The sequence below is a fragment of the Chryseobacterium antibioticum genome, assembly GCF_012927325.1.
Taxonomy (GTDB): Bacteria; Bacteroidota; Bacteroidia; order Flavobacteriales; family Weeksellaceae; genus Chryseobacterium; species Chryseobacterium antibioticum.
Genome location: NZ_JABBGI010000004.1, coordinates 1 through 57,671, shown reverse-complemented (window position 1 = coordinate 57,671; position 57,671 = coordinate 1). Strand labels below are relative to the sequence as shown.

At 38.9% G+C, this 57,671-nt stretch carries 24 protein-coding genes and 1 tRNA gene (1 of these 25 running past the window's edge); 2 read left to right on the top strand and 23 right to left on the bottom strand.

Translation table 11 applies throughout. From position 1 onward, the window contains the following. From HHL23_RS04105 to HHL23_RS04095, 3 genes are all read right to left on the bottom strand, one after another. On the bottom strand, positions 1-2,226 hold the 5' portion of the coding sequence (locus HHL23_RS04105; protein ID WP_169233549.1) for a SusC/RagA family TonB-linked outer membrane protein. Its footprint begins 1,104 nt before the window's first position; the window shows 2,226 of its 3,330 coding nt (coding positions 1-2,226); it begins with the start codon at positions 2,224-2,226; its stop codon lies off the left edge, out of view. 6 nt (positions 2,227-2,232) lie between these two features. Beyond that, positions 2,233-4,815, bottom strand: coding sequence for a zinc-dependent metalloprotease (locus tag HHL23_RS04100; RefSeq protein WP_169233548.1), 2,583 nt, complete (start codon positions 4,813-4,815; stop codon positions 2,233-2,235). A gap of 112 nt (positions 4,816-4,927) precedes the next feature. Further along, positions 4,928-6,514: a histidine kinase gene (locus HHL23_RS04095; RefSeq protein WP_169233547.1), complete on the bottom strand. Its 1,587-nt coding sequence runs from the start codon at positions 6,512-6,514 to the stop codon at positions 4,928-4,930. A 988-nt stretch (positions 6,515-7,502) separates the two neighbouring features. Here HHL23_RS04095 and HHL23_RS04090 point away from each other — a divergent pair. After that, positions 7,503-7,784 (top strand): DUF3817 domain-containing protein, encoded by a 282-nt coding sequence (locus HHL23_RS04090; protein WP_169233546.1) that lies wholly within the window; start codon positions 7,503-7,505, stop codon positions 7,782-7,784. 47 nt (positions 7,785-7,831) lie between these two features. On the opposite strand, the gene HHL23_RS04085 is transcribed toward HHL23_RS04090, so the two are convergent. From HHL23_RS04085 to HHL23_RS04000, 18 genes are all read right to left on the bottom strand, one after another. Continuing rightward, positions 7,832-8,947, bottom strand: coding sequence for a nuclear transport factor 2 family protein (locus HHL23_RS04085; RefSeq protein WP_169233545.1), 1,116 nt, complete (start codon positions 8,945-8,947; stop codon positions 7,832-7,834). Between the two features lie 99 nt (positions 8,948-9,046). Next, positions 9,047-10,087 carry a helix-turn-helix domain-containing protein gene (locus HHL23_RS04080; protein ID WP_169233544.1) on the bottom strand — a complete coding sequence of 347 codons (1,041 nt, stop codon included), beginning with the start codon at positions 10,085-10,087 and terminating at the stop codon, positions 9,047-9,049. 274 nt (positions 10,088-10,361) lie between these two features. Further along, the gene (locus tag HHL23_RS04075; RefSeq protein ID WP_169233543.1) at positions 10,362-11,474 is read right to left on the bottom strand and encodes a hypothetical protein; all 1,113 of its coding nucleotides are present in this window, start codon (positions 11,472-11,474) and stop codon (positions 10,362-10,364) included. An 863-nt stretch (positions 11,475-12,337) separates the two neighbouring features. Beyond that, on the bottom strand, positions 12,338-12,523 hold the full coding sequence (locus HHL23_RS04070) for a hypothetical protein (protein WP_169233542.1): 186 nt from the start codon (positions 12,521-12,523) through the stop codon (positions 12,338-12,340). 1,081 nt (positions 12,524-13,604) lie between these two features. Beyond that, entirely contained in the window at positions 13,605-14,318 is a 714-nt protein-coding gene (locus tag HHL23_RS04065; RefSeq protein WP_169233541.1) for a 4'-phosphopantetheinyl transferase family protein, read from the bottom strand. 55 nt (positions 14,319-14,373) lie between these two features. After that, positions 14,374-15,366, bottom strand: a complete 993-nt coding sequence (locus tag HHL23_RS04060) for a fumarylacetoacetate hydrolase family protein (RefSeq protein WP_169233540.1) — start codon at positions 15,364-15,366, stop codon at positions 14,374-14,376. 51 nt (positions 15,367-15,417) lie between these two features. After that, positions 15,418-16,242, bottom strand: a complete 825-nt coding sequence (locus tag HHL23_RS04055) for an alpha/beta hydrolase (protein WP_169233539.1) — start codon at positions 16,240-16,242, stop codon at positions 15,418-15,420. Between the two features lie 4 nt (positions 16,243-16,246). Further along, entirely contained in the window at positions 16,247-17,500 is a 1,254-nt protein-coding gene (locus tag HHL23_RS04050) for a flavin-containing monooxygenase (RefSeq protein ID WP_169233538.1), read from the bottom strand. Position 17,501: 1 nt separating this feature from the next. Then, positions 17,502-18,308: an enoyl-CoA hydratase/isomerase gene (locus HHL23_RS04045; protein WP_228464609.1), complete on the bottom strand. Its 807-nt coding sequence runs from the start codon at positions 18,306-18,308 to the stop codon at positions 17,502-17,504. Then, positions 18,295-19,539, bottom strand: a complete 1,245-nt coding sequence (locus tag HHL23_RS04040) for a hydroxymethylglutaryl-CoA synthase family protein (protein ID WP_169233537.1) — start codon at positions 19,537-19,539, stop codon at positions 18,295-18,297. The genes HHL23_RS04045 and HHL23_RS04040 overlap by 14 nt, the downstream gene beginning before the upstream one ends. Next, entirely contained in the window at positions 19,523-20,794 is a 1,272-nt protein-coding gene (locus HHL23_RS04035) for a beta-ketoacyl synthase N-terminal-like domain-containing protein (protein ID WP_169233536.1), read from the bottom strand. The genes HHL23_RS04040 and HHL23_RS04035 overlap by 17 nt, the downstream gene beginning before the upstream one ends. Positions 20,795-20,798: 4 nt before the next feature. After that, a complete protein-coding gene (locus HHL23_RS04030) occupies positions 20,799-21,047 on the bottom strand; it encodes a phosphopantetheine-binding protein (protein WP_169233535.1) in 249 nt (82 codons plus the stop codon). Between the two features lie 10 nt (positions 21,048-21,057). After that, positions 21,058-23,292: an ACP S-malonyltransferase gene (fabD, locus tag HHL23_RS04025; RefSeq protein ID WP_169233534.1), complete on the bottom strand. Its 2,235-nt coding sequence runs from the start codon at positions 23,290-23,292 to the stop codon at positions 21,058-21,060. Next, positions 23,289-32,633 (bottom strand): non-ribosomal peptide synthetase, encoded by a 9,345-nt coding sequence (locus tag HHL23_RS04020; RefSeq protein ID WP_169233533.1) that lies wholly within the window; start codon positions 32,631-32,633, stop codon positions 23,289-23,291. Before HHL23_RS04020 ends, fabD begins: the two co-directional genes overlap by 4 nt. Next, a complete protein-coding gene (locus HHL23_RS04015; RefSeq protein WP_169233532.1) occupies positions 32,633-44,179 on the bottom strand; it encodes an SDR family NAD(P)-dependent oxidoreductase in 11,547 nt (3,848 codons plus the stop codon). Before HHL23_RS04015 ends, HHL23_RS04020 begins: the two co-directional genes overlap by 1 nt. Before the next feature lie 12 nt (positions 44,180-44,191). Continuing rightward, entirely contained in the window at positions 44,192-50,416 is a 6,225-nt protein-coding gene (locus HHL23_RS04010; RefSeq protein WP_169233531.1) for an SDR family NAD(P)-dependent oxidoreductase, read from the bottom strand. A 9-nt stretch (positions 50,417-50,425) separates the two neighbouring features. Then, positions 50,426-51,715, bottom strand: a complete 1,290-nt coding sequence (locus HHL23_RS04005) for a flavin-containing monooxygenase (protein ID WP_169233530.1) — start codon at positions 51,713-51,715, stop codon at positions 50,426-50,428. 3 nt (positions 51,716-51,718) lie between these two features. Next, on the bottom strand, positions 51,719-55,489 hold the full coding sequence (locus HHL23_RS04000; RefSeq protein WP_169233529.1) for a Pnap_2097 family protein: 3,771 nt from the start codon (positions 55,487-55,489) through the stop codon (positions 51,719-51,721). A gap of 804 nt (positions 55,490-56,293) precedes the next feature. On the opposite strand from HHL23_RS04000, the gene HHL23_RS22975 reads away from it, so the two are divergent. Beyond that, positions 56,294-56,485: an ISAon1 family transposase N-terminal region protein gene (locus HHL23_RS22975; protein ID WP_449386647.1), complete on the top strand. Its 192-nt coding sequence runs from the start codon at positions 56,294-56,296 to the stop codon at positions 56,483-56,485. Positions 56,486-56,736: 251 nt separating this feature from the next. On the opposite strand, the gene HHL23_RS03990 is transcribed toward HHL23_RS22975, so the two are convergent. Continuing rightward, positions 56,737-56,821, bottom strand: a tRNA-Ser gene (locus tag HHL23_RS03990). A 213-nt stretch (positions 56,822-57,034) separates the two neighbouring features. Next, complete coding sequence (locus HHL23_RS03985) at positions 57,035-57,262, bottom strand: glyceraldehyde-3-phosphate dehydrogenase (RefSeq protein ID WP_169233528.1); 228 nt, start codon at positions 57,260-57,262, stop codon at positions 57,035-57,037. Positions 57,263-57,671 lie beyond the last annotated feature (409 nt).

The window sequence follows — 57,671 nt, the reverse complement described above, 5'->3', positions numbered from 1 at the left end:
ATCATAATATTCACCGATAAAGAACGGTGAAGTATTACGGTCTATATTGCCCTGCAAACCGTAAGAAGCTCTTAATCTCAGGTTAGAAACAGCCGTAAGATTCTTCATGAAGTTTTCTTTCGTTACCAGCCACGAACCTGAAACCGCCCATATCGGCAGGTATTTGTATTTTTTATTAACCCCGAATAAATTGGTTCCGTCATATCTTACACTTCCGAAAAAAGTATATTTCTGGTCAAAAGTATAAGAAGCGGTCGCAAACATGGAAGCATAAGCATTCTCAACCGGTGGCATTTCACGGTACGTCTCATATCTTCTGTCCGAAGCATCGTTGGAATTTGGGAAAACGATGGCTGTCGCTTTTCGTGTTGTATCGTCATAACCGAAAGCTCGGGTCAATGTTGTATTATCTTCCGTTTTACGGATTTCTGTTCCGGCCATCAAATCAATTTCATGTCTTGAATTGATTTTTGTACTGTATGATCCCTGCAATTTCCAGTTGTACTGGAAAAAGTCATTATCCCAGTTTTGTTTTACCCCTCCGTCAGGCAGGAAATAGCGGAATGCCCCATCTTTGTAATAACGGGTCCCTTCTCTCATTTTTCTGGTGAAGTAGGTTTCCTGAGCCGCAAATTTCTCTGTTTTGTTGCTGTCATACTGCATCCCCAACTGAGAAGTAATCTTCAGGTCTTTCGTTATTTTATATTCTAAATCGAATATGGCTTTTAAAGAACGGTTCTTCAGGGTATAGCTTGTATTTTCCCTTTCTTCCAGGAAATTAAAAGGAATGTATCGGTCGGAAAAACCATCAATATCCTGGTCATACCTGTAGCTTCCGTCCGGGTTGAACGGGCTCAGGTAAGGATTGGCGTTTCTTGAATAATTGATAGGATTGATGGAGGCATCAGCATCTGTCACAAACGATTCCCGCTCACTTTGCGTTCCAAAAATAGAGATTCCTGCACTTAATTTATCACTTAGTTTATAATTGTTTTTTAAAGTCAGGTTATATCGTTTAAAACCAGTTCCGATGGTTGTTCCTTCTTCATCATAATATCCCAATGAGAAATAATAATCTGAACGGTCGCTTCCTCCTGAAACACTTAATCCATACTGCTTATTGATCGCGTTTCTGTAAAGAAGTTTCCCCCAATCTGTATTATTGCTTCTTAAACCATCCAGCTGCTGACGGGTAAATGTATTCAATGCTCCCAAACCTCCGTTTCTGTAAACATCCAGTTGCCCGTTCTTCATTAGAATTCTCATCACTTCCCCTTTATCAGCACGGTAAGTTAGGTCGGCACGGCTGGCAAGCATTAATTCCAAATCTACTTTTTCAGAAGCATTCAGAAGGTTAAGCTTGTTAAAATCCGGGCGGGATGTCACGAAGGTATCAGCTGAGAAATTGATTCTCATGGTTCCTTTTTTTCCTTTTTTAGTGGTAATAGAGATCACCCCATTGGCAGCTCGGGCTCCATAAATAGCGGTAGCCGCGGCATCTTTTAAAATGGTGATATCCTCAATATCGTTAGGGTTTAAACCTGCAATAGAAAAATTCTGTAGCTGGTCTATATTATCTTTATCGCTGAAATTAGGAACATCATTTCCTTCTAACGGAAGACCGTCTACTACCCATAGCGGATCCTGCGGACCTGAAAGAGAAGCTGTTCCTCTGATTCTGATCTTTGCAGGGCCTCCCGGAGATCCGGTTTGAGGCGTTACCACAACCCCTGCAACCTGTCCCGAAAGCATCTGGTCTACACTGGCTACACCTGCCTGGTTGATGTTATCCATCTTCACCGTAGCAACGGCAGAAGTCTGCTTACGCTTTTCAATTTTCTGATATCCGGTAATGATGACTTCCTGGATTTTATTTTTGTCTGAAACTTCAGGAGCCAGTCTTACCGTATAATTGGTCTGCCCTTCACTGATCTGAATGACCCTGGACTCATAGCCCGGATAACTTACCAATACAGACTTGGTGTCTGCAGGAATTTCCAGGATAAATTTCCCGTTACTGTCGGTTACTGTACCTACCGATACACTTTCAATAATTCCTACTAAGTCGGTCTTTGTAGAAACGGACTGGGTTTCTATCTTTACAGATGCTCCGGAGATCATAGCAGATGTATTTCCGTCTTCTATTTTTCCTGTAATGGTCTTCTTTTCCTGGGCAAATGCAATCTGAGCCGCCAAAAGAGGTAAAAGTACTAGAGTTTTTTTCATAGCTGATTATTTGTTTAAAGCCTCTTCTATTCGGATGATCAAGTCTGCATAATGAGCCCTGGAAGCTTCATCTCCTTTGTTTTTATTTCTATTTAATACGTTCAATATTTTCTGTAGTTCTGCTCTTTTATACGTAGTGACCTCAGAAACTCTTTTCATTGATGAATAGTTGATATTCCTGAGTCCGTGGTCTTCTTCATGAAAATTACAGATCATCGGAATGTTCAGTTTATTTTCTACTTTTAAAGCTTTTACTGCCGTTTTTTCAAATAATTTATTAACGGAAACAATCAAAGCATCTACATAGTTTTTCTGTGTCATCTTTTCAAGGATCGTCAGGCTTCCTTTTTTGTTGAAAACAGCTGTTCTCAACTGGCCAAACAGATCCTCTACGGTATAAATTTGTTCTTTTGAACCTGACACCTCATGTTTTAACTGGTTTTCAATCATTCTGAGCAGTCTGTCATCCATCAGCAGGGAATAAATATTGGCATACTGCATTCCTCTTGCTAACGTGTATGGAGTCTGTTCAAAGGGTCCCATCGGGGAATTTTTCACAGAATAGGTTTTCTCTGTAATCGGGTTAAAGAATAGCCATTCCGGTAGATTGACTGAATTTTTAACCAGATAATCCACCGCTCTTTTCTGAGTTTCGGCAGGTACCGCTTCATAGGCTTTTTTCTTGCTGCCAAAGACTGTATTGTCCAGATAAATTCCTCCTACATTCGCCATCACATGACCTGTGTACAGATCCCACTGCCCGACTGCCCCCATGTACAGTTTTCCTGTATCTGTGTAGGTCTTCCCGTCTTCATACGTCCACTTCAGAAGGTTGTCTACAACGATTCTTAAGTTTTTCATCCCGTATTCACTGGCCTTCATCGCATCATCCCCTAAATCTTCAGACTGGGAACGCGGATCGATGGTTTCCAGATAGCTCTGCTGTTCTCCATAAAAATACAATGGGTCATCTTCATGCTTTTCTATTAAATCTCTCAACGCCTTTTTCTCTGATGCTGCATCAGGATACCAGCGGTAGCCCCATTCAATAGCATGTTTGTCGTAAATACCTATCTTCGGGGTGATCGCTGTTACTCCATCTTCCGGCTGCGCTACGTAGTTGTATCGTGCATAATCCATAATGGAAGGTGCAGTTCCACCCATTTTATCTGTAAACTCTTTTGAACGGAGAGATTCTACAGGAAAGGCAAAGGAAGATCCCATGTTATGCTTCAGTCCGAAAGTATGTCCCACTTCATGGGATGATACAAAACGGATCGCCTCGCCCATCTGCTCATCGCTGAATACGTTTCCTCTGGCTTTAGGATCTATAGGTCCTGTCTGAATTCTCATCCATTCCTGAAGAGAAGTCATCACGTTGTGCCACCAGATGATATCCGATTCAATAATTTCACCGCTTCTCGGATCTACCACTGAAGGTCCCATGGCATTTGATTTGGGTGAAGCCACATAGGTAATCACCGAATATCTTACATCATCAATGTCAAAATCCTTATCGTTCTCATCCGGCATTTTTGCAATGACTGCATTTTTAAAACCTGCCTTTTCAAAAGCGGCCTGCCAGTCGAAAACTCCTGCAATGATTTTCTCACGCCACTGGATAGGCGTTGCAGGATCTATATAATAAATGATCGGCTTCTTGGGTTCTACCAACTCGCCTCTTACATACTTTTCTTTATCTTCATCTTTAGGTTCCAAACGCCATCTGGTGATGAACTGTTTTTCATCCATCTTCTGCTGACGGTCGTTGAATGCCCAATGTTTTTCACTGAAAAAACCAACTCTTGCGTCTCCAATTCTCGGCTGCATCGGTATTTTTGAAAGCAACACCAGATTGGTAGTGACTCCAAGGGTTACCGGCAGATCTACTCCTCCTTCATTGACGGATGTAGTCAGCTGGGATTTTACAACCAGGTTCTGAGGAAAGGTTTTTACGCCTTCGATGTAGGAAAGGTTTGACTTTACAGATCCTCCAAGGCCTACATTGGCCAAAACATCATTAAAGCTTTTCTGATTTCCGTCAAAAATCTTATTGACTTTAATGGCTACAGACGTAGAGTCGTTGTTCTGGGCTTCAATATCAAAAACCTCAATCACAGATTCTGAAAAGTTGTCTTTTACAGATTTTGTGATCACATCGTTTTTAGGCGATGATACCTGTGGAACCACCGTTTTCACCCATACTTTTTTGGCTACTGCATCTCGGTGAAAAGAAATGACCTTGTTTTCATAGTTCATTCCTTTATTCAAGCCGGCTTCGTTCACCTGCATTGGTACCTGAGACAGTTTATTGACCACCAAAAACTGACGCCCCATTAAACTGTCGGGAATTTCAAAATACACATCGGTTTTTACCTGGATGGTATTGAAAAGGCCTTTTTTGTAGGTTCCTTTTTTAATCAGATCATCAATTTTCTTTGCTTTTTTTGATGAAACATCTGTTTTTTCCGATTTTTCTTTATCTGTTTTTAATGTGTCTTTTTTCTGTGCCAGTACTCTAGGTGAGGCTAACGCCAGCCCTAAGTACAGTGCAAGTCTGTAGTTCTTCATTACCATAGTCCGATTCATTCCAAATTATTAGATATCTCAGTTTCAGCTCACAAAACTATACGTAAAGAAATAATATCAACAGCGTTAGGGAGTGAGAGGCAGTATTTCGGGAGTGAATGGATTTCATTTTTTATTCTAATAATGGTAAAATGCATATGAAATACTCACCATCTACAGAAATATTAACAGAATTCTTTTTAAAAAAATCATAAACCTGATTCAAATAGTCAATTCCGAATTTGGCTCCCTGAACGTCTTCATCCGTTTTGGGCTGCCAGGTATTCTTCACTGTGATCTCTTCGTCTTCCACAGTGATGAGAATGTCCAATGGATGATCTATGGTCGCGATATTGTGTTTTATAGCGTTTTCCACCAGCATCTGAAGAGACAGGTACGGAATACGCTTTTCCAGGCTTTTGGGATTATGAACGATCAGATCAAAGGTCAATTCTTCATCAAACCTGCTTTTGAGAAGCTCCATATACTGCTGGATAAACTTGATTTCCTGCGCTACAGGCACTATATTTTCCTGTGGCGGTACGATAAGGTATCTGTAGATCTTGGAGAGATTCATGGTAAACCGCTGTGCATTGTCTCTATTGATCCCGATGAGCATATAAAGGGAGTTTAGCGAGTTAAAGAGGAAGTGCGGATTGATATTGTTTTTAAGCTGCTGAAGCTGGTGCAGGGCTTCTACCCTATGCATTTTCTCATTCTCAACGAGCAGCAGGTTTTTCTCGGACTGTATCTTTTCTTTTTCTTTATACGCCATGTTGGCAGCCCTGTGAAATAGGATAAAAACCGCTACGATAAGGAATAAAGCCGCCAGAAAAATATAAACGGTATACATTTTTGTATTGCTGACACTTTCATCGATCAGGAAATTCACGTGGTTGACCACAGCATAGCCATCAAAATTATCTGTTTTCAATGGTTTTACGAAGCGGGTTACTTCCAGATTGAGATACTCAGAAACCCCGATTCCTTCGGTGTAACCGGATTTTGTGGTACTGCATAAGGTATCTTTTGGCTGGATATCCGTAAAATCGAAGATATTTTTTCCTAAATATTTCTTTTCCGGATGGGAAATGCAGATGCCTTCTTTGGTGAAAACATAGGCGTAATTGTTCAGGGTTTTATCAATATTGGAGAAATATTCGTGAAGGTCGTTCAGGCTTACCGCAGAACCGTAATAAAGCACATTTTTCCTCGGTAACACCAGCGAATCATAGCTTACCCAATAGGTTGTGTCTTTGCGAGTGGTCAGAAAATCCCTGAAATGGCCGGATCTGTTGTTTTCTATTCTGGTATACCTTGCGTCTGCTGATTTCTTTGTGAGCACGTCTGATAAAGTAGTGTTGCTTACAGATTTCCCGGAAGCAGCATCGTAGTAGGAATACCAGCTGTAGGGCAACAGGCTCCCTTTCGTGTTCATATTATTTAAGACGGAAGAATATTCCTTATAGTTTTTCAACCCGTCTTTCTGAATGAGGGCACGCAGGAGGTACTGGTATTCTTCTATATTTCTGAATTCTTTCTCCAGCGTTTCGTATTTCTGAAAAAAGGTTTTCTTAGCAAATCCTTCATTGTTTTTCCGGCTGTCACGGGTAATGAGGAAACTCAGAACTGCGAAGGCAACCACCGCAATGAAACAGGCCGACAAAGCTGCTATATAAATAGATTTCTGGGCTAATATCTGTTTAAAATTAGTATTCATTTCTTTCCTTCTTCTTTGTCATTATATTCAATGATCAAACTATTAGAATCTTATGATAAGATTCTTCTTATGCACCCAAAGGATGCATTTTTTGTGATGTGATTTTGTAAGGTGTGATTTTTATATATTCTTTTGTCTTGAAATCAAAGATTCGATATGGTCAAACAAAAGAACCAATAGTTCAAGACTAGAATCTTCCGCTAAAATTTCCTAAGCCAATAAGATCAATTAAGGATCATCTTTTGGTTATAAATCCATAAAACAGGATGCTTAATTTTTTAACGCAAAGTTTGATTCTGATCCTGCATATTGTAAAGGATGCAAAGAGGGAATCAATTGCATTGATTCGATTAAGCGGACGTTTTATCTGTATGCTTCATCAGCGGCTATGCAGAATTCTACTCCGTCTGATCTCCAAAAAGTTACATCCTGTCTCCGTGACTTTTTTGCATAAAAAAGTTCCATTAGCGCTCTAATGGAATTAGTTTTTTCAGCAGAGATGGGGAGGATTACTGTTGAGCACCTAAAGCCCCTTTTAACCTTTATTTGATACCATTAAAAATTAAGTTGCAAATATACTATAAAATATTGAAAGCTTCTTTTAGTGAACGTTGCTAAAATCAAATAAATGTCCATCAAAAACCGCTTCTTATATCACCAGACCGATTATTCTAACCTTTTCCTGCAACTTCCCCTACTTACTTCTCAGTGAAGAGAGGGATTAGAAACTCTCTTGTAAGAGCTCATAGATACTATTTCTATAATATGAATCTAAAAGTGCCATCAAACAAACATTTCTAACTAAAGATTAAGCATTAAATAAGATCTTCTAATCATGATTTCCCACAGGAACCATTTCATCAATTCCATTCTTCATCGAAGTAAAATAACCATGATCACATCTGGCAGGAGGATTCCGGTTGTCTATTCCAATGGAATAAGCTATTATTGTCTAAAAAAATAATCTTTTGATAATATAATTATTCAGATGATCAATATATACCGTAAAACAGCTTTAATTGGAGGGCTTTCCTATCTGATTCTGCTCTTCATTGCAATGCCTTTAAAATACTTTTTCAATATACCGGAAGGGGTAAAATATTTTGGCTGGATCCATGGAGTTTTGTTTCTTGTATTTCTGATAGCGCTCCTGCTAGCCGCAATAAAATACAGGTGGAATTTAAAAAGAATCTTGTTGTATTTAATAGCTTCGGTACTCCCGTTTGTCCCATTTATCCTAGATAAAAGTCTGAAAAAAGAATATTCATAAAACGAGATGGTAGTTCCCTGTTCATATCTTACTATTGATCAATTATCCTAATTATTTTTCTCAATCAATTCAATAATTTTTAGAGCAACACCATTTGATGATTGAAAATTTTGTCCTGTAACAATTCTACCATCTTGTTCAACGTGAGATACATTTCCCTTTGAAAATTTAAAAGTTCCCCCTCTTTCTTCTATTGTCTTCTGAATTAAGAATGGAAAGTGTTTAAAATATTCACCATCTTGTTTTTCAAAAGAATCAGGATAACCACTTATTGTTTTTCCTTGAACTAAGAATTTACCGTTTTTAGTTTTCAAGTTGACAATCCCCGCCGTTCCGTGACATACCGAAGAAATAATACCCTTATTATCTTCATATACCTGCATAGCAATGCGTTGAATCGCTGAATTTTCAGGAACATCATACATGGCACTTCCGCCCCCGATATAATGAACTGCTTTGTAAGTTTTATAATTAATTTCTTCGGGGTTCATCGTATGTTCTAGGGCATACATAAAGTCTCGATTATATAAATATTGTTTTTGCAAGCTGTCAGAGGTATTGATATAGGCTAAAGGAATAGCACCACCCTTTGGGCTTACAAAATCAACGGTATACCCTGAATTAACAAAAGTATCATAAGCATTTACGATTTCGGCAAAGCTATTTCCTGTTGAAATGGTGGAGCTTCCGTAATAATGGGCATTGGAAACAATGAATAATATTCTTTTTCCGGATTTATTGCTTGCTTTGCTGCTTGCAGATTTACTAATTATTTTCCATTCTCCCTGAATTTTTTTCAGCAAGAACATATCCATAAATTCCTGTTTTTTTTCAGGAATGAGAATTTCGGCTTTTGCAATAGCAATATCATTATAAAATTCTATCGAGAGGATTTTTCCTAAACGACCGTTAAATACTCCTTTACTCCCTTTTTGAAACCAGGAAACATATTCTGAAATTGGAACAATCCATAAAGGTTTTTCTTTGTGGCTTAGAAAAAGATTGGCTTCAGAATAAAAAGCCTTACTGATATTGTCAGGCTTATTATAGGATGTGCCCTCAATATAGTTTTGAATACAATTCTTAATCAGAGATTGTTCCGATTGTGAAAAACATAAATTGGATAGTAATGCAAACAGGATTGCAAGAAAGATTTTTTTCATAAACTTAGGATTTGGTCGTTTTAAAAATGTTTCTCAAAATTATATTGATTCTTTTTTAAATCATTCCAAGTTTATGAATATGGAGTCCCAATGTATATTTTAGGAGTAGAAATTATCTTTTTGATAATTTGAAGGCGTAGTTCCTGTGATTTTTTTAAATGAACTATAAAAGGTACTGGTTGAATTAAACCCAGATTCAAAACCCACAGCATCTATTTTGAACTGAGTCCTTTCTTTTAATAACCGTTTTGCTTCATCAATTCGATATTCATTGATGAACTGAGTAAAACTTTTCTTCAGATTGTCATTAATAAATTGTGACAGCAATTGAGGGCGAATATTTAATTCTTTTGCTAAAATTGATAATGTAAGATCGGGATTAGTATACATTTTTCTTGTTTCAAAAAGGATACTTATTTGTTCATGAATTTCTTTTACTAATTTTTCATCTATTTTGTTGATGTATTTTTCTTTATGAGTCACTGAAACTGATGTTTTGCTTTTTACATAATAAATCAAAAGGAAGGAAATGTAAAAGCTGAAGGAAAAAGCCAGAGATCCGGAAATATAGGATGTATATTTAGCTAAAGTATACGAAAGCCAAATGGCAGAAACACCAAAAATAACGGACAATATCCAAGTTTCGTGATAGCTAATTTGGTTGCGGTTAGCTACCAACTTCTTGAAAATCTGTCTGGCTTCATAAATAGATAATACAATAAAAATAAACCATTGAATATTGATGAAGTAATAAATTATTCCTTTCCATATTGCAGGGTTCTCCTTGTATGGAAAAAGAAAACCAAACAAGCTTATGATTATAATTGTTAGTGTGAGACTATATTTTGCAAAAGAATAATTAAGATTTTGCAATATTGATCTAACATAAAAATATAACAGAGGACCAATTAAAAAACAAGCTGACAAACCTATTTGCAAATACGTTTTTGACAACTGCGGATTAAAATTATAAAATACAGACTTTCCTATCCTTACACTTAAAGACAATAATAGAAGCCCCAGAAACAAATCAGATTTAGTTTTATTGTGCTTGAAGAATAAAAAATAAAAACTCAAAACAACACTATTAAAAACACCTAGAGCACTTAAAAAAAATAATATTTGATTGTCAATATTCATTAGTTGGAAAATACTTTCTTTTTAGGATTGTTTGCCGTTCACTTAAATATACCTGCTAAACTGGTTGAGTAAGTTTTTTACAATACTACATAAAAATATCAATAGGATAAGTAAGTTTTTTTCATAAAGAGAACATTACGATCTCATCTGTTAAGATCCTATTTTCTTTTAGTAGAAGTCTCTTTAGGTAGTCCGTCAACAGTACAGTCAATAGTTTTCAATACTACCGCAATGTCAGCAAACGGATGTTAGCCATCGTTTTTTGTTAAAAATTTTATTTCTTTAATTCCATTTGAATAGTGTCCTTGTAAAAAATCATTTTCCATTGCATTGAGTTATTTCTAAAATTGTTAATCTGAACAGGAATTGTATCAGGTTTATTTGGATTCTTTTCGTAAGATATAACCTTAAAATTCTGTTCTTTACCATCGTGATGATATTTCATAAATAGTGAAGTACTATCCACATACATATATGGATTCGGACAATAATACATTTTTCCTCTTTCTTCAATATAAATTGTTTTCCAAGCCAAAGTATCTTGTTGCCAATGATTTTCTTTAACCAATTTTCCATTACGTGTCATCGATGTGACCTTCCATTTTCCAAAATATTTTTTTGAAAGGTGAACGTCATAATTATAGTAAATAACAAACAATAAAGGAATTAGAATACATAACACACGAGCGATTGAACGTGAAAAATTATTACCAATTGATGGCAGTATATTTTTGTGTTGATTAAAGAAGTTTATTATATTAACTTTTTGCTGTAAAAATAGATTAACTAAGCCTAATGTTATTAGGATAGATGTAAATAAGGTAATGGGTCCAATACTATAAAAAACATTAATCAAAACAATGTTCAGCATTACAGGTAAAAGTATTGTAATGCCTAATAAAGTTGTACGTTTGAATAACAAAAGAATACCACCAATTATTTGAAAAAATGCCAAAATTACAGCAAGTCCGTAAGAAAATCCATAATATTTCCAAGTTAATTCCGGACCCGTTAATACGCTTGATAAAGAATCATTTATATGATATGAATAATTAAAGTTAACTTCAAATATTTTCTGAAAGCCAAAATCCAATAGTAGAAATGCAATCCAATAACATAACAATGTTGAAAGCCAGGAAATATATTTTATAGAGTTAAAAGTTCCATTATTTTCTTTTCTGTGCCAATAAAAAGAAAAACCAATTGAGAATAGTATTGCCAATCCTAATGTGAAAAATCCTACAGGAAATATAAACTTTGAAATTTTATAAGGTAAAAGAGGTAAGATTATAAAAAGAGCAGTATTTGTAGTACCAACAATTGCTAAAAACGATAATGAAAATTTCGAAAACCATTTTGTATTATTTATTACTTCGGCTGAATTCATAGATTTTTTAAATTAATATTTTTTGGTTTCTGCTATTACAAAATGATGCCTGACATTATTTTTAACGAAACAAAAGATATAATAACTTCGTGAAAAAAACACCTATATCCATATTTCGTTAAATTGGTCGCTAATATAATTATTTATTTACGAATTAGATACTTAATAAAAAAACTTTCATGGATACCAAAGATCATTAGTAGGAGCTCTAAAAAATATACGAATTGGGAGGCAATCAAAACTCGAATAAAATTACCTTTATCTAAATGGAAAATAAGTCAGTTACCCGCCTTTTTCTGGATCCATTATTTTTGAGTGTTTTTGAAAATTTTAGCTATACCAAACAAAAAACCTGCAATTTTAACTAATTGCAGGTTTTGATACCTTTTTAAGCACTTTTTGAGTTTTACTCTTGCTTTTCAGCGGAGAGAGAGGGATTCGAATTCCTTTCTTAGATCCGCATGGATATAATATTTTAAACAGATCATAAATCAGGGTATCCTAATTTATCCCTTGAAAATTGTTATAAATTGATTCATTTATACTTTTCAAATATAATAATTATAATTCAAAAACTAGTATAAATATTCTGTCTTGTTAAATGTAATAACTCCTATATTCGTAACCATATAAGTCTTTTAAAATATTGATTTATTACCGGGTACTACTCCATTACCCTTCATTCACTTTATCATGTTAAATAATATTTTCACAGGAAAATGGGTAAATTTTTACTGTTACTTTTTCATATTTCATCGGGAGTATATATAGTTCCATCAGGGCTCCATTTCATTATGCCAGAGGTTATAGTTGTATTGAAATTCTCACCATGATATCTTTTAGACAGTCGATGCCATTTCTCATTAACTGCTATATAATATAAAAGCCCCCTCAACAAATTGTCGGATATTATCTGAAATATATTCATCACTTGCAAACCTCTCTTCTTTTAATTGAATAAATCCTTTTTGCAATTGTTCTATTTCATCACATAATTTATCTTGTGCCGCCCATTCAACAAGTTCTGTGCTTAATTGTTCGTTATACATAGGATAACATTTAAATTCAAGAACATTCTTGAATTTACGAAGGTAAAATTGCAGGGGTTCTTGATCTGTCGCAATATTTGTCGGGGTGCTTTGTTCATTTAGTTAGTTCAAGTGTATTCATGGTTTTATTGTTTTTTTTAATTTCACATAAGAATAAGATTTATTTGTAAAATTCCGCATCCATTAACCACTGGTAAACAGTTCAATAGCATTTAAAAGGTGTATTAAAAAATATATGAATATATTTTCATTGACAGAATGTCTGCTTCTAAAAATGCAGTTCAATCTATAATTTGATCCTTAAAGTCTCGAATAACCTGCTTCTTATAGGCAACAGTTTTGGAGATTTTAATTTCAAGATTTTCACTTTCAGTTATCAGCGATTGACATTGATTTAAATAATCGGCAATGTATTTAGATTGGCAATTTTATTGTCCGTATAGGCGAGAGAAGGAATTGAAACCTAGAAGGTTTACCTTCCTATTTATTGGGTAGCAAATTTTCATAGATTATAATTTGATGTTTTCTCTAGTTTTAGTTTAGTACTAAAGTAAAAAATTATTTGGCCCCACCTAATTGTATTTCACGTAAATATAATATCAGCATAGCAATCGCCTACATCATTGAATTAATAGAGGATTAAAAGTTTAGAAAAGTTTTAATTTATGTATAAAATTCGGAATTTATTCGAAGAGAATACCTCAAGGCTTGCCTCGGGGTATTCTCTTCGATGTTTTTGAATTAATAAAGAGTGTATTCCGGCAATCTGAGCTTTTTCAAATATGCTTCCAATCTGCAATGACCACCTTTGGTGTCAATAATTTGTTTTATGAGCTACGTTTTTTAATCTAAAGAAATTGGCGCGAAAGTAATAGATTTTCCACTTAACTCTAATTTACTATATAAAAAAGATATAAATTACAATCACTAACTTTAAAACATTAGTCATTTCTTTATCATTTAAAAACCTAAAAATACACAAGACAGGTACTTACCTGTCTTGTGGAAAAATTTTATTTTAAAAATAACATTGTTTTTTAGTTACATAAATGATTCTAATACTCTTAACTATCTTTGAATATTACAAAAATTTGGTATTTATTGAGGAGAGTACATCTATCAAATTATCTTTAAATCTCATCATGTAATTTAACTCTATATCTGATTTGGCGGGAATAACAACCGAACACACATGGGTATCTGTTTTAAATAAAATACCTTTGTATTGGCTGAAATTTTTAAAGTGACATTCCCATAAATCATTTGTAAGGGGTCTAAATTCCTTTAAAGCCAAGAATTTAAAGTCAAGAGTTAAGCCTGTATTTAGAATTTTTGATAATGCCTCCATAGCACTCCAATACATAAAAACTCCTTCAGTTTCAGTTATATCGGGAAAGTAATCATGACCATCAAGTGTAACAAATCGCTTTATTAAGGTAGTTTTTTTATGATCTATTTCCTCAATATCAATTCCAACAGGATGTTCTTCAGGAAAAGCCAATGCTACTCCCAAGTTAGAACTATGTGAAATACTTACCTGTATGTTTTCAGATAATCCAGCTACAACAGGGAATCCAAAAACACCATGTCCAATACTTATAGAGTTAAATTGGATATTAGGTAATAAATCAGAGATAGCCAGTTTTGCCGAAATCCTTCCTAAAATATAACTTATTTTTCTCTTTTCAAATTTGAAGTCATTATATTCTTTTTCTTCCCGTTCACTTAATAAATATACTAATTTGTTTAAAGATGATAAATCTCCTATAATTAAAGAATAACCAATAGTATACATGTCATCCTTTCTAAATAAAGGAAAATTCCCACTAACAAAATAGGATTCCATAATGCTAACCTGGAAAGTATTGAACTACTTTTTGCTTTATTTTTCCAAAAACAGACCCCCCATCTTTGTCAAGCATTTCTATTTCTATGGTATCTCCAAATTTCATGTAAGGGGTTTCTGGAGCACCATTTTTTATAGTTTCCAAACATCGTACTTCTGCCAAACAACTCGAGCCGTCATAACTACCACTGTTAGCAACTGTTCCAGAACCAATGATTGTACCCGCAGTTAGAGATCTTGTTTTTGAAACATGCTCAATTAAACGTGCAAAATCGAATGTCATATCAACTCCGGCATTAGGAGATCCTATTTTTGTTTCGTTTAACGTAGAAATCAATGGTAAATGAACTTTTGCTCCATCCCATGAATCACCTAATTCATCGGGAGTAACAGCAACGGGAGAAAAACTCGTCCACGGTTTCGACTGGTAAAATCCGAATTGTTTGCCCAATTCGTTTGGAATCAAATTACGCAGTGTTACATCATTTACCAACATAACCAGTTTGATATGTTTGTGAGCCTGGGCTGTTTTTGTTCCAGCTGGAACATCATCAGTTATAACAGCAACCTCAGCTTCAAAATCTATTCCCCATTCTTCGTTTTCTACTAAAATATCATCACTTGGGCCAATAAAAGCGTCCGAAGCCCCCATATAAACCAGCGGATCTAACCAAAAAGAGGCTGGCAGCTCTGCTCCACGCGCTTTCCTTACCAATTCAACATGTGTTACATAAGCACTTCCATCTACCCAATGGTATGCTCGGGGAATTGGTGACATTATGTGAGCTGTTGAAAAGTCAAACGTATTCTCCAATACACCATTTTCGAGATCTGCTGCAACTTGACGTAGTTGAGGTTCAACAACATTCCAGTTATCAATTGCTTCTTGCATTGTTTTGGCGATTTCAATTGTTCTAACTGCAGTTTTTAGATCTCTGCTAACAACAACCAATTGGCCATCTCTACTATTTATATCTACTACTGTTGCGAGTTTCATATTTTAGTTTTTATTATTTTATTACAATCCATTATATTTATTACAAAGTTATTACAATCTATTATTTATCCAATCTATTATCATGCTTTTTTGTCTTGTACTCCTATCACCCTGCAATAGTTCATGACCACATTTTTCAATGGTTTCATACGTTTTATCCAAAGAAGTTGATTTTTCAAATAATAATTTACTTCCAGCTGGGTTTGACAATCGATCGTTTAAATCATGAAATACTATAAATGGAACTTTCATTTGATTTATTGATTGTGGAACTGTATTCATGACGCGCATTAATTCTCCCAAAAACTTCCATTTTGCACCAATGTTAGCAACAAGTGGATCATTATTATACTCTTCAATAACCACCTTGTCTGTTGAAAGTGCTGACGCATCCAATTTGACAGAAGAACGTTTGCGTGCCAGGAGTTTTGACAGCACAAGAACAATTTTTATCTTCAGTTTTGATGCCGATGCATTTTGAATCAGTGATGGTGATGTTAAAATAATTCCACGAACAGGAGGCATTTTACCGCTTATTGAATATTTGTAAGTTATTAATCCGCCCATACTATGCCCCAATAAAAAGAGCGGTATAATCGTTCCAAGGCTTTTTATAAAATAATCGAGATCGTCAATATATTCATCAAATAACTGAATAGTGGTACGTTCTCCGGTAGATTGACCATGGCCTCTCAGATCAAAAGCAAAAACAGAAATCTGATGCTGATTAAGGTAATGTGCTATTTGTTCATACCGACCGCTATGATCAGTATAACCATGTGTTATAACAACGTTTGCAACTGGCTGTTCGACCCTCCATTGTCGTGTAAATAATTCAATAGAATCGTCTATTACGAGTTTTTTCTCTTCGTACATGTGTCTAGTTTTTTTGCGATGCGATAAGACTATCTGTTTTCTCTATGAGTTTCCTAAATCGCTTGATACAAGCTTTTGGAGTTGTTCTTAACGGATTTGTCCGTTCGCCGAGACCAGCATAGAGGACACCTACCGGTTTTGGTTCTTTTTGTTGCAATTGAATTGCTTTTAAAATCAGTTTCGCGTTGGTAAATACAATAGGGCCAATACCATTATTTGGTACTCCGGAACCTATCACATAGAATTCTTTAGCCAGTGGTGTAAAAACTCCGTGAACCAGTGCAGGTCGATTTTCTTCAATTGGGATCACGCCAGGTTCAACGATCTGATAAGAAGGTCGGTATCCTGTAGCAAAGATGATCAAATCGTATTCTTTAGACGTACCATCAACAAACAGAACATTCTTTCCTTCAAAACCTTTTATTTCCGGTTTTATAGCAAACTTACCGTGTTTCATGCTGTGAATAAAGCTCTCGTTGACCGTCGGAGGTTTGGTGAATAACTCATGTTTGGGTTTGGGGAGTCCATAATCGCGAATATCTCCGAATATTACATTGTGAGTATGTTTGATAATGCGCTTTTTAAGCCATAAAGGAACATTCATTCCAAGGTAATCTGTAATCGGTTTCTTCTTGAACATTTTCGGAATAATCCAGGGAGTATCCTTCAGACTCACATCTGTTGTTTGAGCATTCAACCCGGATTCAACGACGATATCCACCCCTGAATTTCCAGCACCTACCACCAACACATTTTTCCCTTTCAGGATTTCCGGTGTTTTGTATGCTGAAGAGTGTAGGATTTCACCTGTAAAGGTCCCTTCATAATTCGGTATTACCGGAATCCTAAACAAACCGATTGCCAGAATAATTCCCGCAAATTCTTTTTTACTCCCGTCTTTAAATTGAATGAGCCATTGATCTTCAGGCAAATTTTGGATCATCTGAATTCCTGTATTGAGTACAATGTTTTCCTCTAATCCTTTTTGTTTTACAAAATCCAGAAGATAATCCTGAATTTGTTTCTTACTTGGAAAAACAGGGAAATTTTCCGGCATTTTAAAGTCGGGAAACTCCATGACTTTCTTAGGGGTAATGGTATGCCCACTTTCGTAGACAATGTTGTACCAGTTTCCTCCGATTTGTGGATTTGAATCATAAACTACAAAATCGATCGCTGATTTTTTCAGTTCATTTGCCATGGCAAGCCCTGAAAATCCGGCACCAATAATGGCATATTTTTTCTTTGTTTCTTTCATATTACTTTCCTTCCCAGGGAAAACGCCCTGTTGATAGATAATTTTTAATTCCTGTCTGTACCTGATCTGATCCTGCTAATTCTGAAATGGTTTTTACCGCAAGTTGTTTCGTGTGTTCATCAATAATCCACAGTTTTTCCAGATAATCTTTTGCTCCCTTGATGGTTTGTGTTTCCAGTTTCGTCAGCCGAAGTAAGAGTTTACGTACTTCATTGTCCGGATCATCCGTCTTCACATCAATTAATCCGAGTTCATAGGCCCGTTCGCATGAATATAGCTGAGTAGTTAAGGTCATCATCAATGCTTTTTGATAGCCGATTCTTCTGATTAAATACGGCAGCACACATGCGGGAATCAAACCAAATAGGGCTTCTGACAAGGCAAATGTGGAACGTTCTGATGCGATGACGATATCTGATGCAGCAACAAAACCGATACCTCCTGCATTGACACGTCCATCTACTTTGGATACAATGATTTTACTTGTTGATGAGAATTGTTTCAATAATTCATAGTACTCCTCCGAATCCCTAGAAGCTAGTTTTCCCTCAACATCAGATGTTAATGCTCTGAAATCCATTCCAGTACAAAAAACGCTGTTGGTTCCTTCCAGAATAACGACCTTAATATTTGTATTTTCCTCAATTCCGGTCAATATGCCTCTCAGTTCGGACAACAAAACACTATCTATAGAATTTTGTGCTTCCGGCCGGTCAATGCGAATGGTAAGCGCATTTCCATCCTGTCTGAGTTTCACCGTAGAAAATACTGTCTGCGGAATTTCTGTCATGCCGTTATACCCACTCATATTTTCTATGAAAATCTTTGATTGCTGAAAAAACCAATTTGTTTTTTCCTTTAACATGACTAAATGGTTTTGGGAAACGATTAAAATCAATTTCCAGTTCTCTCAATCCGAACCGGATATCCTTGTTGGAATAGATCACTTCTTCGTATTCGTCCATAGTCATCACGTAACGATCGTTCAAATGCTCTCTTAAACCATATTCTCTCAATATTTCCTGTGATTTCGGAGTAACTACCCCACTGTAAAATTCAGAGCTGCATCCGGATCCGTAAGAGAATATCCCCAAACGTTTCGGAACAGAAAAATCACCGTTATCAATAGCACTTGCTAAAGCGAGATGAGCTGTAGCTCCCATGATGTTTCCAACTCGCTGACAATAATGCAGTGACGGTTCAACCCGCTGCTGAAAATCAGCTTCGATTTCATTCGGTTTAGCACGTTTGAACTTTCTCATATTGGTGCGATGTGCTCCTTTCACCATTCCACCAAATGGAGTATGGAAGACCAGATAATCAAACGAGTCTTTGTAATCGGCATTTTCAACTCTTTTTTGATACTCCAGGAACGTTTTCTCACAGCAATCAAGATATGAAAGCAAGGATAAATCCGCATTTCCGGCTTCATGGTCCGGAATTGGCCGGCAGGAATCCATCACTTCATAGCCATAGTAACCATTGGCTCCTTTATCCACTTCAAATATCAAGGGATTATCACTAATCAGCATTGCTACAGCTCCTGATCCGGAACTTGGCTCTGCATATCCCAATTCGGAAAGGCCTTCAACTACAGATGCCCGTGTTATATCTGTTGCAATTAACAGTACTTTTTTCCCCGGCGCTGCCTGCGAAAAAATGAAATTAACGGCCATCTGAAATCCAGCAGTTCCTGAATAACAGGCATTTTTCATCTCGAATAAGCGACAGTTTCTACCTAACTCCAGGTAATGATGCACATAAGTACTGAGTGATTTGCCAAAATCCAATCCTGATTCTGTACAGGTAATCACCATATCAATGGATTCCTTCTCCTCTTTACTTAAGCGATCAATGATCGGTTTTGCTGCATTTACTGCATTTGTGACCGGATCTTCATAGGGCATTGGAACCGTTTTCTCTCTCATCAGGAGGTTTTCAAAACGTTCATTATCCAAGTTTCTTCGAACTGCTAGTTCTTTTACGTTGATGGCCGCAGAGCCACAATAAACGTTCATTTTTTCAATTCCTGCTCTCATTTATTTTATTTTTTAATACTAAGGAGGTGTTGATACCTCCAAATCCATAACTATTGCTGATACACCAGCTCAATTGACACTGCTCGTTAAGGGTCTTTGCCCAGTTTATGCCACTTTTTACTGCAGAGTCAAGATTGCGTGACTTATGTACAAATCCTTCGTTCATCTGAATGACGCTTGCTACCACCTCTACCAATCCGGCAGAAGTAATACCATGACCAATCAAAGATTTCGTACTATTGACAATCGCCGAATGACATCCTGCAAGCAGCAGTGCTTCAGCTTCAGTATGATCGCCTAATGGAGATGAACTTCCATGCGAATTGACATAATCAATCTGATTACCTGATATACTAGCCATCTCCAAGGCTTTACCCATAGCAGATGCTTCACCATTCAAATCGGGATTCGGATTTCTATTGGCATCCAGAACCACTCCGTAACCCTTGATTTCTGCTAATGATGGTGTATTTCGCTTTTGCACATGTTCTGAAGATTCAAGAATAACGCATGCTGCGTTCTCTCCGAACACAAAACCTGCATGGTCTTTGTCAAAAGGACGGCACAAGCGCGCAGGATCACTATCAGCTTTCAACTTTGCCATTGCACCCATTTCGGTAAATCCTACAAATTCATAAATAGACAGGTCCATCATTGGCGCAACCACAATTACTACATCGTATTCACCTGTTTTGATCAACCGGCAGCCCTGAATCAATCCCATATTCCCGCTGGCGGAAGCTGCGCCCAAAGTATAGCCTTCTCCCTTTATGCCAATTAACTCGCTGATAGTACCAACGATATCGGTATCCAGGAAGTTGATTCCATAACTGGCAGACAAACTTTGAAGTTTCAGTCTGTACTTTTCCATGGTTTCAAATTGATTTCCTGCTTGAAAATTACTTCCACAAGCCACAATTGCTACACGTGAAAAATCAATCTGAATATCATTCAAACGGGCATTACACCAGGCATCAAGTGCAGCATAAATACCCATTTGAATTCCTTTTGAAATATTTCTCAGGCGAATTGCCTTTTTAAAAAGCTCATCATTTGAAGGATGTTGCTGGAAACATCTTTTGATGTCCAAATCCGGATTTTGTGCTATTGGAAATTTGAACTGCTGACTTTCCAATTTCAGGGTGACAGAAGTATAGTTCGTATGTCCTTTCTTCAGACCCTCTGTAAACTCAGCAATTCCAACCCCAATTGGAGTAACTGCACTTATTCCAGTTATTTCAACAGAAATACTCATATACTTAGTTTAATTCCTTACGCTTTTGCGCAATCAGATCCGCCAGCTCACTGATCGTTTTTGCATTCACAAAGTCAATTCTTGAAATGTCTAATCCAATACGCTCCAGAGTCAATGTAATTAATTCTCCGCGGTCAAGGGAATTTGCTCCCAGGTCAACAAACGTTTCTTCGCTTGAAAATGATTCGTCCTCCAATTCAGGCATGATTTCGATTAAATTTTCGCGGATTACTGCTTCTAGTTCTTCTTTCATTTTTTTTGTTTTAGTTATTATATATAGTGTTTACTTTTTCTTCAAAAAAGAGTGTAGCCTCATGCATCAGTTTTTCACCGATTTGATCAACATGACGTGCTCGCCAGGATTCTAATCCTGTTCCCTTTACCCATTGATTAAAGGCTCCCAATGCCGGACCGGTATGTATCTGAAAATCTACTCTTCGTTCACTGAATCCGTTCAACGCACTTCTGCTGCTGAATCCGAAATACCATTTGAATACCATAGCCATTTTCTGTTTTCCATTCATTTCTGCTTTTTCAATGGCATTAATATTCCCTTTTGCTAACTGGTAATTTTTGACTTCCTGCCAGATTTCGTCAAGGCTTTTTTTGAAATAGGACTCTTCAAGCTGTTTGCGAATATTTTCAGGAAGTTCTTCCAGACTTTCATAATGATTATAAAGTGTGTACAGCTTATTGGCTCTTGGAGAAAAGAGTACTCCTTTTTTGAGTACCTGTACCTTCGCTCCTATTTCAAACATATCACCCGCTGGGGCATAGTCTGTATCCTGAACATTCATTTCCTGTAACAGATCCTTAACCAAGTCGCTGGTTGCAGCCTCAACGGTACATTGATTTATGGAACCTGTGAGTACAAAATCGGCTCCCATCATAAAAGCGCAAACCACTGATTCCGGTGTGCCGATTCCTCCTGCAAGACCAATTCTGATAGATTTTGAATAACTATTGGCAGTAGAAATCTGATCACGCAATGTCCGGATTGCAGGCAAAATAACCAATGCTCTTCCGGCATCAGTGTGCCCACCTGAATCTGCTTCTACACAAATATCCTGGCTAACCGGTACTTCTCTTGCCATTTCTGCTTCCTGCTCAGTGATCTTTCCTTCGGCGATCAGCTGTTTCAATATACGTTCCGGAGCTGGGTTCATAAATACCTCAGCCACTTCGGGTCTGGATATTTTTGCCATGATCTGGTTATTGGAAATAATCTTACCATGAGCATCTTTTCCAAGTCCCTTGACGCGGAAGTATACCAACGGTTTTGTCATTTGCATAAACGCGGAGGCTTCAATAAATTTTATGTTTTCTTTCAGGTAAAGTTCTACCAACTTCCATTCTGTTTCCGGATCTCCGAAATGATGCAGCAAATTAATGCCGAATGATTCCCCGTTACTTAGAGCTGTTTTTATTTGTCTGATCCCGCTTTCAATTTCATTCATTTGCAATCCACCCGTACCATAAAATCCGAACATTTTTGCTTTTCCCAATCGAATAACCATTTCGGGAGAGGCAACTCCCCGGTACATTCCTCCGGCAACATAAGGTAATTTGATGTTATAATCCCGGCAAAAATCTTTGCTTCCAAGAAAGATTTTCTTTTCTCTTTCTGGAAGAATCGAAGCTTCATGATGGGTTAAGGGTGTGCAATTTTTTTTAATATCAGCCACCATTCTTGTAAGAATATGACTCCCGATTTCTTTGAATTCTGTTACTCCATTTCCCATTAAAAGCCGAATGGAATCTACCCATCTTACAGATTGTGCAATCTGAGTTGCCAAGGTTTCTTTAACCGCTGATGTGTACCAATTGGCAGTAGTATTTGCAACCACAGAAATACTTAACGGATTCAAATCAATCCCATTGATAAATTGCTCAAATTCCAAGGCTGCACTTTTCATATAGCGTGAATGGAAAGGCGCGCTTACCTGAAGTGGGATTGCCTGAATTTTTTTCTCTTCAAAATAATTCACTGCACGGCGGATATCTTCTGCCCGACCGGAAATTACAATTTGGGTCGTAGTATTATAGTTAGCAACATCAATTCCATCAAAACCTCCTTCAGTCAATAATTTATTCAATTTTTCTGTTGAAATTCCCAGAATAGCGGCCATTCCTCCTCCGGAAGCAGCAGCCATTAAAGCTCCACGTTTATGAACGAGTCTTAATCCTGTTTCAAAATCAAATACTCCAGATGCCAATAACGCATTGTATTCTCCAAGACTATGTCCAGCCAAGAAGTCCGGTTTGGAATTCTCTTTCAGGTATTCCCAGTAATGCATAGCACTCACCGTAAAAATTGCTGGTTGGGTATATTGTGTTTGTCCAAGTAAGTCGTCTTTATCTTCCAGACACAACGCTTCCAAATCGTATCCCAGGATTTCCCGGGCTTTTATTTTTATTTCCGGATATTTTTCAAATAATCCTTTTCCCATTCCTTTGAATTGGGAACCTTGTCCCGGAAAGATTAGTGCTCTTTTCATATGCTCGTAATTTTTGATGAGATGGTTACTATTTCGACCAATTTTTTCAAACTTTCTCCCTCGAAAATCGTAAAGTGATCTCCTGTCAGTTCATGATAAGTATATTTCCCTGTGAGCCAATTTTCCCAAGCCTTTGCATCTCTTTCAGATCCGATAAACGAACGGTCAGTTGCCACTAAGATGTGGGTATTGCTGTTCACTGGTGATAATGCCTTGTAATTGGAATAGGCAACACAATTATTCCTGAACATTTCGAGGAGTTTCCGGATTGTTTCCATAGTTATTTCGGCAGGGAACAGTTTTGTTTCAACAGCCTCATCCAACATTTGCTGCATGGTACTACTCTGTATAAGGCGGCCGCCTTTCTGAAAACTCAGATCCTTCAGGAACTTTTCAAAAACTTCTGTTTCGTGAACATTTTCCAATTGGTATCCGCTGGAATGGAAGTAAGAATCGATCAGGAACAGATCTTCTACCCTATCCCCCATCTGCTCCAGCTGACGAGCCATTTCAAACGAAATAATGCCGCCGAAAGACCAGCCACCTATGCAGTAAGGGCCTTCGGGCTGAACGGATTTCATGTCTTTGATATAAGCTGCTGCCATTTTTACTACATCCTGAGATTCATTTCCCGTGGCGTGAAAACCGTATACAGGTGTTTCAGGATCCATTAAACGAGCCAACTGATTGTAGCAAAAAACGGATCCTCCTATCGGGTGAACCAAAAAGAGGGGTTGACCTTCGGCATCAGCATTTCGAATGGCAACAATTGATTTTGTTGTATTCTGCCCTGAGAATTTACCGGCAATCACCTGAAGTTGGGCAGAAAAGCGGCTGTTTTGAAGCAACTCACTTAAATCAATCTTCAGCTGAAGGTTACTTTCCAACAAAGCAGCCAATCGGATAGCCAACAGGGAGTTGCCTCCCAGTTCAAAGAAATCATCCGAGCCTGAAATATGGTTTACCTGAAGCAGTTCTTTCCAAACCGTTTGAAGTGATATGGTAAGATGTTCCGATATTGTTTCCGTATTCGCTTCTTTTTGTTCAGTTATTCTCGGATCAGGAAGACTTTTCCTATCTATTTTTCCGTTTTGCGTAACAGGAAGATCTTCAAGGGAAACAATGTATTTCGGAATCATGTAGGACTGAAGCTGAGATCGCAGCTCTTCTGTCAATTCCTTTTCATCGATGGACCGGTTCTTCGGTACAGTATAAGCCACCAGGTAATTGTTGCCGATGATGTCTTTCCATACATCAACAACAGCAGCTTTTACTTGTTCAGACCGCAATAACGCAGCTTCAATATCCCCCATTTCAATGCGATAACCCTGTACTTTTACCTGAAAGTCTTCTCTTCCCAAAAACTCAATATTACCGTTTCGCATAACACGCCCCAAATCACCTGTTTTATAAATGATTTCTTTTGTTTTCGGGTGACGGACAAATTGATTCCTGGTTTTTTCTTCGTCTTTCAGATAACCTTTTGCCACTCCAATTCCCCCGATATAAATATCTCCGGTAGTAAGGAACGGGCAAGGATTCATAAATTGATCGAGTACATGCATGGTTTGATTGGCAAGAGCCTTTCCGTAAGGAATACTGCGTAACGTTGGATCAATTTCTTTAATTTCATGATAGATAGACCAGATAGAAGCCTCGGTTGCTCCGCCCAGACTAACCACTTTTGCATTCGGTACAAACTGCCTGATTCTTTCAGGAAGCGTTACAGGAATCCAATCCCCGCTCATCATGACCAGTTTTAGCTGTTTGATAACCTGTTTCTCTAACAATGCATTGTATTCAATCAGCATATTCATCAATTCAGGAACGGAATTCCAGACCGTGATTTCGTGTTCCTGAATCAATTTGATCCAATGTCCAGGATCACGCAGCTTTTTGTAATCTGGAAACACTATTGTTCCTCCACAGCCTAGTATTCCGAAAATATCGAAAACCGACAAATCAAAGTAAAGCGCTGAAAGTGCAAGCACGACACTTTGCTCATCCAATTCAAAGCGACTGTTGATATCTATACAGGTATTGAGCGCTCCCCGGTGATCAATCATCACCCCTTTCGGGAAGCCTGTAGAACCTGAAGTGAAAATGGTATACGCCAGATCACTTTCCTTTAATTCGATTTGAGGTGCTGTATCTGGCTCAGATGCAAAATCGGTATCAATATTCCAGCAACGAATATGTTCTGGGAATGCCAATTCTTTTACCGGAATAGAAGCTGTGGTTACGATCTGATTTACTTCGGCCTTTTCCAGAATATAGTTTAATCTGCTTTCCGGCATTGTAGGATCTAATGGCAGATACGCTCCGCCTGATTTCATAATCCCAAGCGTTGCAGGAACTTGTTCCCAACCCTTGTGCATCAACACCCCTATGAGCTTATTCTGGCTTGCTCCATTTTCTTTAAGCTTGTTTGCGATGCGATTCGATAAACGTTGAATTTTGCTATAAGTAAGTTGTGTTGTTCCATCAATCACTGCTGCTTTTTCTGCATACCGTTGCGCACTTTTCTCGAAAGGATCAAATAAAAAGGTTTTCGGAATTTCCATATCCGTTTCATTTGTAAGATCAATCTGTGCTAACTGATCTTCCAATACAACAGACTCCATCGGTGTATTCCAGTCTGCCGCCACAAGTATACGGATGGCTTTTTCATAGGAACAAATAATGTCGTCAGTGACACCATTCTGAAAGTATGCATCATCAATATCAAATGAAAGCAGTAATGACCCATCCGGTTCTTCACAAACCTGATGATCCATAGCAACCTGTGGAACCTGAAGACTTGCTGAAACTCTTCTGAACGGAGGCTTTTCATCGTATCCTAAGCCAAAAGCACTGGCAAAAGTTACCGGAATGGCTATTTTTCCAAGCAATCCGCGTTCGATATTAAGATCTCGAATCACCTCAATTCCGTTATATGAGTTGTGTTTCTGATCTTCCCAGATCTGACGTGAAACGGCAGCTACTTCAGCAGAAAAGGATTGTTCTTTTCTATAATCCAGTTCTAAAACTGAAATACGCGAAAAATTTCCTAGAATCTTATTGATTTCTGCATTTGGAAATTCTCTTCCCAAGGTCATTATCGTCAATGAAAAATGTTTGCTTCGGCTATATGTTGCCAGTACTTTCGTGTAAGCGGTGCATAATACTGATGAAAGTGAAAAATTGCTTTTTCGTACTTTCTCTTTCAGAACGGCAAAGGTTTCGCGGTCTATTTTCTTCTCCTTGTGCACCATTATACCGTCATCATTTCCATTGCTGTAAGCCAGTTCCGGGCCAAGTGGCAACTCTTTCAGACGGTTTTTCCAGTATGCTTTTGCATCCTTGTATTTCTGTCTGTTGCGGAACTCTTTCTGATAATCCACGTAATCCCTGAACGAAATTGTTAAGGGCTCAAGAGTTAAAGCCGGATTGGTATAAAGGTCAAATAGTTCCTTGAAAAAGATAGCCACACTACTTCCGTCACATACCAATAAACTCATATTAACCACCAGTTGATCTTTGAGATTGGTTTTGAATACCGTGAAGTCGAACAATGGCCAGCTATGTTTATCCGGACTTGATTTTCGTTTTTCGTTCACATAATTGATTACGACTTGTTCAACAGTTTCCTGTTCCATTTCAAGAAGATTCTTCATGGTCGCATCATAAGACGGAGTGTTTTCTATCAGTTGTTGTTGACCAGTTTCTAAGAACCTGGTTCTCAAAATACCATGTCGACGAATCAACTGATTGATTGCCTTATCCAATCGTTTCACATCTATGGAATCAAATTCAAAATGAACCGTCAGATGTGCTTGCTTTCCGCCCAATTCAAGTTCTTTGTTTTCACCTACCCAGTATGCCTGTTGCATATAGGAAAGTTCAAACGGGGTAATATCTTCAGAAATTTCGTTTACTGGATTAGCAACATGCTCTACAGCATTATCTGAAGTAACAAATTGTTTAATCAGGTCATCAATGGTAGCATACTGATACAAATCTCCGGCTTCGAAAGCGGTTCCAAAGGCCATATTTATTTCACGAATGATTTCTACACCATTGATGGAATCCATTCCCAATTCGCTGAATACGCTGTTATCATTGAAATCAGCACTATCAATATGCAAACAGTTGGAAATGATGCTTCTGATCGTTTTTCGGGCTTCAGAAAGATCTCTTCCGGTCGTTTTTTCAAGAAGAGGGATTTTTTTTTCAATATTTACAGTTTGGTTATCAAGAGTTTCGATTGCAGGTGCTTTTTCTGTTAACCCGGAAATATGGTTGGCCAACTTCCCCAGTGTAGCGAAATGGTATAGAACTGCCCCTTCCAGATCAAGATCGAATCTGGTATTGATTTCCCTCAGGATTTCGACTCCGTTAATGGAATCCATTCCAAGTTCTGTAAAAACACTGCTGTCGTTGATAGCAGTAGGTTCCAGATGAAGTGCTTCTGCTACAATCTCTTTTAAGGGAAACAGTATCTCAGTATCTGACTGCATCAGTTCAGATACAATAATCGGTGTGTTTGTACTGATTTCGACAGTTTTCGAATCGTGACCGCTCAAATGAGCAGTAAGCAAATTGATTGTCCCGTATTCATACAAAATTGGTCCTTCAAGTTGCAGTTGCAGGGTTTCATTTATTTCCCGAATTATCTCAACACCATTGATGGAATCCAATCCTAACTCAGTAAATTGAACATCAGCAGTAATTTCCGAATCCGGAATATGAAGTATTCTTCCCACAATTCCTTTCAGGGTCAGGAACAATTGCCCCTCGTTTTGTTCATTCAAATGTGGATTCTGAACCTGTATATTACCTGATGACAGCTGGCTCAGAGTTACTTTTATTGTTTCCGTAGAGTCCGGGATTGATTTTCTTTCTGCGACTTCTACCGGAGGTACTAACCTAACTTTCCCGGACACTGCATCCTTTTCTGAAATTACGGAATTAACAACCGGTGTTTGAGGTTTAGAAAATTGTTCAGTTATTTTCTGTTTTACTTCGGGCTGTGCAAAAGTAATTTTCTGCATTTCTACTTCCCGGGCAATGTGTTCTGTTTGTTTCAGAGAAAGGTCATGAGCCAGTTTTTCTTTTAAGAGTTTCAATGCCAGAACTGGCTTTGTTACCATTTCACGGGCAATTTTCAAAGCTTCTCCCATGACATCCGTGCTGATTCTGACAGATGAGCCTTTTTCACGCAATTCTTTTCCGCTGTACATTTTTCCGGTAAAGAGCATTTCATTAGCTATGTTCACTCCCAATTTTTCTCCTAGCAGGAAAGTAGCTCCCATTCCCGGAGTAAATCCATAATTCATGAAATTGGCACTGTAAGTACTCTTTTCTGAAAGCAACACCACATCACCATATAATCCAAGAACGAGCCCGCCACCTAATGCATGACCTTGCATTGCCGTAATCACCGGTAAATCGAATTCCAGCAACCCCTTATATAAAAACGGCAAATCTGTATAAGCTCCTTTGTTTTCCGAAAGGTCTGTAAGTCCTTCCTTATCTCCGCCCATTGCAAAAATGGTATCGTACCCAGTCAGAATTACCACTTTCAAATCTGTTCGCTTGCTCAATTGATGAAAAGCCAAATAAAGGTCATTTACCAGATCATAAGTGAACATGTTTTTTGAAACCCTAGATTCCATTGTGACAACTGCAATGCCATTTTCCGGGAAAGTTGTATTTACCGTTCCCGTTGACTTCCATTGCATACCGTTGAGGTACAGCGATTTTGAAATTGGGAAAATGGTCGGCTTTATTTCAGCATCGATATTCTTTTTGATCTCTTTATCCAGAAAACTATCGAACCAATAGCGCTTATTGTCGAACGGATAGGTTGGTAAACTGATCTTATTCGGGAATCTACCGTTATAGATCTCTAACCAGTTTACATTTGATCCGTTTAACCATTGACTTGCCAATTCATTGAATGTAGAAAAAATCACTTCGGTTTGAGTGACATTTCCTAAATAACCTGTACGGTATTTACCTGGTTCTCCGGCAAGAAAGGCATTTAGCTGCTTTATGAGATCATGCGGGTTAGCTGCCTCAATTACCAAACGATGTTCCATAGCCATACGCCCGGTTTGAAGCGTATATGCAACATTATAAATGAACAGATCTGCATGATCCTGAATGTATTGTTTGAGTTTTCGTGCATAATGTTGTAGCTGCTTTCCGTTTTTTGCAGAAAACACCACCAGTGCAGGATCTGTTGATATATATTTTTTTTGTAACGACTTGTATTCCTGAACAATTATGTGTGCATTGGAACCACCTGCACCGAAACCACTGATTCCCGCTGTTCGTAATGTCCCTTCATCAACATTCCATTCTTCCAGCCTTTGCTGCACCGAAAAGGGTGTATCACCAAAATTGATCTTCGGATTCAGATTTTGGGAATGAAGAGATGGAACCAATTGTTTGTATTTCAGCTGCAAAAGTACTTTCGTTAGCCCTGAAATCCCAGCAGCAGATTCACAATGTCCAATGTTGGACTTAATGGAACCGATTTTACAGAATTGTTTTTTTCCTGAATTAAAAGCTTTGGTCAATCCTTCAATTTCTATTGGATCTCCCAAACTGGTTCCTGTACCATGAGCTTCAACATAACTGATCGATTCCCCAGACAAACCGGCTTTTAACAGTGCGGAGCTGATCACATTGGCCTGAGAAGCAGGATTGGGAATGGTGTAGCCATTTCCTTTACCTCCATGATTGACGGCTGTTCCAAGAATTGTTGCGTAAATCTGATCTCCGTCTTTTTGCGCATCTGAAAGTCTTTTTAATACTACAGCGCCAACACCTTCGCCCGGAACAAATCCCTGACCGTTACTTCCAAAACTTTCGCAACGGCCATTCGGTGACAAAAATGTGCCCTGACTCAAAATCAGGTATTTGTTCGGATGCACGGTAAGGTTTACACCGCCGGCAACCGCAACATCCGTATCACCAAATTTGAGATCGTTACATGCCATATGAATGGCTGTTAAAGACGAGGAGCACATAGTATCAATTGCAATACTCGGCCCGTTGAAGTCCATACAATATGAAACCCTGTTTGCTATCCCAGCGGGATTAGCTCCTAATGCAACTCTTCCTGTTTGAGGATCCATTGCAGCGCCGTGCAGCTGGTATTCTTCATACATTACCCCGACATATACGCCAGTTTTGACAGCGTTACGTTTACTAAAATCTGTGTATTTATATCCGGAATCTTCTATGGATTCCCACGCTGTCTGAAGGAACAGACGTTCCTGCGGATCCATCCGTTCTGCTTCTCTCGGAGAGATATTGAAAAACAATGGATCGAACTGATCAAAATCATCAATAAAACCTCCGTAAGGACAGTAATTTTTGCCATGTTTTCCTTTCAATGGGTCAAAGAATTTTCGATTATCCCATCGATTCAGCGGAATTTCAGAAATCATATCTTTTCCTTCAGACAATACCTTCCACAATTCATCTAAAGTTTTAGCTCCGGGATATTTACCACTGACACCAATAATCGCAATAGGTTCATGGATAGCTGGAGTACGCACAGATGGTGAAGTTTTAACCTGAACAGGCTCAGAGATTGACTGCCCCGATTTCGAAGCAAAATACCCAGAATAATTTTCTGAAAAGTACTGTGTCAGCTCACTGATTGTTGAATACTCGAAAAATATGGTTGACGATATAACGGGAATGATGCGTTGTACTCTTTTCGTAAGTTCTCCGATCATAATGGAATCCATTCCCAATTCATCAAGTGGGACATGAATGTCAATTCGCGAGGCATCGGATTGCAGCAGTTCAGCAAACAAATTAATAAGGTACTTCCCGATTTGTCTGGGCTCAAAAGAAACCACATCCTCTTTCAAATCAGCAGCAGCAATAAACAACGGATTAACCGTTTGTGCTGATAAGTAAGCTGCCAATTCATTAATTGTTCCATATTCGAACAAAAGCGTTGCTGAAATGTTGCCGTATTTTTCCGACAATTGTTTGGAAAGTGTCCCTATCATAATGGAGTCAACTCCCAATTCATCAAACGGAGCATTCAGATCCAGGCGCTTTACATCACATTGCAAAACGGAGGCAAATACGTTTTTGAGTTCTTCCAGAATGAAATTACAGCCTGAAGTGGAATTTTTCTGAACTGCTGCTGCAGACAGAGTTTGTGCAGGAGTCATTTCTTGTTCGATCCATCCATCACTATAAGCAGCAATAATTTGCTGGGAGCAGCTGTTACCGGAAGGATAAACAGTGCTTCTGACAAAACCGGTTTCTTCAAGTACAGTTGTCCAGTTTTCAAAAGATAGTCCCGGATTGTTTTTGAATCGGAGCTCTTCGTCTTCATACAACCACCATCCATCGAGAAGACCAAAGGTCAATGTCGTGAATAATTCCTTACGCGCAATTTCATTCATAAGTATCACACCGTTTGCTTTCAACAACTTTTTCAGTTGTGTAAGCGTATGAGTAATATCTCTTGTAGCATGCAATACGTTGGCTGCAATGATAATATCATAAGCACCCTCCAGGAATCCTTGTTCTAACGGATCATTTTCAATATTCAGGATAGAGGTTCTAAATCCAGTAAAATCTGATTTGAACAGGGATTCAGCATTGAACAGAAAACTTTTTGATAGGTCTGTAAAATGATAATCAATGAACTCTTTTTGTGTAATCAACTTATTCAGCACACATTTAGTTGTACCGCCTGTTCCAGCACCGATTTCCAAAATCGTGATTTTCTTTCCAGCAGTGCTGGCAACTCCGGTTTGTACCAGACCAGCGAGTAATTCATTGAAATAATCTGCTTGCTTGTTGCCATTGTAAATTCCTTCCACCAATTCTAGTGAGCCCAATGGAAAAATAATGTCTGTGGCCCGTTTTTTTCCTGTGAGAATATCTCCGTAGACTGCAAAGCAGAGGTTCATTAGCCTGGTGTGCGGTTCAAAATCAGGATAAGTTTTGCCGAAATCAGCAAGGTCTGAAAGTACATTATCGATCGACCGGATTTCGCTGGAAATATGCAAATAATCTCCGGATAGGGTCAAATAACCGTTTTGAACCAGTTCTTCTATCAATTCTGTAAACAGTCTCTCATATTTTGGCAAAATATCCAATTGTACTGCCAGTTCACCTATTTTACTCAATTGATTTCCGTTTTCTCTCAACCCGAGATTGTGTATTACTGCAATCAGCCCCTGAAAAAGAATTTTCTCCATTAGACTGACGGTTTCTCTTTCTACATTGAAACGCTGTGGTTCAGGTATATTCAATACTACCTGAGAATATTGATTTACTTGTGATATCTTTTTGTTTTGATTGATTAAGCTCATTAGTTCAGAAATTTAATTGCAGCCAATTGTTTTTGTTCTCCTGCTAAAATTTGTTCAAGAATTTGCATTCCTTCTTTTGCATTAATGCTTCCTAGCCCTGAAGCGGCCAGTTTTGCTCTATATTCGTCCGTAGAAACGATTCCTACATCCCCCCAATATCCCCAGTTGATAATATACACCGGAGTTTTTTTCCATTGTTGCTGCAAAGCATGTGCATAGCTGTCCTTGTATGTACAACCGGCAGAATAATTACTTTGTCCGGCAGCATTTATCTGAGACTGAATGGATGAATAAAAACAAATAAAGTCCAGTGTTTCTCTCTTGAATATTTCGAAGAGGTTTTGCGTAGCCAGCGACTTCGGTTCAAATGCCATTTTAAAAGATTGCTCCTTCATATTTTTAATCAGGCGATCATTCAAAACAATTGCAGAATGGAAAATTCCATTGATCTGAAGTCCCCGTTCCAGGAATAACTTATGAATATCTCCTACTTCATTTTTTTTTGTAGCATCACACTGGAAATATTCCGGTCGATTAGAAGGTGTTCCAACTGAATGAATGGCTTTCTCCAGCTCTGAATCCATTTCTCTTCTTCCCAACCAGATCACTTTAGCATTGTATTGCTTCATGAGATAATCAGATGTTACACGACCTATTCCTCCGGCTCCACCCAGCAAGAGATATACTCCACTTTGCTTTAGTTTGGATGAAACAGCGGCATGCTGATCTAGTGGTCTCAACTCAGATCTGAACAGAAAACCATTTCTGTAAGCCACTACTGCTCCATCCTTATTGGATGAATAGGACATCAATGTATCCCAATTCCAGGTAGTTTCGGTTCCGAGATCAATCATTCGGATAACCCATCCCGGCTGCTCTTTTGCCAAAGATCCGATGATCCCGACAATGCCACTTCCTTTTGGATTGACCGTATCTGTATCCAATACTTTCTGAGTATTTCTGGTCAATACTGTTAACTCTATTTTCTTTTGGTTGAAATTACTTTCCTGAAGCATTTTGATAGCTCGAAAAACAGTGTATTCCATTTGTTCCAGGCTGTCTTCATGATTGTAAGCCGATTGAAGCCCATGCAAAAGATATACTTGTACAACTCCTTCTGGAGCATGATCCAGGGTATCCAGGTGTAACGGGATTATCCCTTTATCCTTCAGATATAGTGTTAAGCTATTCGATAGATTTCTATCAGTTTGCTGTCCGATGATTAAATGTTGTCCGTTACTTAAAATAGGTTGCACAAGTCCCTTACCTGTTTTGATTCTGTTCCATTTCGGGATGTATAAATGTTTTTTTCTGTTTTCTACAATTTGGGGTTTGCTTGCTGCTCCATGTATTATTGGGAACACCGTTACTTTTTGCGCTTTTGCCAGACAAAAGCCTTCCTCATCATAGATTTCGACAGTGAATACAGTTTTACCCTGTACATCCCGTTCTTTTCGCGCATAGGTCCAAACCTTTTCAGGCATTGACCGGTACAGCAACAAATTTTCAATTCCAAAAGGTAGTTTCAGTGTGAAATTGTTGTTATCTATGCCTAGGCAAGTTTGAAAACAACTGTCCAACTGACCCAAAACGGATTCTTCAGATTGGTTTTCAATTTTTTCCGAATAAGCCCATGCTTCATTTTCGTTGAAGTATAACTTTTTCAATCCATTAAAAAGTGGACCGTATTCCAATCCCATAGAGGCAAGTTGCTGATAAAACTCACTACTTTCCAAGGTAAAAGAAAGCAATTTGCATTGTTCTTCTCCACGGCGTAACACAGTCGGTTGTTCTGTTGAAAATGAGGTGAATCCTTGCGATTTCACTTTAGTTTGGCCATGCTCTTCTGTCGTAATCCGGTACTCAAATTCCTGGTCATTTCGTTTGATTTCAACCTGAAAGATAAGTGGTTCCTGCCCAATATATCCGGGATCTAATAATTGAACGTTACGGAAACGATTGACTTCCAAACGAAATCCTTGTTTCATAGCTTCTTTCACAATCTGTAGATAATATACTCCAGGTATGATTTTTCTTCCCTGAACTTTGTGATCGTTTAACAAGGGGCTGTCCGGAGCTATCGTGGTTTTGTATATCCATTCATTCAATGGGGTATTTACAACTGCTTCGATTGGTTTTGCATACACTATATCCACCCAGTGACGTTCTTTTTCAAAAGGATAGGTAGGCAGACTGATCTTTTCGGGGTTTTCTTCACCAAATAAAGATTCAGCGTTAACAGACTGGCCTTTTAACCAACTGTTGATAATTTCCTGTAATCTTTGATCTGTAGCTTGTAATGCCTGCTGGTGGATAACCTGAGATTTTATATTTCCCGTTGCATAATTAGCACCTGTTCCTTTCAGATATTCCTGCAATGTACCAAGCAAATCTGATTGTGTTACAGCAACAATAGCCAAACGTTCAGGCATTGCTTCTCTTCCGGTTAGAAGTGTGTAGGATACATTATTTAAATTACGTTTTTCCTGAAGAAACTCACAATACAGTTTTACCGTTTCAACCAATCGTTCCTTGTTTTTTGCTGAGAATAAGAATAGTCGTTCCTGATCTTGAACCTCTGTTTCCGGTAATTGCTCAAATGCCTCCAATACGATGTGGGAATTGGTTCCACTGTATCCAAAACTACTGACGGCAGCTCTGCGAACCCTTGAATCCGGTAGCTTCCATTCATTGAGCTTTGTATTAACATAAAAAGATGTTCCGTTTAACTGAATATGCTCGTTGCATTGATTATAATGCAATGATGGCGGAATCTGTTTATTCTTCATAGAAAGGACCACCTTGAGCAAACTAGAAATTCCGGCGGCGGTCAATGCATGACCGATGTTTGTTTTTACACTGCCAAGTGCACAGCTTTCCGGTTTAAAATTCTTTCCAGAATACACTTCTTTCAGTGCTTTGATCTCAATCGGATCACCCAATTTCGTTCCTGTTCCGTGCGTTTCTACATAGGAAATACTTCCGGGATCAATATCAAAACGGTTTAATACCTGTTGAATAAGTTTTTTCTGTGAATTGGCGCTTGGCGCCATAATACCATTAGTTTTCCCATCCTGATTAACTGCGCTACCTTTGATAACCGCATAAATATTGTCTTTATCATTGATTGCCTGGTGTAATGGTTTTAGTAAAACCACACCCACTGCTTCTCCCGGAACAAAACCATTTGCCTGGTTATCGAATGTATGGCATTTGCCGTCTTCGCTCAACATTTCGGTCTTGCTGGTAAGGATGTGCATACTTTCCGTGGTCATAATATTTACGCCACCAGCAATAGCCATTTCACATTCACCATTCCGAAGACTTGAACAAGCCTGGTGAAGAGCTACCAACGAACTAGAACAGGCTGTATCAATGGCAATTGCAGGCCCCTGCAAATTCAGCAAGTAGGAAATACGGGAAGCAAGCATAGAAGTGGTTACCCCTGTCAATACATGATTATCCAATAACTCGTTTTTCTTAAATCGGTCAAAATAATCTCCCGGTCCAACACCTACAAACACACCACAGGCACTTTCTGAAAGACTCTCCGGGGAGTACCCCGCATCTTCAAATGTTTTCCAGACTTCTTGCAGGAATACCCGTTGCTGGGGATCCATTTTTTTGGCTTCAGCCGGAGAAATATTGAAGAAATAGGCATCAAATTTATCTTCATCATTAATCGCTCCCATCCATTTTCCATAGGATTTTCCGGCAAGTCCTCTTTCTTTGGAATAAATGTCTGCTATAGACCATTTCCGTTCCGGAACTTCAGTCACGCTGTCTTTTCCTGAAGCAAGATTTGTCCAGAATTCATCAACATTATCTGCTTGCGGAAAACGGCCGCTTATCCCGATAATAGCAATATCTGTTGCTGAAATCTGCTGTTGTTTTTCTTCAGCCAACGCAACGCTTTCTTTAACTGGAGTATAATATGGCTCAGCCATTATCCTCGTTTTCTCCGGAAGTTGCCCTGCAATGAAATTCGCAAGCTTCCCGATATTGAAGTAATCATATAAAATAACTGTTTCTAATGACAAATCAAATTGTTCATTGATTGCTCGTACCGCTTCAACGCCACTGATAGAATCTACTCCAAAATCAATAAAAGATTCATTGATGGATAGTTCTTCAACAGGGAGGTTCAACATTCGACCAAAAATCTGTTTCAGCATATCGGTTACATCTTCAGTGTTGTGCTGTACATGCTCTTTCTGCAACGGTAAGACCATTGGTTCTGCAAGCAGTTGAACGAGCTCTTTTTTTGGCATATCCAGAATTACCGTCGTTGAATTCTTTTCAATAAATGCTGATAAGGCATTGATATTCGGATAGTCATACAGCAATACCGCTTCCAACTGAAGATCGAATTTGTCATTAACAGACCGAATGAATTCCACTCCGCTGATGGAATCAATTCCCATATCCAGGAATATATCTTCTGCTCCAATTTCGTTTGCCGGGAGATTCAATAATGCAGCAGCACAATCTTTCAGAAAACCAATGATACTTCCGCTTTGCATGATTGCTTGCTGTTGATCTGCTTTAATCTCCTCTTCTTCCCTTTTCGATTCAACAGATACCGGTTGAGTGATTGGCTTTAGTTCACTGATGAAATCTGATTGTCCCACATCACACAGGGAAACTTTTCGGAATGGTTCGGAAATGAACGGTTTTACTCCCTTGGCAGCAACCGTATCAGGGTGTTCAAGTTTAACTTTGGAGTGAATCGGAACAATCGTGTTTTTATTCTCCGGATTTACTGGAGCGGGACGATTGAATGTTGCCGTAATGAGGTTTCTGACTTCATCTGTATGAAATGTTTTATCGTGCATTTCCAGTTCCTCCCTCACATGCTGCTGTAAATCTTGCAGCATTCGGTCAGAAAGATTTCTTTTCAGAACTTCTAATGCAATTTTCGGTTTGGAAGCAAGTTCTTTTGCTGTCCGGATGGCTTCTTTAAGCACATCTCCGGTAATTTTTACAGTTGCTGCTCTTTCTCTCAGCTCATTTCCACCAATCAGTCGTGCAGTGTACATCATTTCCTGAGCCAGCTGCTGACCAAGTTTCTTCGGCATGATATAGGTTGCGCCCATTCCGGGTGTAAAGCCGTATTTCATGAAGTTGGAACTGTAAGTAGACCGCTCATCCATATAAACAATATCTCCGTACAACCCAAAGATCAATCCTCCACCAACAGCCATTCCCTGTATTGCTGTAATAACAGGAACTTTAAATTCAAGAAGTCCCTTGTACACAAATGGCGCATCGGTATATTTTTGTTTCTTATTGGCAATTCCATTCAAAATATCCTGCGAACCACCCATACAAAATACATTGTCATAGCCGGTCAGAATCACAACTTTCAAATCAGCCCGTTGTTCCAGTTCTGAAAAGGTTTTAGTCAAGCTTTTGATCAAGTGATCATCAAGCATGTTTTTGGTTTCGCGGGATTGCATTTTCACCATCACAATTCCGTTCCCAAATTCTTCTATTCCAATTTCGTTTCCAACGACATGGTCTACCAGCAAGAATTCTTTACTGTATGATTCTTTGGGCGTATTGATCTCCTGAATTTCGGTATACCAGAAGCGTTCACGTAGGAATGGATATCCGGGAAGCTCTATTCTTCGTACTTCGGCCGAATTGTAAAACTGTTTCCAATTTACCGGCTGGCCTTTCAACCAGGAATGCATAACTGATTCCCATTCATTCGAAGCCTGAAGGTTTCGCCGGACAGCGATCACGGTATCTTGTTCGTTGAAAGTTTTCATATCTGCCATTCCTGAAACAAATGCAGATTGTTTTCCAAGAATCACCTGCTCCAATTGTTGTTTTAAATCATCCGGCGAATCAGTTACTAAAGCAGCTCTTATCAGCATCGCATCTCTTCCCACAAGCAGCGTTTGAGCGATATCGTGTAACGAACAATCTGAATTTTTCTGAAGAAAGGCAAATAGATTTTTCTGAATCGTCAGAAGTTGGCTTTCTGTTTTAGCAGACAGACAGATTAATGTTTTTCCTGGTTCAAGTTTCTTTGCTGCACTGCCAGCATATTCTTGCAGAATAACATGCGCATTGGCTCCGCCGAATCCAAAACTGCTCACTCCTGCTGTTCGCACTTGCTGATTTGCAGACTCCCAGTTTTCCGTTTCTTTAACTAATCGGAACGGGCTGTTGTTTAATTTTAACAACTCATTCGGTTCTTTGAGGTGGGGATTTCCACCCAATGTTTGATGATTCATACACAGAAGAGTTTTTATTACACCGGCAATTCCAGCAGCTGCTTCCAGGTGACCAATAGTTGCTTTTACACTACCGAGTGCACAATTTGACTGTTTTAAAGGAGAATCTCCTTCCAGCTCTTCAAAAGCCATTTTAAGCGCCTCTGTTTCAATAGGATCACCAAGAGGTGTTCCTGTTCCATGCGCTTCAATGTAACTGATATCATTCGGATGGAGTCCCGCTTTCTGAATGGCTTGAATAATGAGGTTTCTCTGTGCATTGGGATTCGGAGACGTCAAGGTGCTCACTTTCCCACCGTGGTTTTCAGCCACAGATTTAATGATTCCATAAATATGATCTCCATCCCGTTCAGCTGCGACTTTGGATTTCAACAGTATCAATCCCATTCCTTCAGAGCGAACGTATCCATTTGCCTTTTTATCAAAGGTTTTACAACGTCCGTCTTTGCTCAACATTCCCGCCTGACTGAACGACAGTGTCAATTCCGGGGATAAAATAATGTTTACTCCACCCGCTACTGCCATTGAGCAATTGCCTGACCTAATACTTTCAACAGCTCGGCTTATAGCGATTAAGGAACTGGAACAAGCTGTATCGATGGGGATACTCGGACCGTGAAGGTCAAAAAGATAGGAAATTCGGTTTACCAATACCGAATGGGTATTTCCGGTAGCGTATTGTGCGTATTGATTGAGTCCCTTTTCCTTGTTGATCAGGGTTGCGTAATCTGCACTGGATACACCGATGAATACTCCGGTATCAGTTCCTTTCATTTGTTCCGGTGCAATTCCTGCGTGTTCAAATAAATGATAGACTCCTTCAATGGTAATGCGATGCTGAGGATCCATCAGTTGCGCCTCTAGCGGAAGCACCCGGAAAAATTTGCAATCAAACTTATCTATATCGGAAATGAAGCCTCCGAATTTTGCTTTTGTTTTTCCGCGTTCTTTCTTCTCATCTCCATAATACGTTTCCCAGATCCAACGATCTTCCGGTATTTCAGTGATCAGGTCTTTCCTTTTCAGGATATTTTCCCAATAATTCTCCAGTGTTTCTGCCCCCGGAAATCTGGCTGTCATACCAATTATGGCAATTTCATCTTCAAAAGCTACCGGGATTTCTGTCAGCTGTTTTTCAGGTTTAATTTCCTTTGGTTCTTCTGTTTCCGTTACAGGTGCTGCCAATGGTTCCTTGTATTGAAGATGTGCAAGTTCGGAACTGTACGTTGCTGCAATATGTGCAGCGAATTTTCGTATGGTATCGTATTGGAAAAGTAAGGTAGGATAAAGTTCAATATTCCATTCATCGCCTAATTCGCTTGTGAGCTGAATCAAAACAGTAGAATCCAACCCAAGATCCATAAACCCTTCATCTACTAAAATATCTGCTGGTTGAATGTTTGTTTTTTGAGAAATTTTATCACGAATCAGGCGAACAATCTCATTTTCCAACCCACTAGTTAAAGGCATCATCCCTACGATTGTTTTGCTGGTAACTGCTTCTTTTTCAAAAACGGCAGGATCGGTGTACCCTAACCAGTAGTTTTCTGATTGACGCTGAACTTTTAACGGCGTTCGTTTCCAGCTCATTTTATCCTGAGTGGCTTCAGACAAAATGAGGTGGCAATTGGTCCCTCCAAATCCGAAGCTTGATATGGCCGCAACTTTCTGTTGAACATCCCATTTTTTATAGATAGTAATTGGGTAAAACGGTGATTCATTGAATTTAAACCGCGGATGTGGTTTTTCACAATGAATTGTAGGAACAAGTTCACTGTGCTGCATTTGCAGAATAATCTTGATCAATCCGGTAACACCAGCTGCGGTCATTGTATGTCCAAGGTTGCTTTTTACCGAACCGATCGCACAAAATCCGGTTTTATCTGTTTGTTGCTGATAGACTTCAGAAGCTGCATTGATTTCAATCGGATCTCCAAGCAACGTTCCTGTACCATGTGCTTCATAATAGGAAATCTGATCGGGATTTACTCCTGATTTTGCCAAAGCTTCTGCAATTACAGCTTTCTGACCTTGTTTATTAGGAACGGTAACTCCCATCGTTTTCCCATCGTTATTAACTGCTGAACCCTGCACCACGGCTAAAATCCTATCTCCGTCCAGCAACGCCTGTCCATAATCTTTCAATAGCACTAATCCACCTCCTTCTCCCAGTACAAAACCGTTCGCACGTTCATCAAAAACGCAGCTTTTTCCATCGGCAGAAAGAACATTTGCCTGGCTAAACCCTATATGTCCGTATTCGTCTACCATTACAGAAATACCGCCTGCAATAGCCATGTTCAGCTTACCCGAAAGAATAGCTTCATATGCCTGGTGAATAGCCACCAATGAGCTGGAACAAGCCGTATCGATTACCTGACTCGCTCCTTTCAAATCATAGAAATCCGACACCCTGGCAGCAATCATGTTGCTGATGCTGTTTACAATTACATGCTGATGCGTTCCCTCCGGAAGTAAATCGTATCCATTCCGGATATAATTATTGTCCTTTGCACCAATAAATACACCGGTATTGGTTCCGGCCAGTTCTTCTTTTTCGAAGCCGGAAGATGCCAGAAGATCACGTGTAAGCTCCAGAACAATACGTTGTTGCGGATCCATTGCAATAGCTTCCTCCGGCTTTATTTTAAAGTACTGAATATCAAATGCAGCAGGATTTTTCATGAATCCTCCTTTGTTCGAATAGGAAGTTGAGTTTGTTTTTGTTTGGTTATAATATCCTTTGCGAAATGATCTGTTAACAGGAACTTCGCTGATCAGATCTCTCCCGTTTTTCAAATTTTCCCAAAGCTCTTCAGTATTCTCAGATTCCGGGAAATTGCAGGAAATTCCAATAATCGCAACTCCAGAAGTTGTATGTGAATTAAATTGTTTGTCAGAAGTTACTAAAACCTGAGGGTCCATCACTGCATTTTTTTGCGGAGTCTCTTCAACTGCAACCAGTTTGTTATCTACGAGATAAGCCGCCAACTCTCCAATTGACGGATGTTGAATGACCATAGTAGGATCCAAAACACAATCATACGTTTCTTCCAGCACAGTGAGGAGTTTCATCATGATAATGGAATCCAGTCCGTAATCTGATAAGTGAGATTCTGCATCCAAATCGGATATGTTTAATTTCAGGAGTTTTGCACAAATTTCCTTTAATTGGTTTATTAATACTTCTATATTCATACCAGCGATTTGTGTTTCTTCATCGATTGTTGCGGTTATGTTGTCAAGCAGAATTTTTTTGATTATTTTTTGCTGTTCACCAAAGAGAACTAGAATGGGATTTAAGCCATTTTTCAAAATAGCATCAAAGGCTTCTATTCCCAAATTGGTGGGAAGTGGTTCCATTCCCCAATGGCGCTTTAAGTATTGTTCTGATGATTCATCGATCTGCATTCCCCCAGAACGCCACAACGGCCAGTTTATACTCAATGTCTGTCCGTGTCTTTCTCCCCGTTCAACCAAAATATTCCGGTAATGCGTATAATCATTCAGGTAGGCATTCGCCGATGCGTAATCTGACTGACCGATATTACCTAATACAGCAGACACCGAAGAAAAATTCACCATAAAATCTAGAGACTCTTCTTTGGTTGCCTCATCCAGGTGCATGATCCCTGAAATCTTGGGGCCAAACACGGCTTTTATTTCTTCATGGGTTTTATGAACCAGTAAGCTGTCTCTTAGAACTCCTGCAGCGTGGATGATTCCGGTCAGTTGGCCATATTCCTTTTTGATTTGACTAATCAGTCTTTCAACAGAAACAGCATCGCTCACATCCGTTTGAATATATCTCCAAGAAGGTTGATCTGATAGTATCTGCCGCTGTATTTCATTGGCTGTTCTTCGGCCTGATAAGATAATTGTTGCCGTTGGATAATTCCTGCTGATGTGGTGGGCAAACTGTATACCCAAACCTCCGAAACCTCCGGTAATCAGGTACACTCCTTCAGGGCGAAAGGAAATGCCGTGGTTATCCGCAAGATCCACAGATCTCAGCATACGCACTGAACGAACTCCTCCTTGGTAGCTGATCTCTTTGGAAGCTGTTTTTAGTTCAGTTTTAAGTATCTCTACCCATTTCTCAGGAGCACTGAAATCTTCCACACCAAGTATTCTGCCCGTGAACCAAGAACATTCCTGTTCTGCAGATTTAATCAAGCCACGTAAGAATCCAAAGCTGTGATAACGGGAAGTGAACCCAGCAACAGTAAGATTCAACGGCGATTTACTTGTGATACTTTTCAGGATCTCGTTCTTTACACCCTCAAACAGATCGATGGGAGAAGATGAAGAAAGACAAAGTACTTTAAGGTTTAGAAATTGCGATACGGAAGCGGTAAGCTCTTCCGAAGCATCTACCAAAACAATTGTATCGGCTGAAGATGAAGAAGTATCTGCATCCGGCACAAGATTTTCCTGTTTCCAGGTGCTTTGGTAATAACTCATTGTACCGGTTTCCGATGCGACAGAAACCGGATCGGGTTGCTCCTGGCTCACCGCCGGCTTCTCAACGGCTAGTGTTAAAGCGGAAAAACCAATCAGTGAAACAAACACTTTTCCCGAATCATCACATAGGTAAATAGCATATTCCTTCAGACGTGCTTTCGGATTCGTAACTTCAGTATAACACCAAACTGTCTCAGGTAATGCGCCATATATGTTCAATTCACGAAGACTGAACGGCAATTCAAGCGAGCCTCCTTCCGGCACAAATCCAATTCCCATACAGGTTTGTAAAGCGCTGTCGAGCATTCCCGGAGAAAGAACAAAACCGTCTTCCCTTGGTAATATTATTTGAGATACGGCACGGGTTTCCGAGCAGTGCATCTCTTTGATTCCCTGAAAAGTGAAACCATAGAACAATCCACGATTCCGGAAACTGTTATAACTTTGATCTGCAGAAACAACTTGTGTGCACGACATCCGTACAGCATTCAGATCGATTGTACGCGGCGTGGGTAAAATTCCCGTGTAAACATGTCCCTGACTATGTATTTCTTTCGTACCGGAGCTTTGCGAACTGATCTCATAAGTGATTCCTGAAACATCTTCCGTATAGCCGGTTACAACATCAACAGGTTCATTCTGAATGCTAATCGGGCGCATCCAAACCACATCACGCAATCCTGTTACCTGTTTTTCAAGAATATATTCTCCTCCAAAACGGGCCAGTTCCAAGTAAGCAACTCCGGGAAGTATTTTCGTTCCCTGAACCACATGATCCGAAAGAAATGTTTCCGATCCTGTAAATTTACTTTGAAATTCTTTTACTACTGTTTTCATCTTCTCTTATTCTCATTTCACCTGATGTAACAATGGGTGCAGCTTCCCAGAACTTTTTACTTTAATAATTTCTTTGACTGCAATCCCTGATTCCAATTCAATCGATTTAACCGGAATCCAGTGTCTGTTTCTTGCAAACGGATAATTGGGTAATTGTAATTTAACTGGTCGTTTATTTTTGTATTGTTTTGTCCAATCGACAACATAGCCCTCAACCCATGCAATTGCCAGTTCCGTCAGTTCTTGATTCTCTCCGGATTTCTTTCCTTTTGATTTGCTTACAATTCCTTCAAATTCCCTTTCTTGTTTGCTTCCATAAAGACTTTCTTTCAGTTCCCCCATATCAGATACAACTGCTGCCCAACGGTATTTTAGTTCTTCTCGTCCGATGTGGAGCGTATAGGCCATATTTTTTAGATCAGTCTGCTTATTTTCCTGAATAAAATGCAGGTAATTGTTCTTCAGCTGTTGAAGTGTAGCCGTCGTATTAGCGGATAAACAAATCACAACCAATTCATTCTCTGAGGAATAATCGAGTTTTTTTTTAGGATATTCCTGCACAATTACGTGTGCATTTGAGCCTCCGAATCCGAAGCTGCTCACTCCTGCAATTCTCGGTCTGTCCGATTTCCAGTTTTGTGTTTCTTTTACCAATTCAAACGGACTACCCTCCAGTTCCAGATATTCATTTGGGGAAGTGAGATGCGGATTGCCTGGCAATATTTGATGCTGCATACTCAAAATCACTTTAAGCACACCTGCAATTCCTGCTGCGGATTCAAGGTGACCAATATTTGTTTTTACGCTTCCGAGTTTACAGAACGATGTACCTTTTATCGGTAAATTTTGAATAGCAGCAATTTCCCGGAAAGCAGCCTTTAGCGCTTCCGTTTCAATAGGATCTCCAAGAGGCGTTCCCGTACCATGTGTTTCAATGTATGTTACATCCCTCAATGAAACTCCGCTTTTCAAATAGGTATTTACCAATAAATCTTTCTGTGCTTTTGGGTTCGGAGATGTTAGCGTATTGGCTTTTCCGCCGTGATTTTCGTTACTTCCTTTAATAATCCCGAAGATGGTATCTCCGTCTTTTTCCGCCTGTTTCAAAGATTTCAGCAAGATGAACCCGACTCCTTCCGAACGCACATAACCATTCGCTTTTTTGTCGAATGTTTTACATCTTCCGTCCTCACTCAGCATTCCGGCTTGTGTAAATGATAAAGTCAGATCGGGAGCCAGCAAAGCATTGACTCCTCCGGCAACCGCCATAGAACAATATCCGGATCTGATATTTTCAACTGCCCGGTGAATTGCAACCAACGAACTGGAGCAAGCTGTGTCAATGGCCTCACTAGGACCATGCAGATCAAACAAATAGGAAATACGATTTGCCAAAACGGCATGAGAGTAACCTGTAGAAAAATGGGCTTCACTTACCACATCTGCATGTTCTTTCAACAGGATGGAATAATCCGTGGATGAAACCCCAACAAAAACTCCTGTATCTGTTCCTTTTAAATCTTCGGGACGAATGGCTGCGTTTTCAAATAAATGGTACACCAATTCAAGTGTAATGCGTTGCTGCGGATCCATCAACTCTGCTTCATGCGGAGAAATATTGAAAAACAAGGCGTCAAATTTATCGATGTCGGTAATGAATCCGCCATGAATTGCTCTGGTTTTATTTTTTTCTTTAAAGGGGTCACCGAAATAGTTCTTCCAATTCCATCTGTCTGCAGGTACTTCTGAAATGGCATCGTACATATTGACTAGGTTTTTCCAAAAAACATCCAGATTTTCTGCTCCTGGCAATCTCCCGGCAATACCAATAATTGCTACTTCTTCCTGTTCCGTTCTTTGCGAACGCATCTTTCCTGTTTCTGTAGTTCGTATTTCTTCCGGAATATCGAAACCGAGTTCGTTTGCTTCGAATGGTGATATATTCTCCTTTACAACATTATCGGCATGTTCTTCCATCAGGAATGAACCCAACTCGTGAAGCGTCGGATAATTATAGAAAATGGTAGGCATCAGGTGAAGATCATAGGTCTCATTCAACGCATTGGAAAATTGTGTCAGTGAAATCGAGTCGAAACCAAATTCACCGAATTCGAGTTCCAGATCCATTTCCGCAGTATCCAACTTCAATATGTCAGCTGCCATCTTCAGCAGATTGTTTCGAAATGCCTCTTCTTGTGCTGTTTTATCAATAGCCGGTTTCGAACCGGTTTTCTGATAGACAATCACCGGTTGGTCATAAAATTTCTTTTCGAGAATATCCGGATCACCGTATACCAATCCCGCCACGGAACAACCACTTTTCAAAATAACATCAAAGGCTTCCATTCCCAATTTGCTTGGAAGTGGTTCCATTCCCCAATGGCGCTTTAAGTATTGTTCTGATGATTCATCGATCTGCATTCCCCCAGAACGCCACAACGGCCAGTTTATACTCAATGTCTGTCCGTGTCTTTCTCCCCGTTCAACCAAAATATTCCGGTAATGCGTATAATCATTCAGGTAGGCATTCGCCGATGCGTAATCTGACTGACCGATATTACCTAATACAGCAGACACCGAAGAAAAATTCACCATAAAATCTAGAGACTCTTCTTTGGTTGCCTCATCCAGGTGCATGATCCCTGAAATCTTGGGGCCAAACACGGCTTTTATTTCTTCATGGGTTTTCTTAACCAGTAAGCTGTCTCTTAGAACTCCTGCAGCGTGGATGATTCCGGTCAGTTGGCCATATTCCTTTTTGATTTGACTAATCAGTCTTTCAACAGAAACAGCATCGCTCACATCCGTTTGAATATATCTCCAGGAAGGTTGATCTGACAGTAACTGTCGCTGTATTTCATTGGCTGTTCTTCGGCCTGATAAGATAATCGTTGCCGTTGGGTAATTCCTGCTGATGTGCTGGGCAAACTGTACACCCAAACCACCGAAGCCGCCTGTAATCAGGTATACTCCTTCCGGGCGAAAGGAAACCTTGCGGTTATCCGCAAGATCTACAGACCTCAGCATACGCACTGAACGAACTCCTCCTTGGTAGCTGATCTCTTTGGAAGCTGTTTTTAGTTCAGTTTTAAGTATCTCTACCCATTTCTCAGGAGCACTGAAGTCTTCCACACCAAGTATTCTGCCCGTGAACCAAGAACATTCTTGTTCTGCAGATTTAATCAGTCCCCGTAAGAATCCAAAGCTGTGATAACGGGAAGTTAACCCAGCAACAGTAAGATTCAACGGTGATTTACCTGTGATGCTTTTCAGAATCTCGTTCTTTACACCCTCAAACAGATCAACAGGAGAAGTCGAAGAAAGATGAAGGATTTTACAGTTCAGAAATTGTGATACTGAAGTGGTAAGCTTTTCCGAAACATCTACTAAAACAATGGTATCGGCTGAAGATAGAGAAGTAGCTGCATCCGGCACAAGATTTTCCTGTTTCCAGGTGCTTTGATAATAACTCATCGTACCGGTTTCCGAAGCTGCAGGAACCGAATCATATTTTTTCTGGATGATTACCGATTGTTTTTCCGTAATTTGAGCCACCTTAATATCATCAGCCTCTATCCAAAAACGCTTTTCCTTGAACTGATAAGGGGGTAATTCTATCTTTTTAGCGTGAGAAGAATGGAATAATTTCCAGTCGATTTGCGCCCCTTTTGTCCATAAACCGGCCAAGGAATTCAATTCTGAAAAACGAACTGCTGCATCAATGTATGCTTTTCCGGCTTCCCCAGTAAGCAACAATTCTACCTTATCTTTTCGTGTATTTCCTTCAAAATATGTTTTCGGAGAAGAACCATTGTCCAGATAAGCTATCAACTGCAGCAATAAATCCTCAATAGAATTTGTAATAAAGGCTAAACGATACTGAAATTCATCCCGCCCTACCTGTAAAGTATACGCCAGATCCCGAAGAGAAATATCTGTTCTTATAGTCTGAACGGAAGTTGGAAGTTGATAAAAAGCTTGTAATTCTTTCCGCCATCTGTTTTCAATATGGGTAATTAAATGACCAATCGATGTGGTATTTATTATTTCATGCTGAAGCTGATCAATGTGCCAGCGATCTGAAAAATGGACTGCAAAAGTAATGAGGTCGAATTGTTGAACATTCAGTTCTTCAAAACTCATTTCGGATCTGATTTCAGTTTGTGAAATGCTCAGGTGACCCGAAAACCATTGAAGCAATTCCTGCTTCAATATATCAGATAATGTAGGAATTCCCCGATGAGAATCTACCAATAAAAATGACTGTAAAGCAACAATATACTTCTTTAAACTCTCTTCCGATTTGGCTGAAACAGGAACAATCAATTCTTTTTTCTCTTCCTGAACAGGTTGCTCATCTTTATTCCGGTAGGCTGTAACAAGAATATGCGCATTGGATCCACCCGCACCGAAAGAACTTATTCCAGCCGTTAACGGATGTTTTTTACCATTTAACTGAATCTCTTCCCAATTACCACCATTCTGGGCAATGGTAAACGGTGTGTTTTTCAAATCAATCATCGGATTAATTTCTTCCGAATGCAATGATTTAGGAATATAACGATGCTTCATACTGTATAATACCTTTGTCAGGCCTGCAAGTCCGGCAGCAGTTTCAGCATGACCGATATTGGTTTTTACCGAACCTATTTTACAGTATCCACTTGGTGGATTGCTAATTCCCTGTTCGGAAAACAAATCAGAAAAAGCCATTTTCATTCCGTTGATTTCGATTGGATCACCCAATGCTGTTCCCGTTCCATGCGCCTCAATGTAGCTAATGGTTCTCGGATCTACGGAGGATTTTCGGATTGTTTCTTTGATCAGTTCTGCCTGTGCAAGCGGATTCGGCGCGGTTAACGAAGCAGAGGCACCGCCGTGATTTTCGGCAGATCCCACAATTATACCGAGAATCGGGTCATTATCTCTTTCAGCAGCACTTAATTTCTTCAAAATAACTGCTCCTACTCCATCTCCGCGAACATATCCGTTTGCTTCTTTTGAAAAGGTTTTACAGCGTCCATCCTGACAGATCATTCCTGTTTTGGCATATTGAATATGCATCATGGGATCCATCATAATATTTGCGGCTCCGGCAATAGCCATTTCGCAACCTTCGTTCTGAATAGCAAGTGCCGCCCGGTGAATGGCTACCAGGGAACTGGAGCAAGCTGTATCAATAACGTGACATGGTCCGTTCAAATTCAACTGGAATGCGATTCTGCTCGGACAGAAGACGTGCGATGAAGCAGTCAAGTTCATGGCATCCAGCGGCAATTGCTGTAGCCTGAGTTGGTAATCCATGAGGTTGATACCCAGAAATACAGCTATTTTCTTTGACGAGAGTGAGGCTGTGCTATATCCGGAACGATAAATAGCTTTCCAGACACTCTGTAAAAAAAGTCGGTGCTGAGGATCCATAAGTTCCGCTTCTTTCGGGGAAATAGTAAAAAAATCAGGGTCGAATTGGTCAATTTCCGGGATAAATCCACCCCACTTGACATTCGTTTTATTCTCTTTCTGCGGATTCCCAAAGTGATTTTCCCACTTCCATCGATCGATAGGGATAATGTCGATGCAATTATCTTCGTTTCTAAGATGTTCCCATAATTCCTCTGCGGAACGACTTTTTGCAAACATTCCATCTATTCCAATGATGGCAATCGGTTCATAAGCGGGAGGTCTGGTTTTTTCTTCTTTTGGTATATTTTGCTTATTGACCGCCTGTTCACGTGAAAAAACGCCTCGGTATTTTTCCAGCAGTGCCTTTTCTTCAACATGTGTTTCTGCTTCGATAAGAGAACCAAAATCGGAAGACACCGTATGTGTCATTTCCACAGTCGGTTTTGTTTTTTGGAAAAGCTTCGGATTTTTTTGAAGAATAATTTCCGCTAATCGCTTCAAATTTCTGGCTTCAAAAAATACGGTAGCGTGCAGCTCAATAAGGAATTTGGCACTAATACGTTTGATAAACTCTGTAATCAGCAGCGAATCCATACCGTATTGAGAAACACCGCTGCTTACATCGATTTTATCAAGTGGAAGCTTGATTAATGCTGCCAATTGTTCGGTCAGTTCGCGTTCAATAACCATAAGGTGCATTTCTGATGATGGTTCGATGGCCTTGTGTACTGCAATAGTTTTGGTTTTTTTTGTTTTTTCAACAAGTGATCTGCGGGCAAGTTCTATTAATTCATTCTCTAGGTAGGCTTTCATTTTATTGTGAATAGGATCCATAAAAGTGAATTAGTGGTTAGTTAACATATCGGTGTAATAATTGACTTCTTTGAGGTATTTCCAGAGATCAACTTCCCATTGATGCCTATAAGAATCGAGGAAATTACGTTGTCCCATCTCTGGAATATTTTCGGTTTTCGCTTCATTAAATTGTTGAAGACCTTTTCTTCCGGATCGAAAGGCTTGGATATACTCGGCGCAGAAATTGGCACTTGACTCGATAAAACTGCCAAAACCTGTGGCTGAATTAATGAACCCGGCAAACAAGAGGTTATCTATATTTTTCGGAACCATGTGGAGGAAAAAATCAGGAACGCCATTTTTCATATCGACCAATCCTTTTTCAAGAAATGAAAAATCACGATCATAGCCTGTTGCACAGATAATCAGGTCAATTTCTTCTTCTGTTCCATCTTCGAATTGAACTATTTTTCCTTCCAGCTTGCTGATGTCCGGTTTTGGCTGAATGGATCCGTGACCGATATAGTACAAAATTTGTGAATTCAGAATCGGATGTGCTTCGTTAATAGGGTAATCAGGTTTTGGTAATCCAAAGTCTGTTCCGTCGAACCCGGCAAGTTTAAATACTTGCTCTATGTAAGCCATTCCTTCTTCTTTCGATTCGAATTTATTTCCAAGCGAAAGCATCCAGTCTGAAGTTGGCATTCCATTGATGAATTTCGGCTGATAATAGTACCCCCTTCTGGTACTATGAAATACTGCTGAGGAATGATGAACGCAATCTACAGTAATATCACAACCGGAATTTCCTCCACCCATTACCAAAACACGTTTACCTGCTATTTGATGAGATCCTTTATAAGCCAGGGAATGAATTATTTCTCCGGTATAATCGGAAAAATTCAGCTTCGGAAATCTCCCGACACGCTGCAAGCCATTGCACACAATTATCAAGTCGTAATACTGAGAATGCCCATTTTCAGTATTTATTCTCCAACCGTCTTGTTCTTTACGAACAGATGTTACTGTTGTGTTGAATTGGACATGTTCATAAACCCCTGAAGATTTGGCTACTGCTCTCCAATAATCGAGAACCATTTCGTGTTTGGGATAATGCGGATAATTCTCCGGCATTGGAAAATCCATCAACTGAGTAATTTTCTTTGATGAGATAAGATGAGCAGATTCATAAACCCGACCACAAAGCTCATTTGCATTCCACACTCCGCCAAAATCTGCCCCAGCTTCGTATAAATCATATTCAATTCCAGATGTGGAAAACTTACGTGCGATGGAAATACCACTTGGTCCTCCACCAATAATACAGACTTTACTCATAGTTTAATTTTGACACAAGAATTCCGTTATCATTTCTCCTGTTCTTACTCCTTTGAATGCAAATTGCATGATCCCCTGAGGGTTAAATAGCAGAAAGTCATAACTATTTTTATTTTTCTTTATTTTAAATGACATTAGCGGGGTCAATTTTCCTTTCAGATTGATTTCTTCCGAAAAATAAGGAAGCAAATCTTTTTGCTCTGACGAATCACTGACAATTATTGAATTGGCAGGAGCCAGCTTTCTCCGAATTGTCCAAAGCCCCTGAAATATGCTGGAGAGGGTTCCTGTTCTCACTTCTAATACTCCATCAAAACTGTTTTTTTCTGCATGGATTTCAAGAATTCTGCAAGGGTTTTGAAGAGCATACAATTCCCGATTCAGCAGATCTGAATCTGGCTGATTCGGTTGTTTTTCTTCCCGGGAATTGATCTGATTATACTCCTTTTTCATATTACTTTCCTGCATTTCACCAAAAAACAAGGGACTTCCGGATTTGCTGAATTCAAAATATTCCATTTCATCCTTTCTGATGATTCTAAGCGACACTAGATCTCCCGATTTTAAATCTGTATTCTCTTTTGTCCAAAACACATTTTTCAGAATATAGTGTTTGCCGGAATGATTGGTATCCAGCATTTCGCATATTAGTTCCGGGAATAATAATCGTAGATTTTTGCTCTTCCATCCAGCTAAATCCGGAATTGAACAAGTGATTGATTCACCGGAAAAACAGAATCTTTCGGAATTGCAAATTTCATGTGATGTATCATCTTTTACTTCATCTTTTTTTGGACCGGCAATCCAATATTTTTCTTTTGCGAACGGATACACCGGTAAGTCAGTTAACCATTTAACATCTGAAGAAACGTATTGTCTCCAGTTAACTGTTCCTCCGGCTGCCCAATATGCTGCAATTTGATTCCAGTCAGCACCTGCCGGAAGTATTTCTGTAATATCCGGATTAGCTTTCCCGAGAACCAATTGATTATTTGGTTTGTGATGCTCAAAGTCTTCGAGTGCAGATACCAGTTCAGCCTTTTTAGAAGATACAACAGCTACTCGCTGCCCTAATTCAGCACGTCCCATCTGCAGTGTCGCAGCCAGCGACTGCAAGTCCGTATTTTCGTTTCGAAGCACATATCTTTTAAGGTTTCCGGCAAGCTCCTGTAAGGCTTCAGCAGTAGCCGCAGACAGCACAAACAATAAGGAGCAAGACGTATCTGTTACTTTTTTGACTCTTTCTTGTCCGGTATGAGACGCGATAATTACATGGGCATTGGTTCCTCCGACACCGAAGTTGCTCACCCCGGCATAAAGTTTATTATTTTCATTTTTAGAAATCCATTCCTGAAGATGTTGTTGTATATAGAATGGACCCGCATTCAGATCTATTTTAGGATTTAGCTTTTTATAATTGATCGTAGGAGGAATTTGCCGGTGTTTCATTGCAAGTAAAACCTTCAGAACGCCAACCAAACCGGAAGCTGCTTCCAGATGGCCTATATTGCTTTTTACAGAACCAAGTCCACAGGTATTGGGTTTTATTTCATCATTCATCTTACTGGCGGCATCGTTCAATCCATTGATTTCAATAGGGTCACCTAATGATGTTCCTGTTCCGTGAGTTTCCAAATAAGACAAATCATTTATAGTAATATTTGCATTTTTTAGTGCAGCAATTACCAATTCAGACTGCTGTTTGGGATTGGGAACAGTTAATCCGCTTACTCTTCCTCCGTGATTGACAGCTGAACCTTTGATCGTTCCGAGAGTTTCATCATTGTCTTCCAGTGCTTCGCTCAATGGCTTCAATAAGAACAATATTGCTCCTTCACCCCGTACATAACCATTTGCCTGCTGGTCGAACGTACTGCATTTTCCATCTTCACTCAACATTTTTGAAGTATAGTATGAGATGGTTTTTGCACTGTTGCACATCAAATGGACTCCGCCTACTATCGCTTGCTTACATGTCCCTACCTTTAATGCCAAAATCGCGTCATGCAGTGCAACCAATGATGACGAACACGCCGTATCAATTGTTTTACTGGGACCTTTAAGGTCAAAGAAATATGAAATACGATTGGCTAGCATTGCAGATGCACTTCCGGTTACACTGATTCCAGATGTTGAGTTGTATGAAAGTTGTTCATAATCACTTCCGCTTGCTCCGATAAATACTCCGATATCTTTCCCTTTGTACCTGTCGGGATGATATGCTGCGCGCTCAAAAAGTTCCCAGGATAACTGAAGAAGCAAGCGCTGCTGGGGATCCATTAATTCGGCTTCCAGAGGAGAAATAGAAAAAAAAGAAGGATCAAATTCATTCAGTCCGGTGATAAAACCTCCTTTATCTATTCCTTTGTGTGAGCTCGCCGGATTTACTTCTTTTGGCCATTTCCATCTTCCCTCTGGTAAACTTCCAATGACTGATTTTCCGGATTTCAATATTCTCCAAAAAGCTTCTGTTGTATTCGCTCCAGGCAATTTGAAGCTGGTCGCTACAATGGCAATTTCGTCTCTCGCTTTTCTCTTTTCAATTTCATATACTTTAACTGGATTTGCCGATCTGTTCAAAATGGTATCTACAATTTCTTCACAGGTTCGTGCTCCATAGAACTTACTTGGGTTTGTCTTCAAATTCAGATCAATATTCAGTTGCTCAGAAAGTTCCATAAACAAAATGGATTCAATCCCCAGGAGAGATAAATCGGTTTTGGATGAAATGACAACTCCTCCAAGCATTTCAGATAAAATTCCAGCAATCTTGTGAATCAGTTCTGTTTTTTCTATACCGTTTCCATTTTCTGTAAAATCTTCCGTTTTTTCAACCTGTTTTACTTGTTCATCTGAATATTTCTCTATTCCCGCTTTCCATTCTTTTTTGAATTCACGAATAACAAACTGTTTGGAGATCAGCTTGCCATCTGCTTTCCGGTATATGGAAGAAGAGATTTGGATTTTGTTTTTTTCGAGGAATTCATAATGATTCAGTTCATATATTAACTCATCTTTCGGGTTTGCATTTCCGAAATAAAAAATATCGCGGCCCAAGCAGGCATTTAATTGCGTCCAATCACTATCCTGAATACTCAGTATTTCGTTAAAAACCTTTCGTTCACAACGGTCATTAATCATCGGATAGGAAGCGAAATATAATAGTCCAACGCCATTGATATCAGAAAAAGGATCTATCGCATAAGCATATTGAGCAATGCAATGAGAAGTAACTTTAAAGCTTTTTCCGGCAAACTCATGCGACCACTCTGATTTATCCGCATCCGACAAGTTGCTTTTCATCTGCAGAAAGCCTTTGGCAAACTCAGGTAATTCTTTATGCGTAATTGTTTTTTCGTTTGCCTGTCTTACAGGAGCCGACTTTTGCAATTCCGTATTGTCTGTACTTCTCGCAGAAAACACAGTCATTAGCGAAGCTGTGATTTTCTTACGTGAGCCCGTTAATTCCTGTTCTGAGAAGAACATTTTGTTACCGAATCTGGAAATCTCGCTGGTAATTTGAATCGGATCATTTTCTTTAAATGCAGATAAATCTTTATTCGATTCCCATTTCATCCTGACAAAACTGGCATAGAGCCGTTCACCAGAATGATCCACAAGTTTGTCTGTAGAAACTCCCAGGCTTCTGGAAATCAAATTCCAGTGATGGTCACCAAATTCTTTTAAAAACCAATTTTCGGAGAGTCCGGTTAGGGATAAATGAGGCATCCCTACAGTGTAATCTTTACTTTGTGTAAAAAAAAATTCCGTCATAATTTACAATATTTAGCAACTTTCAGCTCTATCAGCTTCTTCTTGCAGTCGTGTAATTCCATTTTTAATAGGGCATACAGATTAAAAAAATTCAATATTTTTTAGATTAGAATCTTGGTTTAGCTCTAAAAATATCTTTGAAATTCTATTTTGAATTATTGTATAATTATGTAACTCCATTCTATGTTTAAAATTTTAAAATATGCTCAACCGTAAATAGTTATTCTTTCAACAAAAATTATATCATTCGTTACACAAATTATCATGAACAAATTCTACTTGCTTTTTTTTGCCCTTATTAACAATCTTCTCATTTAATATTTTAACCCATCTTTGGAGTGAAAAAATAGTAAAGTGATTTTGTTAATGGGTGAATACTACTGATAAATTAATAATTTAGTTTTATGGTTTTTAGGTTGGCTAATATAACATCATTAAAATTCACTCACAAATGAAATACTATTTTAAAAAGAAAAAATTTCGTAACACTGAAATAAAATACGCCTACAAACGCCTAATATGATAATATCATAAGAAAAATAGCAATTATTTTTATCTAAAAAATAGAATAAAAGTTATAACTAATTAAGTAAGAACAAAGGGATGTGTGACCAATCTCAAAAGTAGGGGATACGCAATTAGGGGATTAAATTTTCGGAATGTATATTCCTGATGAATTAGTAAAACTCTTACTTCCTGATTTTTGGCAGACCACTTTGAGATAATAAAAGCAGAAGATACTGAAGTACTTCATGTTGATTTTGAAGAGAAGAATATGATTCCACAAGAGTTTTCCGATCGTCCATATCAGTCCATTGGTTTCACTCTTCCATTTTCGCTGAAGATTTTCCCTTAAGAGGAAAACAGGTTTTACTCCATATCAAAAGACAAAAACGGATTGATAAATACACAGATGAAATACTTCAAAGAAACGTGAGTCTGATTGTAAAAGGAACTCGCATAACTCAGGATTTTGCAATGCTTTTTTTAAATTAGCAGATACAAATCTTTTAATGCTAAAATAAAAAATTTTAGATTACAGCTTAGAGGAGTGAAGGATCGTGCTTTTTTCTTATTCAGATTAGCGAATCTTTTTGCTTAGCCCCCAGATTTTGCGCATGATCCGTTTTTAAGCGATATTGCTAATTTTGGCTATACAGCCCAAAAACAAAAAACCTGCAATTAGTTAAAATTGCAGATTTTAATAGCTTTTTAAGCATTTTTTGAGTTTTACTCTTGCTTTTCAGCGGAGAGAGAGGGATTCGAACCCCCGGACCTGTTACAGTCAATAGTTTTCAAGACTATCGCAATCGACCACTCTGCCATCTCTCCTGAATAACGGCTATACCGTTGTTTTCAGTGGTGCAAATATAAAACGATTTTATATTTCTGCAAAACTTTTCCCTGATAAATTTTAACGAAACTTAATAATAGGCTTAAAATCAGGCGAATTATTTTCAGTCATTTATTTAAAATAGATCTCCAATATTACGTTCCAGAACTAAAAATACAGTCTTTGAAATACCTTTGGGACTTTTGTTTTGTTTAGATGCCCTTTACTTCTTCCCTATCCACAATTGAAATGAAACTATTTCTCAGAAGATCCGCCGGATACACAAACTGATCTCCATTTTCTCCCTTCACCACAATGGCGCCCTGTTCATCGTTCAGGCATTTGTCCAACTGGCTTTGCATTTCATTCAGTCTTCCCTCCGCAATATCAATCGTGTAGGTTCCTGTGACGTGTTTTATTTTTATGATTTTGTTGTGCATGATGTTTTTTGATTGGGAGATAAATTTAGGGATTTTCTTTGAAGTGCAACATAAACCACCCCGTCAAAAATTCTTTGAATTTTCGCCACCCCTCCAATGTAGGGGAATGTGATACCGACCAATTATAACTTTTGTGGCAAGAAACGGGATAAAGTGAAATAAAAAAGCGCACCCAGAGGTAGTCATGGTCGGAAGAATTTTTCTTCCGACTTTTTTGTTTTTTGGCGTACGGAAAAGCATACTTATATTGCTGGTTATCAAACAATTAATTTGTTTTTCTGTTTTTTATTTTGTATATTAGCAGTTGATAATCAATTATTTATGCCCGTTTTCAAAGATCACAAATTCTCCCTTAAGCAGGTTTTAGAATTTCTCCCCGAAGCACTCTTAAGTCATCTTTCCGCGACCA

Bases quoted from the DNA above. Each gene is read 5' to 3' on its own strand.
- HHL23_RS04100 (WP_169233548.1), bottom strand. From the start codon at position 4,815: ATGAATCGGACTATGGTAATGAAGAACTACAGACTTGCACTGTACTTA.
- HHL23_RS04095 (WP_169233547.1), bottom strand. From the start codon at position 6,514: ATGAATACTAATTTTAAACAGATATTAGCCCAGAAATCTATTTATATA.
- HHL23_RS04090 (WP_169233546.1), top strand. From the start codon at position 7,503: ATGATCAATATATACCGTAAAACAGCTTTAATTGGAGGGCTTTCCTAT.
- HHL23_RS04085 (WP_169233545.1), bottom strand. From the start codon at position 8,947: ATGAAAAAAATCTTTCTTGCAATCCTGTTTGCATTACTATCCAATTTA.
- HHL23_RS04080 (WP_169233544.1), bottom strand. From the start codon at position 10,087: ATGAATATTGACAATCAAATATTATTTTTTTTAAGTGCTCTAGGTGTT.
- HHL23_RS04075 (WP_169233543.1), bottom strand. From the start codon at position 11,474: ATGAATTCAGCCGAAGTAATAAATAATACAAAATGGTTTTCGAAATTT.
- HHL23_RS04070 (WP_169233542.1), bottom strand. From the start codon at position 12,523: ATGTATAACGAACAATTAAGCACAGAACTTGTTGAATGGGCGGCACAA.
- HHL23_RS04065 (WP_169233541.1), bottom strand. From the start codon at position 14,318: ATGTATACTATTGGTTATTCTTTAATTATAGGAGATTTATCATCTTTA.
- HHL23_RS04060 (WP_169233540.1), bottom strand. From the start codon at position 15,366: ATGAAACTCGCAACAGTAGTAGATATAAATAGTAGAGATGGCCAATTG.
- HHL23_RS04055 (WP_169233539.1), bottom strand. From the start codon at position 16,242: ATGTACGAAGAGAAAAAACTCGTAATAGACGATTCTATTGAATTATTT.
- HHL23_RS04050 (WP_169233538.1), bottom strand. From the start codon at position 17,500: ATGAAAGAAACAAAGAAAAAATATGCCATTATTGGTGCCGGATTTTCA.
- HHL23_RS04045 (WP_228464609.1), bottom strand. From the start codon at position 18,308: ATGAGTGGGTATAACGGCATGACAGAAATTCCGCAGACAGTATTTTCT.
- HHL23_RS04040 (WP_169233537.1), bottom strand. From the start codon at position 19,539: ATGAGAGCAGGAATTGAAAAAATGAACGTTTATTGTGGCTCTGCGGCC.
- HHL23_RS04035 (WP_169233536.1), bottom strand. From the start codon at position 20,794: ATGAGTATTTCTGTTGAAATAACTGGAATAAGTGCAGTTACTCCAATT.
- HHL23_RS04030 (WP_169233535.1), bottom strand. From the start codon at position 21,047: ATGAAAGAAGAACTAGAAGCAGTAATCCGCGAAAATTTAATCGAAATC.
- fabD (WP_169233534.1), bottom strand. From the start codon at position 23,292: ATGAAAAGAGCACTAATCTTTCCGGGACAAGGTTCCCAATTCAAAGGA.
- HHL23_RS04020 (WP_169233533.1), bottom strand. From the start codon at position 32,633: ATGAGCTTAATCAATCAAAACAAAAAGATATCACAAGTAAATCAATAT.
- HHL23_RS04015 (WP_169233532.1), bottom strand. From the start codon at position 44,179: ATGAAAACAGTAGTAAAAGAATTTCAAAGTAAATTTACAGGATCGGAA.
- HHL23_RS04010 (WP_169233531.1), bottom strand. From the start codon at position 50,416: ATGGATCCTATTCACAATAAAATGAAAGCCTACCTAGAGAATGAATTA.
- HHL23_RS04005 (WP_169233530.1), bottom strand. From the start codon at position 51,715: ATGAGTAAAGTCTGTATTATTGGTGGAGGACCAAGTGGTATTTCCATC.
- HHL23_RS04000 (WP_169233529.1), bottom strand. From the start codon at position 55,489: ATGACGGAATTTTTTTTTACACAAAGTAAAGATTACACTGTAGGGATG.
- HHL23_RS03985 (WP_169233528.1), bottom strand. From the start codon at position 57,262: ATGCACAACAAAATCATAAAAATAAAACACGTCACAGGAACCTACACG.